A 57,671-nucleotide genomic window follows, 5' to 3' on the forward strand; every position below is an offset into this window, starting at 1 on the left:
CTCCTGCCCACGTTCTTTGAAATTTACGATCCATCGGCAAATGTCCTTCTTCCGGGAAGGGGAGTTGCGGACGGGTTGTAAATCCATCAGCGGGAGTAGCTCATTTGGTAGAGCGATAGCCTTCCAAGCTATAGGTGGCGAGTTCGAGCCTCGTCTCCCGCTCTGAAAAGTCTTATGAGTCGAAATGGACTAATAAAGTGGTGCACGCTTTTATAGTATATACGCTGACTTCAATGACTCCGTACAAGCCGTTGTAGCTCAGTGGTAGAGCACTTCCTTGGTAAGGAAGAGGTCGTGAGTTCAATTCTCATCAACGGCTCAAAATTTCCGTGGCTTCCACAGTGAGGCCGGTGAAGTGTCCCGATGAACGGGAAAGCCGTGAATCGTTCTTTCTTCAGCGGCTTTTTTTGTGCGTTGTAAAGAATGGCAAAGATGGCTCTTCATTGCGGCGGGCCCCAGGGCCAGGTGGATTGGGGAGCGGATACCATAGGAAAATATCCTTCGATAACATGAAAATGGTAAGAGGGTTTTTTGATTTTGAAATAAAATTTGTAACTCCACAACTAAAAACCGATAACGATGTCTAAAGAGACCTTTAAGAGGGAGAAACCTCACGTTAACGTTGGAACCATTGGTCACGTAGACCACGGTAAAACCACCCTGACCGCCGCTATCACCGACATCCTTTCCAAAAAGGGTTTAGCTACGGCCAAAAAATATGATGAAATCGATGGTGCTCCCGAAGAAAAAGAACGCGGTATCACCATTAACACTGCCCACGTTGAATACCAAACCGCTAACCGTCACTACGCTCACGTTGACTGTCCTGGTCACGCTGACTACGTGAAGAACATGATTACCGGTGCGGCTCAGATGGACGGCGCTATCTTAGTTGTGGCTGCTACAGATGGTCCCATGCCCCAGACAAAAGAGCACATCCTGCTGGCTCGTCAGGTAGGCGTTCCCCGGATCGTTGTTTTCATGAACAAAGTTGACCTGGTGGATGATCCGGAACTGCTGGAACTGGTAGAGATGGAAATCCGCGAGCTGCTGAGCTCTTACGGTTTCGACGGCGACAACACCCCCATCATCAAAGGCTCCGCCACCGGCGCTCTGGCTGGCGAAGACAAGTGGGTGAAAGCTGTGGAAGACCTGATGGATGCCGTAGATACCTACATTCCCCTGCCTCCCCGTCCCGTTGACCAGGCCTTCCTGATGTCGGTGGAAGACGTATTCTCGATCACTGGCCGTGGTACCGTTGCTACCGGTCGTATCGAAAGAGGTCGTATCAAAGTGGGTGAGCCCGTTGAGATCGTAGGTCTGCAAGAGACTCCCCTGACTTCTACTTGTACCGGTGTGGAAATGTTCCGCAAACTGCTGGACGAAGGTGAAGCTGGTGACAACGCCGGTCTGCTCCTCCGCGGTATCGACAAAAACCAGATCCGTCGCGGTATGGTTATCTGCAAACCCGGTTCGATCACTCCCCACACCGAATTCAAAGGCGAAGTTTACGTACTGAGCAAAGAAGAAGGTGGCCGTCACACGCCGTTCTTCCAGAAATACCGTCCTCAGTTCTACTTCCGTACAACGGACGTAACCGGTGAGGTGGAACTGCCTGCTGGCACCGAGATGATCATGCCTGGCGATAACACTTCCCTGACCGTTCGTCTGATCCAGCCGATCGCCATGGAAAAAGGTCTGAAATTCGCGATCCGCGAAGGTGGCCGTACCGTTGGTGCCGGTCAGGTGACTGAAATCCTGAAATAAGACTTCCTTAGCAATAAGGCATCTTTATACATAAAAAGTGCCGGTGCAACACCCGGCACTTTTTATCCACTCTCTTAAAATCTTGTACAGCGCCAATTGCATAGTTAGTTATCTTTGTGTTTTGTACCTGATACACGGGCATAGTTCAATGGCAGAATAGCGGTCTCCAAAACCGTTGATGGGAGTTCGAATCTCTCTGCCCGTGCTAATTAATCGAAAGTTTGAAGTTTTATAATCACCGGTTATGAACTTCAAACTTTATCATTTCATAACGTAGAACCAAATGAATAAAGTTTCCAACTACTTCCGCGACTCCATGAAGGAGTTGACCGAGAAAGTAACCTGGCCCAACTGGGACCAACTGCAGCAGTCCACCATGATCGTTCTGGGCGCTACACTCGTGATTACCGCAATGGTTGGGTTGATGGACTTTGTAGCTGGCGCTTTGCGATACGTTTACCAACTTTTTTAAAATGGAAGCAACAACCCAAAATACCCCGGAACAACAACAGCAGGATACCAAATGGTACGTGCTGCGGGTAGTAAGCGGCAAGGAACGGAAAGTAAAGGAAGTGCTCGATAAGGAAATCTCCCGCGGTGGGTGGGGTAACGTCGTAAAACAGGTTTTCTTACCCGTAGAAAAAGTATACAAGGTTCAGAACGGTAAAAAGGTCATGCGGGAGCGCAACTACTATCCCGGTTATGTCATGATCGAAGTAGCCGACGGCAAATTAAGCGACGACCTGCGCGATACCATCAAGGGTGTTACCAGCGTCATCCATTTTCTGGGAAAAGACAACCCGATCGCCCTCCGCAAGGCCGAAGTGAACAAGATGCTGGGCAAGATGGACGAAATGGCCGAAGCCGGCGGTGTCAGCATGAGCGAACCCTTTATCGTAGGGGAGACCATCAAGATCATCGAAGGCCCGTTCAACGACTTCAACGGTGTGATCGAAGAAGTGAACGACGAGAAGAAAAAACTGAAAGTGACCGTAAAGATCTTCGGACGTTCCACCCCGGTAGAACTGAACTACATGCAGGTAGAAAAGATCAGCTAAGCACTACAAGATATTTTTGGAAACAGGCTCCCCTCCGGAGCCTGTTTTTTTGTTGTTACAGAAAGATTAAAAGGTGGGAAAAAATCCTACTGCACCTGGAATTTGGAAGTTAATTTCACTACCTTTGCGCTCCCAAAATGAAGTTCTTTAGTTTTCTAGAAAAGGAATATTGAGGAATTTGGGAGTCTCGCCGCCGGCGGGACGCTTGAACCAATAAATCAGAAGAAAAATGGCAAAAGAAATCACTGGCTATGTAAAGCTTCAGTGCAAGGGTGGCCAGGCCAACCCCGCACCTCCGATTGGTCCTGCGCTGGGTTCCAAAGGTGTGAACATCATGGAATTCTGCAAGCAGTTCAACGCACGCACCCAGGACAAGATGGGCAAGGTGCTTCCCGTGCTGCTGACCGTTTACTCCGACAAGTCTTTCGACTTTATCATCAAAACGCCCCCTGCAGCCGTACAGCTGAAGGATGCCGCTAAAATTCAAAGTGGTTCAAAAGAGCCGAACCGTAACAAGGTTGGTAAAGTAACCTGGAACCAGGTGGAAGAGATCGCCAAGGACAAAATGGCTGATCTGAACTGCTTTACCCTGGAAAGCGCCATGAGAATGGTTGCCGGTACCGCTCGCTCCATGGGTCTGACCGTAGAAGGTGCTGCTCCCTGGCAATCTTAATTTTGAACTTCCTTAAAAAGAATTAAACAATGGCTTTCATTCCCAAGAAAAGAAAAGCGGCAAACGCGAAAGTTGATGCCAATAAAGTATATTCCTTGAAAGAGGCTACTGCCCTGGTAAAGGAAATTACTACCTGCAAATTCGATGCCTCCGTTGATATACATGTCCGTTTAGGCGTTGATCCTAAAAAAGCCGATCAGGCAATCCGTGGTACCGTTAGCCTGCCTCATGGTACTGGTAAAACCAAGCGTGTACTGGTGCTGGCCGGCCCCGAACAGGAAGCTGCCGCCAAAGGCGCCGGTGCCGACTACTTCGGTTTAGAAGAATTCGTGCAAAAGATCGAAGGCGGCTGGACCGACGTGGACGTGATCATCGCCACTCCGGCCGTAATGCCCAAGATCGGCCGCCTGGGTAAGATCCTGGGTCCCCGCAACCTGATGCCCAACCCCAAGACCGGTACCGTTACCAACGACGTAGCGTCTGCCGTGAAGGAAGTTAAAGGTGGTAAAATCGCCTACAAGGTAGATAAAGCCGGTATCATCCACGCTTCTATCGGCCGCGTAAGCTTCAGCCCTGAGAAACTGGTAGAGAACAGCACCGAGCTGATCAACGCCCTGATCAAGGCCAAGCCTGCTACCGCCAAAGGCACCTACCTGAAAGGTCTGTCCGTGGCCAGCTCTATGAGCCCCGGCATTACCGTAGACACTAAAGGTTTTATTCACTAATCAGGTGATTTTTTCCGGATCATCTAAAACGAATTGAGACATGAACAAAGATCAAAAAAATGAAGTGATAGAAGCGTTGAAGGAGAAATTCTCCCAGTACAACAACTTCTATGTTACCAATACAGAATCGCTGAGCGTTGACCAGGTAGGTAAACTGCGTCGCATTTGCTTCAACAAGCAAGTGGAGATGAAAGTGGCCAAGAACACCCTGATCAAGAAAGCCCTGGAATCTCTGGACAGCGAGCGTTATGCCGATGTTTACGAGTCCCTGAACGGTGTAACCGCCCTGCTGTTCTCCGAGAACGCCAAAGAACCCGCGCTGATCATCTCCGACTTCCGCAAGGAAAGCAAAGGTGAACTGCCTACGCTGAAAGCCGCCTTCATCGACGGCGACGTATTCAGCGGCGACGACCAACTGGAAGCCCTGACCACGCTGAAGAGCAAGAACGATCTTATCGGCGAAGTTATCGGCCTGCTGCAATCGCCTGCCAAGCGTGTTATCTCTGCTCTTAACGCAGGTAACAAACTGGCTGCCCTGGTTAAAGCCCTGGAAGAAAGAGAAGCCCAATAAGCGCTCGGTTCCTGATTATTTCGAATCCTACGTCTTCGGGTATAAGTGAAGACACAACATAAAACCCTCCGCCGGAGCGGATAGCTGTGAAGGCGGTTTAAAAAGTAAAAAAATGGCAGACTTAAAAGCATTTGCTGAACAACTGGTAAACCTTACCGTTAAAGAAGTTAACGAATTAGCTCAGATCCTGAAAGACGAATACGGCATTGAGCCCGCAGCTGCTGCTGTAGCTGTTGCTGGTCCCGCTGCTGCTGCTGCTCCTGCTGCAGAAGAGAAGACCTCTTTCAACGTAGTTCTGAAAGCTGCTGGTCCTAACAAACTGAACGTTGTTAAGGTTGTTAAAGACCTGACTGGCCTGGGCCTGAAAGAAGCAAAAGACCTGGTTGACGGCGCTCCCAAGCCCGTTAAAGAAGGCGTAGACAAAGCTACTGCCGAAGGTCTGGTAGCCAAGCTGAAAGAAGCTGGTGCTGAAGTTGAAATTGCTTAATCAATCAACTCCTTCGAATAAAAAAGCCTTCCCGTTTGGGAAGGCTTTTTTATTGGGCGTAGACCTCACCCGGTTTCGCCTACGGCGAAACCGGGTGAAGTTCCACCGTTACATAGGGCCGGATCTTTTCCATGGTGGTTGCATCCAGCAAGTGGATTTTTTTCAGCTCCTCCACCGACTGATAAGGGCCATGCTGCAGCTGGTACTCCACAATAGCGTTGGCCAGGTGCCATTGAATATAGGGATGGGCTTTTAATTCGTCCTTGCCGGCAGTATTGATGTTGATCTTCCGGACGTCATGGGCCGAAACGGTAAAGTAAGGCTGGAGCTGCTGAAAGGTGGAATCCGGCAGGCCGTAGGTTTCGCCCAGTTGCCGGACGGAATGAAAACCGCCCAGCTTTTCGCGGAAGTTCACAATCCGGGCCGCCAGCCTGCTGCCGATGCCGGGCAGGGCAATAAAGGCAGTGGTGTCGGCGGTATTGATGTTCAGCACGGCAAGGGTTCGTTTGGGTCGTTCCTCCCGGGAGTAGGAGGGCGCGGAGGAAGGGGAGGGGGCTGCGGCAATGTTCATATACTCCTTCACGTATTCATAAAACCCTTCGGGCAGGCTGTAGATCTTTTTCAAATCTTCGGGCCGGCGGAAGCGGCCGCCCTTCTGGCGGTAGCGAACAATGGTCCGGCTGGTGCGGGCATTCAGGCCAAGCTTCATCCAGCCTTCTTCCGGCAGCGTGTTGGGATCAAAAACGAAGCGCTCGCCTTTGACGAAACCGGTCCGGGCTGCAGGGGCTGATTTCCGACTAAAATCACCCGGTGTACCGTTTCGTTTATAAAAAGGATTCTCCTTATCTTCCGCTTCCCGGCGCTCCAGGGTGTCGAAGGCGCTCAAAAGGGCAGTGTCGGTAGCCAGGCGGACGGCTTCGGGCGGGGAGGAAAAGAGAACAGGCAGCAAATAGATGGTCAGCAGGAGCAGGAAAAAGCAGAGCAGGCCGATTCGGTCCTTCCGGGAAAAGCGGAGATAATCATCTTTGACGTTTTGCCAGCCCATAAACGGCGTTCTTCCTAAAATAATCTAAAAATTCGTATTGGCGTAATCTTTGATGCCAGAATTTCTTGGATTTGCAGGGGAAATGTTTATTTTTGCAACCCTTTAGTTTTGGCCAAAAACATTTTGACGTTATCAAATATATCTAAGTAGTTAAGTTTCAAGGATTTTGCCCGTAGAACGGCAGAAACCTGAAACTGATTTGTGCGTCAATAAACTCTAAAACCGGTTTTTATACATATGCCTTCATCAACAATGGATCTAAGGGTCAATTTCGGCAAAATTGGAAAAATTGCTGAAACTCCTGACCTTCTTGCAGTTCAGATTCAGTCGTTTAAAGAGTTTTTCCAGTTAGAGACTACTCCGGACAAAAGAAACAACGAAGGTCTGTTCCGTGTGTTTAAGGAGAACTTCCCCATTACCGACACCCGTAACATATTCGTGCTTGAGTTCCTGGATTACTTCATCGATCCGCCCCGCTACTCGATTGAGGAGTGTATGGAGCGTGGCTTAACCTACGCCGTGCCTCTGAAGGCAAAGCTCCGCTTAAGCTGTAACGATGAAGAGCACATCGACTTCCAGACGATTGTTCAGGACGTGTTTTTGGGCAACATCCCCTACATGACCCCCCGCGGCACCTTTGTGATCAACGGCGCCGAGCGTGTCGTGGTTTCCCAGCTGCACCGCTCCCCCGGCGTATTCTTCGGTCAGTCGATCCACCCCAACGGTACCAAGATCTACTCCGCCCGCGTGATCCCCTTCAAGGGCGCCTGGATGGAATTCGCTACCGACATCAACAACGTGATGTATGCTTACATCGACCGTAAGAAAAAATTCCCGGTAACGACCCTGCTGCGTTCCATCGGCTACGAAACCGATAAGGACATCCTCGAACTGTTTGGTATGGCCGACGAGGTGAAAGCCGAACGTAAGGCCCTCGACAGCTACATCGGCCGCCGCCTGGCTGCCCGCGTGCTGCGGAGCTGGGTGGAAGACTTCGTCGACGAAGATACCGGCGAGGTAGTGTCCATCGAGCGGAACGAAGTGGTGCTGGAACGCGACTCCATCCTCGACGAAGAAGCGATCGACATGATCGTGGACATGGACGTGAAGAGCGTGTTCATCCAAAAAGAAGACGTTGGCGGCGACTATGCCATCATCTACAATACCCTCAATAAAGATACCTCCAACTCCGAGCTGGAAGCCGTGCAGGTGATTTACCGCCAGCTCCGCGGCGCCGACGCCCCGGATAACGAAACCGCTCGTGGGATCATCGATAAACTGTTCTTCTCCGATAAGCGTTACGACCTCGGCGAAGTGGGTCGCTACAAGATCAACCGCAAGCTGAACCTGAACGCCTCCCTGGAGCAGAAAACCCTCACCCGCGAGGACATCATCGAGATCATCAAATACCTCGTACGCCTGACCAACGGTAAGGCCGAGATCGATGACATCGATCACCTGAGCAACCGCCGCGTACGTACCGTAGGCGAGCAGCTGTATGCCCAGTTCGGCGTGGGCCTGGCCCGTATGGCCCGCACCATCCGCGAACGCATGAACGTACGCGACAACGAGGTGTTTACCCCCGTGGACCTGATCAACGCCCGGACCCTGTCCTCCGTGATCAACTCCTTCTTCGGTACCTCCCAGCTGTCGCAATTCCTCGACCAGACCAACCCGCTTTCGGAAATCACCCACAAGCGCCGTATCTCCGCCCTCGGACCTGGTGGTCTGAGCCGTGAGCGCGCCGGCTTCGAGGTGCGTGACGTACACTACAGCCACTACGGCCGCCTGTGTACCATCGAAACCCCCGAAGGTCCGAACATCGGTCTGATCTCTACGCTCTGCGTACACGCCAAGATCAACGAAATGGGCTTTATCGAAACGCCTTACCGCAAGGTGAGCGACGGTAAAGTCGATATGAAGCAGTTAACCTTCCTGAGCGCGGAAGAAGAAGATATCGCCAAGATCGCCCAGGCCAACGTGGCCCTGGACGAAACCGGCCACTTCGTGGAAGAGCGCATCGTTTCGCGCCAGACCGGCGACTTCCCGATCCTGGAAAAAGGCGAAGTGGAATACATGGACGTGGCCCCCAACCAGATCGTGGGTCTGAGCGCCTCGCTGATCCCGTTCCTGGAGCACGATGACGCCAACCGCGCCCTGATGGGATCGAACATGCAACGCCAGGCGGTTCCCCTGCTGCGTCCCGACGTGCCTGTTGTAGGTACCGGCCTGGAGGGCAAAGCGGCCCGTGATGCCCGGATCCAGATCCATTCCGAAGGCGACGGCGTGGTAGAGTTCGTGGATGCCAACGAGATCCATGTGCGCTACAACCGCAACGACGACCAGCGCCTGGTTTCCTTCGAAGAGGACCTCAAGGTGTACCGCTTAACCAAGTTCATCAAAACCAACCAGGAAACCTCCATCAACCTGAAGCCCGCCGTGAAGAAAGGCCAGGTAGTGAAGGAAGGCGACTTCCTGACCGAAGGCTACGCTACCAAGAACGGTGAGCTGGCCCTGGGTAAGAACCTCAAGGTGGTATTCATGCCCTGGAAAGGTTACAACTTCGAGGATGCCATCGTGATCAGCGAACGCGTGGTGAAAGAAGACCTCTTCACCTCCGTGCATATTTCCGAATACGAGCTGGAAGTACGCGATACCAAGCTGGGTGAAGAAGAGCTGACCCCGGATATCCCGAACGTATCGGAAGAAGCCACCAAGGACCTGGACGAGAACGGTATCATCCGTATCGGCGCCCAGATCAAGGAAGGCGACATCCTCATCGGTAAGATCACGCCCAAAGGCGAGTCCGATCCTACCCCGGAAGAAAAGCTGCTCCGCGCCATCTTCGGCGACAAAGCCGGTGATGCCAAAGACGCTTCGCTGAAAGCCCCCAACGGTGTGGAAGGCGTGGTGATCAACAAAAAGCTGTTCCAGCGCGCGAAAAAAGATAAAAATGCCAAGGTGCGCGAAAAGGCCGCCCTGGAAAAACTGGAAAAGATCCACGAGAAGAACGAGTCCGACCTGAAAGAGGTGCTGCTGGAAAAACTGCAGACCCTGCTGAAGGACAAGCCTTCTCAAGGGGTTTCCAACAACTTCGGTGAAGTGCTGATCGGCAAAGGCGCCAAGTTCACTCCGAAGAACCTGGCCCAACTGGACTACCAGAACGTAAACCCCCTGGGCTGGACCTCCGACGCCAAGGTAGACGACCAGATCAACATCCTGTTGCACAACTACAACATCAAGTACAACGAGGAGCTGGGCCGCTACAAGCGCGAGAAGTTCAACATCTCCATCGGTGACGAGCTGCCCGCCGGCGTACTGAAGCTGGCCAAGGTATACATCGCCGTGAAGCGGAAGCTGAAGGTGGGTGATAAGATGGCCGGTCGCCACGGTAACAAGGGTATTGTGGCCAAGATCGTACGGGCAGAGGACATGCCGTTCCTGGCCGACGGTTCGCCGGTAGATATCGTGTTGAACCCGCTGGGTGTACCGAGCCGTATGAACCTCGGACAGATTTACGAAACCGTACTGGGCTGGGCCGGCGTCGAGCTGAAGACCAAGTTCGAAACCCCCATCTTCGACGGTGCCAGCACCGAAGACATCGCTCACTACTGTGCCCAGGCCGGTATCCCGATGTTCGGTCACACCTACCTGTACGATGGTGAAACCGGGGAGCGCTTCCACCAGAAAGCTACCGTGGGGATCATCTATGTCATCAAGCTGCACCACATGGTGGACGACAAGATGCACGCCCGTTCCATCGGACCCTACTCGCTCATCACGCAACAGCCCCTGGGTGGTAAAGCCCAGTTCGGTGGTCAGCGTTTCGGTGAGATGGAGGTGTGGGCCCTGGAAGCATACGGTGCCTCCAACATCCTGCAGGAACTGCTCACCATCAAGTCGGACGATATCATCGGCCGTGCGAAGACCTACGAGGCGATCGTGAAGGGCGAGAACGTTCCGCGGGCCGGCATCCCCGAATCTTTCAACGTGTTGGTACACGAACTGAGAGGTCTGGGCCTGGACCTGAAATTCGAATAAGAAACTGTTTTATACAGCCCCATAAAAAAAGCCGCTCAAATGAGCGGCTTTTTTTATGGGGCTGTAGATGTCGGATGTCGGATTTCGTCTCGCCTCAGGCGAGAGGAACCCTTGACCGCAGTTGGGTTCTTTTCTCCAAAGAAATCATCTAAAAGTGAAACAAAAATGCCCCCGGGTTTCGGGGGCTTTCTATTATGTAGTACTATATCTGCAATCAAGGGTTCCTCTCGCCTGAGGCGAGACGAAATCCGAAATCTACAGGGTTTCCTTGCTGCCGAGAAGGCCGTCGTTTTCCTGCCATACCAGGCGGTAACGGGTGGTATCCCCGGTGCCCAGGGGCAGTTTGATCCGGTACTCCATGGGCGTTTCGCTGTTGGCGGCAAAGGCGATGCCCACGGTGGCAAAAGTACCCTCCTGGTCATTGAAGCGCTGTACCTCGTAGCGGTTGACATTCATTTCGTTTTCGGCCTTCCAGTTAATATAAACGGCTTGGTCGCGGGTTTCGGCCGTCAGGGCAACCACCCGGGCCCGCACGGGGGCATCCGCTGTGGTGGTGTCTTCAGGGGAGGCAGGGGCAGCCATCAGAACTTGGGAGGCTTGCAGCAATAAGGCAGTCAGTAAAGTGATGAAAAATTTATTCATGAATAGTTTATTGTGTTTACCGGTTCAATAAAGAGCTGCAGGGTGGGGCACAACGCTGTTTTGCGCCGGCCAGGACACTACAGGCCTGGGAAGGATGATGGATGGAGGTTATTCAAAGGGTAAACAGAAATCAACTGCCGGAACCATGCGATTAAGCTCAACAGAATGCAAAAATACTGGCTATTATGAATATAAAAAAAGAAGTAATTATATTTATTTGAACATTAGCAACCCCCTTCCGAGATAAGACCGGCGAATAAAGGGAATGGGGATAAACGGAAGAGTAAACGGCTATGGGCGCCAAAAAAAGATTTACGGCTAATTTTTTACCGGAAGAAGTGAAATTTTTCCCCTTAAAAACCACTTAAAATTAAGGGCCGTGATGGTGCAGGATACTTTTTTTCTCTAATATTTTAGAAAAGATGAATTTATATTCGTAAATTTGTCACGAAAAAAAGAGATATAATTTTTTTGAATTTATAATAGCTTGTCGTATCTTTAAGCTCATCCATTATCTTTTTGTTTCGTTGAATAACTGCTGAATCCTTATTAAACACAATAAAACCAGAAACATGCTAAACATGACCAACCAAAACAAACAGGGAAACATCCCGGCTGTAAGCAATTTTTTACCGAGCGAATATTCTGCTGTGGCAGAACGTAAAAGTCAACGGTTGGAAAATGCGGTGCCTGCCGAAGCCCTTGCGATCGTATCGCCTGCTCCGGCTCTGGTAAAGAGAAAAGAAGTGAAAAGAAAATACGTAGGATACCAGGGTTTGTAATTCCTGTATTGCTAGGCTTGTTCCAGAAAAATTTAACCCCGGCTGTTGCCGGGGTTTTTTTATGTCTGTACCCTTCGTGGGCAGCCAGGCTTAGGCTACCTGGTGTGCCCACTGTTCAAGTTCTTCGGTGCAAAACTCCCGGACGATTTCCGTCAGGTCGGTTTGGCCCAATACTTTCCGGTACTTGTTCTTGATCATCAGCAATTCATCGGTGATCAGGTTCCAGGCTTCGAGGTGAAAGTTTTTCAGCTCTTCGTCCTTTTCCCTGTACGCATCTATTTGGTTGAATTCCGGTGACTGCTCCCGCACCATTTCCACCAGGGCCGTCCGGGCGCCGGACAGGGAATAATGGGCACTTTCGCGTTCTTTTTTGAGGCTGCTGTACAATTGGCTCAGCGCTTCTTCCCTAAGGTCATTCACGATCAGTTTGCGGTAATGGGCCAGGATATCGGCTTCGGTGGCCTGCTCGTTCTCTGCCAGCACATTCAGGGCGGTAGCCAGGAGCCGGGGCGGTATATCTATAGCCTTGGATTTTTCCAGGATCAACTGTTCTAATGAAGGATTGATGCTGTTCATACGTGGTTCAATTTGAGGATAAGGTACAAACAGGTCATAATTTTGAGGCTATATCCCGTGTTACCTTATTGTTATGTGATTGTTACCTGCGGCCTGGGTTGTGGCCGGCGCTTTGCAGGAACAGCAAAAAGTCAATCCGGATACGGTTATGTTGTACGAGCAATTTATACAGAAGGAGCTGAAGGAATGGCAGCGGAAGATGCAGGCGCCGCCCTCTACCCTGGACCGCTGGTCGAAAAGAATGCAGGATAAAATGAACAGCTTCCTGCCCGAAAAGGTACATAAGGCCCTTACCACGACCATCAAGCAGATGGTCCGGGGCGTGCTTTTCGGCGCTACCCATACCTCGGGCAGGCAGTCTACCTTTGGCTCCTTTATCGACTGTGAAATGGCGGTGCAGAGGCGGATCGATTTTTACAAAAAGGCGGCGGCCACCGAAGGCGGCCTGACCGGGGCGGGGGGATTCCTCCTGGGCCTGGTGGATTTCCCCGTGCTGTTGAGCATGAAACTGAAGCTGCTGTTCGACATTGCCGGCCTGTATGGCTATGACGTAACCGATTACCGGGAGCGCCTGTACCTGCTCTATATTTTCCAGTTGGCCTTCAGCAGCCAGGATCACCGCCGGCAGGTGTACGAGCAGATCATAGACTGGGACGCCAAAAAGGAAGCCCTGCCGGCCGACATCCACCAGTTCGACTGGCGGCACTTCCAGCAGGAGTACCGCGATTATATCGACCTGGCCAAGATGGCCCAGCTGGTGCCCGGCATCGGCGCCGTGGTAGGCGTCGTCGTCAATTACCGCCTCGTCGGCAAATTGGGCGAAACGGCGATGAACGCCTTCCGTATGCGCAAAGTTTAGTTTACGGGTTTACAAGTTCACGAGTTGTTTGCCGGCTTAAAGCATACGTTATCCGAAACGTTTTTTGAAGTGTTGAGGGGTGGTTCCCATTTCCTGAAATGTTGTCCGTCGCCGCCGCCGTCAGGCCCTGATACCCCAATGAACCAATGAACGAATTCCTTTTACCGCAGGTAATACATTCCATTTTTACTGCTGACCAGGGCGATCTCGCTCTTTATGGAATGGGCTTTTTTCAGCTTGGGCGCCCATTTGCTGGCGGAGCTTTCGGGCTGCAGGTTATTAAAATACACGGTTTTCTTTTGCAACAGGCTATTGTCTTTACCATAATAAAAGATATCCACCGCTACCATTTCCACCGGCAGCTTGCTGCCGTTCTGAACGGTCAGTTGCAATTTTCCTTCAATGCCGTTGTTGTTGTCCCAGACATATTGTTCGTTCAGGCGAACCTGCTGGGGCCGGAAGTCCTTCTCTTTATCGGCGGCGGATGTTTTTTCCGGGCTCGCGGCTTCTGTGGCGGGGTGGCTAGCCGGCGGAGGGGTGGACGTGATCTCGGGGATGGCGGAAGTGCTGCTTTCCGCGCCGGTTACGGTGATGGGCGCCAGCTTTGCGGGCTTTTGACGGGAGGCTTTTGCCGGGGCGGTCGGCGGAGGCGCAGGGGTAGCTGACGGGCTTTGCTTTCTGTCCGCTCTTATCTCGGGTTCGGAATAAAGGGGAGGCGACAGGTTGGAGGAGGTGGTCAGAACGGCGGCCTCCGGTTCTTTTTTATGGTCTTCCAGGGGCGGCCGGTTTTCGACAGGCAGGCTGCTCAGGTTGACGTCCGGCAGGCTGACGGTCTGGCTTTCCTGTTGCCCGGAAGGAAGGAGCCGTTTGCCGTAAAAGTAGCTGCCAATGCCGATCAGAACGGCCACCAGCAGCACCAGGGCAGCTTTGCGGAGCAGCACCCATCTTTTCTCCCGGTTCTTTTGCCGGAATACCCAGGAGGCATATTCCTCCTTCATGTCGTCCAGCGAGCGGGTATAATTGGTCCGGAGGTCTTCTTCTTCCTGGCCGGCCGTTTCCGGCTTGCCGGCGGTAAAGGCCTGTACCCTTGCCCGGATGGCTTCCGCTTTCCGTTCCAGTATATCTTCCGGCGAAGGCTCCGGAACCTTGAAGGACGGGTCGGGTTGCAGGGCCGTTGCACGGGCAGGCAGGCTGACATAAATGTGCCGGGCGGAATCCGGGGGCGTAGCGGGGAGGGGCGGGGCCTTTTTGGTAGCGGAAGTGGCTGCTGTAAGCGGCGGGGTTTGTTCGGGACTGCGGGGTGCGGGGCTTGTTGCCGGGGGCGCGGGCGTCGCCGCTGCCGGGGCGGGGGCTACAAAAGCCCGGAGGGATTCGATTTCTCCTGGATATTGCCAGCCGGCGCTCCGGCCATCCACCCATATAAGATCAAAAGGCTTGAGGGACAATTGCTGCAATTCTTCCAGGCTGTATGGCCCGGATTCCTTGTTATCCCGAAGCAGTAAGTAGATCTTGTGCATATATAAGGTGTTTAATGAGAAACACGGTGCAAAAGCTAAACCACAGCCATAAGAGTACGGGAACAAAAGAAGTAAAGAGCCTGAACCGGAAAAGAGCCCGGATTTCCTGGAAATTCTTCCCTAAAGTTAATCAACTAAAGAACGTGGCGGAACAAAAAGAAGGCGGTTCATACGTCCCGGAAGGGCTTTTACCGATGAAAAATCCCCGTTGGTCTTACAACTTGCCCGGCCGGGATAAAAGATAGGGAAGGCTCCCTTTTTTTTGGGAACTTCAGAATAGCTGTTAACTAAAACCATTGTTTTATGAAAGTAAAGGCTGCTATTTTTTATAAAGGGTTTATCGCTTATTATAGCATCTACCTGATCGAGAGGGGCTTTTTCAAGGCAAAGCTGGATAGCTACCGGGGCGAGCTGACGCCGCCCTTGCTCGTAGAGCTGAACGGGAGCGCCGGAGCCTGGAACTCGGATTGCCGGGAAGAAGAGGTGGTGAAGGAATTGGGAGCGGCCATCAGCCAGAACGAAGACTTCTTTTACCGCATAGCCAGTTAAGCTGCCAATAGCCAATAAGCAATAAGCAATAGGGAACCGTAATTGCTCATTGCTCATTGCTCATTGCCTATTGCCCATTCCTAAGCTGGCACAACAGTTATATGGATTCCTGCGCCCCCCATCTACGGTACAGGATATTGAAAATTTTCCCCAGTTTATTTTGGGGCCAGGGTGGCCTATAAATAAAAAACCCTGACGGCAGGGGCCGTCAGGTCGCAAATGTCCGTCCGAGGCCGGCACGGTCTATTTCCGGGACAGCAGGAACGCTTTCAGCCTGTTGTAGTCCGCTTCTATCTTAATGCTTTGTTTTTCCTTCCCTGCCAGGTCGCGAACCTCTTCGGGGAAGGCGATCTTTTCGCCGGTGATCGCTTCCACCGCATCGGGGAACTTGACGGGGTGCGCCGTTTCCAGGAAAAAGCCTTTCTGGCCGGCTTGGCCGTCCAGGTAGCGCTCCAGCGCCAGGTAGCCTACCGCACCGTGGGGGTCGAGCAGGTAGCCCTGTTCGGTATACACCCGGCGGATGGTTTCCTTTGTTTCCTCGTCGGTAATGCTGTAGCTCGCCAGCTTGTCCTTTACCGTTTCAAATTGTTGCCGGAAGATCTCCAGGATGCGTACGAAGTTGCTGGGGTTGCCCACGTCCATGGCATTGGACAGGGTGGCCACGGCCTGTTTGGGCTGGTAGCTGCCGCTTTGCAGGTAGCTGGGCACGATGTCGTTGGCATTGCAGGCGGCAATGAATTTCGTCACCGGCAGCCCGGTTTCGTGGGCCAACAGGCCGGCGCAGATGTTACCAAAGTTGCCGCTCGGCACGCAGATCACGGGCGGGTTGTTTTTATCTTTCCACTGCTGGTACGCGAAGAAATAATAGAATTGCTGCGGCAGCCAGCGGGCCACGTTGATGGAGTTGGCCGAGGTCAGGAACAGCTGGCTGGTCAGGCTTTCATCGCCAAAGGCCTGTTTTACCATTTGCTGGCAGTCGTCGAAGCGGCCGTCCACTTCCAGGGCCGTCACGTTCTTGCCCAGGGTGGTCAGCTGCAGCTCCTGGATGGTGCTCACCTTGCCCGAAGGGTAGAGGATGACCACATCCACCCCGTCTACCCCATAAAAACCGTTGGCAACGGCCCCGCCGGTATCGCCCGAAGTGGCCACCAGCACGGTTACTTTCTGGTTGCCGCCCTGAACGAAATAACCCAGGCAGCGGCTCATGAAGCGGGCGCCCACGTCCTTGAACGCCAGGGTCGGCCCATGAAACAGCTCCAGCGAGGAGATGTTGCCGGTCACCGGCACCAGGGGAAAGTCAAAGTCGACGGTTTCTTCCACGATCCGGCGCAGTTCTTTCTGCGGGATGGTGTCGCCCACGAAGGGCTGGATCACCTGCAGGGCGATCTCGGCTTTGGAGTAATTGCCGATCTCCTCGATAAAGCCTTTCGGCAGCACCGGTATCTCGGCCGGGAAGTACAACCCCTTGTCGGGTGCCTGCCCGTTGATGGTAGCCTCTTTGAACCCCACCACCGGCGACTTTTTATTCAGACTATAATAGAGCATGAAACTGTTTGATTTTGTTGATTTACTGATGTTGAATGGTCAAGGGGCTCATCCCAATACCCCAATTAACCAATTAACAAATGATCCAATTCCTTATTCCTCCACCACGGTTACACCCTTCTGGTTGATGCGGGTAACATAGGTGTGGTGGGGCAGGCCGATGCCGTTGTAAATGCTTTGCATGATGCCTTCCACTTTCTGGGCAGTGGCTTCGTCCTTGCTCAGCATGAAGATGGAGGGGCCCGAGCCGGAAATGCCGCCACCCAGGGCGCCGGCTTCCTTGCACTGCTTCTTCACGTCGTTGAAGCCCGGGATCAGGATGCTCCGCACCGGCTCAATGATCACGTCTTCGAGCGAACGGCCGATCAGGTCCAGGTCGTTCTTCATGAAGCCGGCTACCAGGCCGGCGATGTTGCCCCATTGCTTGATGGCATCTTTCAGCAGCACTTCCTTGCGCAGGATCTGCCGCGCATCGGCGGTCTTCACTTCAATCTGCGGGTGCACCACCGTCACGAACAGGTCGGGCGCCGGGATGGAAACGATGTCCAGCGGGAAGATGGAGCGGATAAGGGTGATGCCGCCGTAGATGCAGGGCGCCACGTTGTCGGCATGCTTAACGCCCGAGGCCACCTTTTCGCCGAACATGGCAAAGCGTACCAGGTCTTCGTTGGAAAACCGGTTGCCGAGCAGGTGGTTGGCCGCCACCACGGCGCCGGCGGCGGAGGCGGCACTGGAGCCGACGCCGCTGCCCGGCTTGATGTGCTTATGGATGGTGACGTCGAAGCCGATGCCGTCGGGCAGCTCGTGGAGCATTTCCACCAGCGGCGCTCCTGCCGTATTTTGCGCCGGGTCGGACGGCAGGTTGTAGCCGTCGGCACTGTGAATGACGACTTTTCGTTCCTCCAGCAGGCGCACTTCCATAACGTCGTAAGGAGCATGCAGGCATAAACCCAAAACATCAAAACCGCAAACCAGGTTGGCAACCGTGCCGGGCGCCTTAACTTTTATGTATTTCACCACAGATGATAGGATAAAAATGAAAAATGAACTTCAAACTAACGTTACAACCTAACGAACTCGTGAACTTGTGAACTCGTAAACTAATTATACGCGCGCAGCGCGGATAATATCCGCGAACACCCCGGACGCAGTCACTTCAGCGCCGGCGCCGGCTCCTTTCACCACCATCGGCTGTTCGGTGTAGCGGGTGGTGTAGAACAGCACGATATTGTCTTTGCCGTACAGGTGGTAGAAGTCGTGCTGCGGGTCGATATGCTGCAGGCCTACCGAGGCTTTGCCGTTTTCGTACTGGGCCACGAACTTCAGTTTCTTTCCTTCTTTGGCAGCGGCTTCGAACAGGGCCTTGAAGTGCGCTTCCTGCCGCTCCATTTCTTTATAAAAATCCTCAACGCTGCCCTGCATGCACGATTCGGGCATGAAGGTGGTGTTGGTGATGTCTTCCATTTCCAGCTTTTCGCCGGCTTCGCGGGCCAGGATCATGATCTTGCGCATCACGTCCTTTCCGCTCAGGTCGAGGCGGGGATCCGGCTCGGTATAGCCTTCGTCCTGGGCCTGGCGCACCACTTCGGCAAAGGAGCGGCTGCCGTCGTAGTTATTGAACACGAAGTTCAGGGTGCCGCTCAATACGGCCTGGATCTTCGTTACCTCGTCGCCGCTGCGCAGCAGGTCGTTCAGCGTGCCGATAATGGGCAGGCTGGCGCCCACGTTGGTCTCGAAGTGGAACGAGGTGTTGTGCTCGCGGGAAAGGTCCTTTAATTTTTTGTAGTAGCTGTAGGGCGAGGAGCAGGCAATTTTGTTGCAGGCTACCACGGCAATGCTTTTTTCAAAGAGGCGGTCGTACACGTGGGCTACAGTGGCGTTGGCGGTCACGTCTACAAAAACGGAATTGCGCAGGTTCTTGGTAACGGCGATGCGCACGAACTCGTCTATGCTCATGGAAGAGCCGCCTTCCAGCACTTCCTGCCAGGAGGCCATGTCGATGCCTTCATCGTCGAACGCCATCTTGCGGCTGTTGGCGATGCCGGCCACCCGCACCTGCAGGCGCAGGTGTTCCTGCAGGTAAGGCTGCTGGCGGTTCAGCTGGGCCAGCAGCTTGCTACCCACGTTGCCGGTGCCCACGATAAAGAGGTTGACCTGTTTGTAGGTGGTTTCGAAAAATTCTTCGTGCAGCACGTTGATGGCTTTCTTCACATCCTCGCTGGCGATGACGGCCGAAATGTTGCGCTCCGAAGAACCCTGGGCAATGGCCCGCACGTTGACGCCGTTGCGGCCGATGGCGCCGAACATCTTGCCGCTGGTGCCGGCATGGCTCTTCATGTTGTCGCCCACCAGGGCTACAATGGCCAGTCCTTTTTCCACGATCAGCGGGTTCACGCGGCCGGTTTCAATTTCGTAGCTGAAGGCATTATCGACTACCTGCTTGGCCTTTTCGGCAAAGCTTTCGTCCACGCCCACGCAGATGGAGTGTTCCGAGGAGGCCTGGGTAATGAGGATGACGTTGATGGTATGGGCGGCCAGGGCCTCGAACAGGCGCCGGGAAAAGCCGGGGATGCCGACCATGCTGCTGCCTTCGAGCATCAGCAGGGCAATGCGGTTGATGCTGGAGATGCCGCGGATGATGTTGCCGTTGGCGCCGCTTTCCGACTGGATGACGGTGCCGGCGTCTTCGGGGGCGAAGGTGTTCTTCACCCAAACCGGGATGCCTTTATTCAGCAGGGGCTGGATGGTGGGAGGGTACACCACCTTGGCGCCGAAGTGCGACAGTTCCATGGCTTCCTGGTAGGAGATGGAGGCGATGGGTTTGGCGTTGGGCACCAGGCGGGGGTCGGCGGTCATCATGCCCGACACGTCGGTCCAGATCTCCACCGCCGAAGCGTTGAGGGCGGCGCCGATGATGGCGGCGGTAAAGTCCGAGCCGCCGCGGCCCAGGGTAGTGGTGTTGCCGGTGGCGTCGGCGGAAACGAAGCCCGGAACGATGAACAGGCTCTCGGGATGCGAAAGGAAAAAGTCTTTGAGGCGGGCGTTGGTGGCGCTGTAGTCCACGCCGGCATTACAGTAGTTGGAGTCGGTGACGATCACCTTGCGGGCATCCACCCAGGCGTTCTTCACGCCGGTGGCGTTCATGAAGGCGGAAATGATCTGCGAGGAAAGGAGCTCGCCATAGCTTACCATGCGGTCTTTGGTGCGGGGAGAAAGTTCGCCGAGCAGGAATACGCCGTTGCAGATGTCTTCGATCTCGTTGCACTGCTGCACCACCATGCTCAGTACGCTGCTTTGGTGGGTGAGGGGCAACAGGGATTTCACGGTTTCGAGGTGCCGCTGGGTAACCTGCTGCAGCAGTTGTTTGTAGTCGGGGTTGCCGGCAGCAGCCAGGGCGCCGCTTTTCAGCAGCATGTCGGTCACGCCGCCCAGGGCCGATACCACCACCACGGTGGGTTCCTTTTCAACAGCGGATCGTACAATGTTGGTTACTTTGTTTATGTTTTCTGCATTGGCTACAGAAGTGCCGCCAAACTTTAGAACTTGCATAGTAATTATTTATGGAATTTGTCGCGCTTCCTTTTTTTAAAGGAGCAAAGGAAAGGAATTATTTTTCTCTGTGATAGCTTCGGGAGCCCAAAAGGCAATATTATCGTGTGCAACCCTTTCGGGTTGTGGTAGTGGCGGTGGTAATAATGGAGATGCGAACGGCATAAACTGCTGTTGCGGGGAAATTGCCGGTATGGTGCAGAAGAGAAAACACGATGAATTCGGGTGCCCAAGATAGTCGTTCCCCGCTTAAAAGCCAAGGGAAAAGAAAAACATTTTTAAATAATAGCCGATTGCACTAATTTTCAGCGCAAATTTACGCGCTGCTTGTCTTAATTTTTTATTGAATACTAAACACTCTATCTTTTAATGGATCACCAGTCATCGCGCGGGTTGCAGCAATTCAAGGAACACGTGGGACTTAAATTCCAGTTGTACAACAGCTTATTTACTTCCTTACCTTTTCACCGCATCGAAAAAACCGGCATCTTACTTTCCCTTCTGCTGAATAATTGCGAGGAAGGCTACAAGAAAAAGAGGAGCCCTTCGCAGATCATCGACGATTTTTTCCAACGCTACACCGCCGCCGGCGATGAGCGCGAGAAGATCGACATGCTGTTCCGCTTCGTGCAGTACGTGGAGCGGCAGGTGGTGCTGTTCGACGCCCTGGAAGACGCTGCCTACCGCGAAGTGCACGACATCAACGGCACCGGCACCCTGAAGCACCTCGAAAGTGAAGTGCTGCAGCGCGGCGCCGAAAAGGAGCTGGAAGAAAAGCTCAAAGACTTTTCCATCCGCCTGGTGCTGACCGCCCACCCCACGCAGTTCTACCCGGGTTCCGTGCTGGGCATCATCACCGACCTGGCCCGCGCCGTGATGGAAAACAACTCGCACCAGATCAACTCCTACCTGCAGCAACTGGGGAAAACCCCCTTCTTTAAAAAGCAGAAACCCACCCCCTACGACGAGGCCGTCAGCCTGGTGTGGTACCTGGAAAATATCTTTTACAATGCAGCCGGACGCATCATCTCCTTCCTGAAGGAGCAGTTCCCGCATGTGGTGCAGGACAACAACCCCGTGATCACCATGGGCTTCTGGCCCGGCGGCGACCGCGACGGCAACCCCAATGTGAATGCCGAAACCACCCTGAAGGTGGCCGACCTGCTGCGTACCAGCCTCATTAAGGCCTACTACCTCGATGTGCGCCGCCTCAAGCGCCGCCTCACCTTTAAAGGCATCGACACCTTGCTGGCCGACCTGGAAACAAAGTTGTACAACAACCTGTTCATCCCCGGCCACAAAACCGACGTGACCCGCCAGGAGATCCTCGATACCCTGCTGAAGTGCCGCGAGATCCTCATCTACCAGCACAACAGCCTGTTCCTGCAATTCCTCAACAACCTCATTAACAAGGTGCACGTCTTCGGCCTGCACTTCGCCTCGCTGGACATCCGCCAGGAAAGCACGGTGCACAACCGGGTAATGGAAGCGGTAGCCGAAAAAGAAGGACTGCTGCCGAAGAACTATGCCGGCCTGAGCGCCGAAGAGAAAATGGAAGCCCTGCTGAACGCCTCCGGCAAGACCAACCCCGAGCTGTATGAAGATGCGCTGATCAAGGACGCCCTGATGATCCCCGACGCGGTCCGCAACGTACAGCTGGCCAACGGCGAAATGGGCTGCCACCGCTACATCATCAGCCAGTGCAATTCGGCGCTGAACGTGCTGGAAGTGTACGGCCTGTTCCTGCTGAACGGCTGGAAGAAAGAAGAGCTGAAGGTGGACGTAGTGCCCCTGTTCGAAACCATCGACGACCTGCAGGCCGCCGACTCCATTATGAAAACGCTGTACGAAAACCCCGAATACCGGGCGCACCTGAAACGGAGGAACGACTGCCAGACCATTATGGTGGGCTTCTCCGACGGTACCAAGGACGGCGGCTACCTGATGGCCAACTGGAGCATCTACAAAGCCAAGGAGGAGCTGACCCGCATTTCCCGCGAATACGGCATCGACGTGATCTTCTTCGACGGCCGCGGTGGTCCCCCGGCACGTGGCGGCGGCAAGACGCACAAGTTCTACGCCTCCATGGGCAAGAACATTTCCAACAAGGAAATTCAACTGACCATACAGGGGCAGACCGTGAGCTCCAACTTCGGCACCATCGATTCGGCCCGCTTCAACATCGAGCAGCTGCTCAATGCCGGCATTACCAACGACCTTTTTGCCCCCAAGGAAAAAGGCCTGGATGCCGAAGCCGAAAAGCTGATCACCGAGCTGGCCGAGGAAGGCATGAAGTCATACTTCTCCTTAAAAGAGCATCCGCTGTTCCTGCCATACCTGCAGCACATCAGCCCGCTGAAATTTTACAGCGAGACCAATATCGGCAGCCGTCCCGCCAAACGCGGTTCGTCGGCCCGCCTGCAACTGAAAGACCTGCGGGCGATCCCCTTCGTGGGCGCCTGGAGCCAGCTGAAGCAGAATGTGCCGGGTTATTACGGCGTAGGCACCGCCCTGCAGGCGTTGGACCAGCGCGGCAAGTTCGCCGAGGTGAAAAAGCTGTACCAGTCTTCGACCTTCTTCAAGGCGCTGCTGGACAACTGCGAGATGGCGATGAAGAAAAGCTTCTTCCCGCTGACGGCGCACCTGTCGGACCATCCGAAGTACGGCGAGATCTGGAACATGATTTTTAAGGAGTACGAGCTGACCATCCGCTACATCTTCAAATTATCGGACCGCAACGAGCTGATGGCCGACTACCCGGTGGACCAGATGTCGATCCAGATGCGCGAGCGCATCATCCTGCCGGTGACCACCATCCAGCAATATGCCATGGCCCGCATCCAGGAAATGGAAGAAGGCCGTGTGAAAAGCGACCTCAAAGAGGCGCTCGAAAGGCTGGTGACCCGCTGTTCGTTCGGCATCATCAATGCCGGCCGCAACTCGGCTTAAGCAAACAGCTGTTTCTAAATAATATCAAGGCTGCACGGGATTAAAACCGTTGCAGCCTTTTTTATTGGGGGTGAGGTCCTAAAAAGAAAAAGAGGCTTGACGCCTCTCTTTCTCTCTTTATGGGACAACAAAAACAGGATGCTGCAATACTACAGGGATTCGGCGTGCTGGGTCATGTCCAGGCCGATCTCTTCTTCTTCGGTGGTGACGCGGATCGGGTTGAGCAGGTTCACGATCTTGAAGATGGCGTAGCCCATGACAAAAGAAAAGGCCACCACGATCAGGCAACCCAGCGTTTGCTTCAGGAAAAACGCGCCGCCGCCATAGAGCAGGCCGTCGGTGCCGGCGGGGTTAATGGCCTTGCTGGAAAAGACGCCGGTGAGGATCATGCCCACGATGCCGCCGATGCCGTGGCAGGGAAATACGTCCAGGGTGTCGTCGATGGAAGTTTTCCCCTTCCAGTACACGGCGATGTTGGAGCAGATGGCGGCAAAGAAGCCGATAAAGATGCTTTGCGGCAGTCCCACGAAACCGGCGGCCGGCGTAATGGCCACCAGGCCCACCACGGCGCCGATGCAGAAGCCCAGGGCCGAAGGCTTGCGGCCCCGAAGCATGTCAAAGAAAATCCAGGAGATGCCGGCAGCGGCAGAGGCGGTGTTGGTGTTGGCAAAGGCATCTACGGCCAGGCTGGTGGCACCCACGGCGGAACCGGCATTGAAGCCGAACCAGCCAAACCAAAGCAGGCCGGTACCCAGCAGCACATAGGTGATGCGGGCGGGTTTTACTTCTTCCTTCATCAGGTGCACCTTCCGCCTTTTCAGCACGAGGGCGCCGGCCAGGGCGGCGCAACCCGCGGAAATATGCACCACGGTGCCGCCGGCAAAATCCAGCACTCCCATCTTAAACAGCAGCCCGTCGGGGTGCCAGGTCCAGTGGGCCAGGGGCGCATAGATGATCAGGCTGAACAGCAGCATGAACAGGATGTAGGAGGTAAAGCGGATGCGTTCGGCGGTAGCGCCCACCACCAGGGCCGGGGTGATGATGGCAAACTTCATCTGGAAAAGCGCAAACAGCAGCAGGGGGATGGTGGGCGCCAGGCTCCAGGGCTCGTGCCCGTTGACCCCGTACATCATGAAAAAATCGCCTGGGTTGCCGATCAGGCCGCCGATGGAGGAGCCGAAGGCCAGGCTAAAGCCCACGACGATCCACAAAACACTGATCAGGCCGGTAGCGATAAAGCTTTGCATCATCGTGGAGATGACATTCTTCTTGCTGACCATGCCTCCATAGAAAAAGGAAAGTCCGGGAGTCATCAGCAGCACAAGGGCGGTGGAGATGAGCAACCAGGCGATATCGCCGGAGTTGTACACCTTGGAACCATCGAAGTCGGCCACCAGCGGCACGGTAATGCCGATAACGGCGAAAATTGCCAGTAGGATAAACGGTAGGGGTCTGCTTTTTTCCATAAGTGAAGTGGTTTAGAGTGTGGAAATGGGAAAGCGCGAAGCGGTTACAGGGTACCGGGAAGAAAAAAAGCTTTTATGCGAAAGCGGAGTTTTCACATAAAAGCTTTTACGGACAGGCTCAAAGAGCGTTCTTACAGAGAAGACACCTTAGATCCTTAGAATTTATAGATAGCGGCCAGCAGGCCGGTGGCGGCAGATTTGGTGGCTTCGCCGGCATGCTTTACGAAAATGGCGTCCTTGGCGTTTTCCATCCGCAGTTCCGGAACGAAGGTCAGCGGACCGGCCTTCAGGTTCACCGACAGGGTAGTGGCGAACAGCGAAGTGGCGGGAGCGAAGGGGTTGGCCATTTTGGCGTTGTCGAAATATTCACCTCTCAGGGTCAGGCCGAAAGCAGGAGTAGGATCGGCATTCACGTACAGGGCCGAACCCCACCAGTTTTCGTTATCGCCGGATTTGGCAGTGGCTTTGTCGCGCAGCTTTACGGACTGCAGGGTGCCGTTGTAGCCCAGGCTGAATTTGTCGGAAAGGGTAGCGGTCAGTACCAGGTCGCCCTGCTGCACCTTGCCGTCGAAATTGTCGGTGCCGGCAGAGTAGTAGTCGGCAAAGGTGCCGCCCTGGTAGTTCAGGAACATTTTTACCTTTTCGGTAGACAGGCTGTACTGGCCAATCAGGAATTTACGGGCAAAGTTGGCCGATTTGAAATCGGTGGGGTTCACCACGCCCAGCATCACGGCGCTCTTACCGAAAGAGTAATCGGCTTTCAGGCCGGTATGGGAGAAGGGACCGTAGGAGAACATGTAGCTCATGCTGTAGTTGCGGTTCAGGTAAGGATCCACCAGCTCGTAGCCTACGTGGGTGGCAAAGTTACCGGCCGTCAGTTTGAGGTTGGCGGTAGGGGCATAGGTGATATACGCCTGCTTTACGGCCATCCGGGTTTTGTCGTCGGCATAAGAGAATTCTTCTGCCCTTTTGCCGAAGCCAAGGTCGGCTACGACGCCCACTTTCCCGATGCTGTGCTCCAGTTTTACCGAAGCCATGCCCAGTTCAAAGGAGTTCTGGGAATTGGTAAAGGAGGTGTAGTTGTTGGTGGCGTCAAGTTCTTTTTTAGGGTTATTGAAGTTATAGCGGTAGTAGGCGTCCACGTAGCCGGAAATGGCAAACGCTTTCTTTTCCACCGATTCCACGGCGGCGGAGTCCTGGGCCTTGGCGGCATACAAAGAAGTCAGTGCAATAGCGGAGAAAGTAATTTTTCTAAGCATAATGTGCGTTTTTAGTTAGGAGAACAGGTACAGCCGGGGAGGAGCATCGTGCTTGTAGGGCTGTACCTGTTCGTTTATGGAGCGAAGTGTGCGAAGAGCGAAAGGAAAAGTTAGATTTCCGACAGGGTTTCTTCCTTCATGGTGCCCTTGTCGTTCACCAGCAGGGTGCCTTGCAGGTATTTTTCGTTGTGCTGGGTTTCATCCAGGCCCAGTTCTTCTTCTTCGGAGCTTACGCGGATCGGCTGGATCAGGTTGATCAGTTTGAAGATGCCGTAAGAAACGGTGAAGGAGTAGGTGACAGCGATACCCAGGGCTTTTACCTGTGTCAGGAAGAAGTCGAAATTACCGGCGAGCAGGCCGTCGGCACCGGCGCCATTTACGTTTTTGGTGGCGAACACACCGGTCAGCAGCATACCTACCATACCGCCCAGACCGTGGCAGGGGAATACGTCCAGGGTATCATCCAGGGTAGACTTTTGCTTGTAGTGTACGGCGATGTTGGAGATCATAGCCGATACCACACCGATGGTGATGCTCTGGGGGATGGCTACGAAACCGGCGGCGGGGGTGATGGCTACCAGGCCTACCACAGCACCGATACAGAAACCCAGTACGGAGGGTTTTTTGTTGCGCAGCACGTCGAAGAACATCCAGGACAGACCGGCGGCAGCGGCAGCGGTGTTGGTGGTGCCGAAGGCGGAAACCGACAGGGCGTTGGCACCCAGGGCGGAACCGGCGTTGAAGCCGAACCAGCCAAACCACAGCAGGCCGGTACCGATCAGAACGTAGGGGATATTGGCCGGGGGAACTTCTTTTTGTTCGATATGCACCTGGCGGCGTTTCAGTACCAGGGCACCGGCGAGGGCGGCGCAACCGGCAGAGATGTGTACCACGGTACCACCGGCGAAGTCGAGGGCGCCCATTTTAAACAGGAAGCCGTCGGGGTGCCAGGTCCAGTGGGCCAGGGGGGCGTATACCAGGAACATGAACAGGACGATGAACAGGGCGTAGGAAGTAAAACGGATCCTTTCCGCTACGGCGCCTACCACCAGGCCGGGGGTAATGATGGCGAACATCAGCTGGAAAAGAGCGAACAAGGAAAGGGGAATGGTGGGGGCCAGGCTCCAGGGAGCGCCGGAGGCCACGTCTTTAAAAAACAGGAAGGTGGAGGGATCGCCGATGATGCCGTTGATGGATTTGCCGAAGCAAAGGCTGAAACCCACCACTACCCAAAGCACACCTACGATACCGGCTGCCACGATGCTTTTGATCATGGTGGAGATCACGTTTTTGCGGTGCACCATACCGCCGTAGAACAGCGCCAGGCCGGGGGTCATCAGGAAAACCAGGGCGGTAGCAACGATAATCCAGGCAATATCGGCTGAATTATAGCTTTTGCCACCATCGTCGAACAGAGCAGCGGAGGGAATAAAGGCTGCGATGGCAGCGATGCCCGCGAGGAGGGCGAAGGGAATAAAGCGTTTCAGGGATTTTTGCATAATGCGGCTTTTGTATTAGATTTAATAGTAATTCATTAATCTTTAGCTAAGGTAGAAAAATAATTGTATTAAGCTCTTCTATATGAATACATTTTTATTGTTTTAATTTGAATTTTCTTCTGCAGAAATATATTATTGAAAAATCTAAGGGCGGTAAACTGAGGTATTTTCTGATTTATTTTATGCAGGAATTCTTTTTCAAGCCACAAATCGGAGAAATTTATCGGGAAAATGGATCTTCAAGCTTGCTGAGCAATGAGGAAAGTGGGCGGTGTTTATGTTAGTGAAAATAAGTATTTGAGCGTTAAGGACATAAAATGCTGGTTTTCTTTATTTTGAGGGAACAGAGGCTGGAACGCCTGGCGTAAAACCTCTCCCCCGGTTTCGCCAAGGAGAAACCGGGGGAGAGGTTTTACGCCAGGCCTATCCCTTGGCATACGGGCATAAAAAAAGCCGCCCGGAGGCGGCTTTGAAAATATAGGGAAAGCGTTATTATAAAGCGATCAGGTTGCGGTCTTTCGACTCCAGCGTGGAAACGGTACCGGTCAGGTATTCGTCTACGTTGCGGGCAGCCTCGCGGCCTTCGCTGATGGCCCAAACCACCAGGGATTGTCCGCGGCGCATGTCGCCGGCCACAAACACTTTCGGGATGTTGGTGTGGTAATCCTTCTCGGTAGCTTTTACATTCCCTCTTTCATCCAGTTCGGCGCCCAGTTCGTTGAGCAGCCCCTGGTGCTGGGGATGTACGAAGCCCATAGCCAGCAGGGCCAGCTCGCAGGGAAGCTCGCGCTCGCTGCCGGCCACTTCCACGAATTGAGCAGGGCGGCCGTCATCGGCAATTTTCCATTCCAGGTCCACTACCTTCAGGGCACGCAGGTTGCCGTTATCGTCGCCCAGGAATTCCTTGGTGGCGATGGCAAAGTGGCGCTCCACGCCTTCTTCGTGCGAAGAAGAGGTTTTCAGGATCATCGGGTAGGTGGGCCAGGGCATGAACGGAGTGCGGGAAGCTGGCGGCTTCGGCATCAGCTCGAATTGCAGTACGGACTTCGCCCCGTGACGGTTGGAGGTACCTACGCAGTCGCTGCCGGTATCACCGCCGCCGATCACGATCACGTTCTTATCGGTAGCAAAGAGGTTTTCGTGGTGGATGTTGCTTTCGATCTCGGGGTTGGCCAGGGGATCGAGGTTGGCAACGCGCTTGTTCTGCTGCTTCAGGAACTCCATGGCATAGTACACGCCTTTGAGGTCGCGGCCCGGAACATTCAGGTTGCGGGGAACGGTAGAACCGCCGGCCAGCACGATCGCGTTGAATTCGCGCAGCAGGTCGTTGATGCTCACGTTCACGCCTACGTTGGCATTGCACTTGAATACCACGCCTTCCTGCTCCATGATGTCGATACGACGGTCGATCACCCATTTTTCCAGCTTGAAGTCGGGGATACCGTAGCGCAGCAGGCCACCGGGCTTGTCGTCGCGTTCGAAAACGGTAACGGTATGACCGGCATAGTTCAGTTGGGCGGCGGCAGCCAGGCCCGCAGGACCCGAACCGATCACGGCTACTTTCTTGCCGGTACGCAGGTTGGGCGCCTTGGGCTTCACCAGGCCTTTATCAAAAGCGATCTCGATAATGTGTTTTTCGATCTCCTCGATGGTGATCGCCGGCTGGTTGATACCCAGTACGCAGGCGCTCTCGCAGGGTGCGGGGCAAATGCGGCCGGTGAACTCGGGGAAATTGTTGGTGGACATCAGGATATCGTAAGCTTCTGCCCAGCTTTTGCGATAGACTGCGTCATTGAATTCAGGGATAATGTTACCCAGAGGGCAACCGCTGTGACAAAACGGTACACCGCAGTCCATACAGCGTGCGGCCTGCTGGTTCAGCTTCTGCTCCGGAAAACGCTCTACAAACTCGTTGTAGTCCTTGATTCTTTCTTCCGGTGCACGTTTTGCAGGCAACTCCCTGGTAAACTCTAAAAAACCCGTAGGCTTACCCATGATTGATTTTCGTTTATGTGTGTTGGTTATGGTCCGGCCGCTCCGCCCCCTTGTTCGGGGGACAGAGTCGCCAGACTATTGAATTTAATTTACTGATTGTTTGTGCGTGGTTCGCTGGATTAGCTTTGAACCTGGGCCTTCTGGGCTTTTTCTTTCAGAACTTTCTTGTAGTCTTTCGGGAATACTTTGATGAAGTTCTTCAGCTGGTTTTCGAAATCATCCAGGATGAAGCGGGCTACCGAGCTGCCGGTATAAGCGAAGTGGTTTTCGATCATATCCTTCAGTTCAGCACTATCGCCGTTTTCCACGGGATCCAGGTCCACCATTTCCTTGTTGCACAGGTTGGAGAACTGGCCTTTCACGTCGTACACGTAGGCGATGCCACCGCTCATACCTGCGGCGAAGTTTCTGCCGGTATCGCCCAGGATCACTACGCGGCCGCCGGTCATGTATTCGCAACCGTGGTCACCCACACCTTCCACTACGGCGGTTACACCGGAGTTGCGGACCGCAAAGCGCTCGCCTGCTTTACCGCGGATGTAGGAGGTACCGGCGGTAGCGCCATAGAAGGCTACGTTGCCGATGATGATGTTCTCTTCGGGTACGAACGATGCCTGCTGCGGGGGATAAACCACCAGGCGGGCGCCGGACAGGCCTTTACCGAAGTAGTCGTTGGCATCACCTTCCAGCTCCAGGGTCACACCGTTGGTGTTGAAGGCGCCAAAGCTTTGACCAGCGGTACCAAAGAACTTGAAGTGGATGGTATCTTCCGGTAAACCTTCGGATTTGTATTTTTTCGAAATCTCGTTCGACAGGATGGTGCCGATGGTGCGGTCGGTGTTGATACAGTTGAATTCACCGTATACTTTCTGACCGCTTTCCAGGGCGGGCTGCGCTTTTTCCAGCAGTTTCCAGTCCAGCACGTTGCTGATGCCGTGGTCCTGCTCTTCCTGCTTGTACAGGCCGGTGTACAGCGAGTTGGGCTCTTTGTACAGGATGGGCGACAGGTCCAGCTTGCTGTATTTCCAATGCTTGATGTCGGGGCGCTGAACCAGGCAGTCTACCTGGCCCACCATTTCATCCACGGTGCGGAAGCCCAGTTCGGCCATGATCTCGCGGAATTCCTGGGTAATGAACTTGAAGAAGTTCACCACGTGGTCGGGGTTGCCGGTAAAGCGCTTGCGCAGTTCCGGGTCCTGGGTGGCCACACCCACGGGGCAGGTGTTCAGGTGACACTTGCGCATCATGATACAGCCTTCCACCACCAGGGCGGCGGTAGCCACACCCCATTCTTCGGCACCCAGCAGGGTAGCCACGGCGATGTCGCGACCGGTTTTCAGCTGGCCGTCGGTTTGTACCACCACGCGGCTGCGGAGTTTATTTTTCACCAGGGTCTGGTGGGTTTCGGCCAGGCCTAATTCCCACGGCAAACCGGCATGCTTGATCGAAGAGATCGGGGACGCACCGGTACCACCGTCGTGACCGGCGATCAGCACTACGTCGGCTTTCGCCTTGGTAACACCGGCAGCGATCGTACCGACACCAGCCTTGGATACCAGCTTCACGTTGATGCGGGCAGCACGGTTGGCGTTTTTCAGGTCATAGATCAGCTGCGCCAGGTCCTCGATCGAATAAATATCGTGGTGCGGCGGCGGAGAGATCAGGCCTACACCCGGGGTGGAGTGACGTACTTTGCCGATCCAGTCGTCCACTTTGTGGCCGGGCAGCTGACCGCCCTCGCCGGGCTTGGCGCCCTGGGCCATCTTGATCTGCAGTTCATCGGCCATGGTCAGGTAGTAGGAGGTCACACCGAAGCGGCCGGAAGCGACCTGCTTGATGGCGGAACGCATGGAATCGCCGTTCTCCATCGGTTCGTAGCGCATTTCGTCCTCACCGCCCTCACCGGTATTGCTCTTACCGCCCAAGCGGTTCATGGCAATGGCCAGGGTGGAGTGGGCTTCGTGCGAAATAGAGCCAAAGCTCATGGCACCGGTAGCGAAGCGCTTGTAGATGTTCTCGGCCGGTTCCACTTCATTGATGTTAATGGAGGGGCGGTTACGTTTGAACTCGAACAGGCTGCGCAGGGTGGCGGCTTTCTCGCTCTGGTCGTTCACCAGCTTGGAGTATTTCTTGAACGTGTTGAAATCGTTCGACTTTGTTGCATGCTGCAGCAGGTGAATGGTCTGGGGATTGAACAGGTGGAACTCACCTTTCCGCTTCCACTGGTACACACCGCCTACAGGCAGGCGCTCTACCGGCACGTCCTTCTTGCTGAAGGCCAGGTAGTGCTTCGCCAGGATTTCCTTGGCAATTTCATCCAGGCCCATACCCTCGATGCGGGAAGTGGCGCCGGTGAAGTATTTGTCCACTACGGATTTGTTCAGACCGATGATCTCGAAGATCTGCGCGCCCTGGTAGGACTGCAGGGTAGAAATCCCCATCTTGGAGAACACTTTCAGCAGGCCTTCGTTGACGGCCTTCACGTAGTTCTTTTTCAAATAATCCACTTCGATCTCGGTCTGCATCTGGCCGGACAGTTTCATGTCGCGGATCGAAGACAGGGCCAGGTAGGGGTTGATGGCGGTAGCACCAAACCCGATCAGGCAGGCGAAGTGGTGTACTTCCCAAACGTCGCCGGCTTCGATCACCAAGCCGACCATACCGCGTTTTCCTTTGCGGATCAGGTGGTGGTGTACGGCGGCGCAGGCCAGCAGGGAAGGAATGGGAGCGTGGTCGGAATCGATGGCGCGGTCGCTGAGGATCAGCACCTCGAAGCCGTCGTCGGCCGCATCCACGGCGTAGCGGCACAGGCGGTCCAGGCCTTTCTGCAGCGAGCCGGGTTTGCCGTCGGCGCGGAAGTAGCACTGGAGGGTTTTAGCCTGGAACACACCGGTATCGATGGAGCGGATCTTTTCCAGCTCGTGGTTGTTCAGGATCGGTTGCTTCAGGGCCACGGTATGGCAGTCCAGCGGGTCTTCGACCAGCAGGTTGCCGTTGTTGCCCACGAAGGTGGCCAGCGACATCACCAGGCGCTCACGAATGGGGTCGATGGGCGGGTTGGTTACCTGGGCAAACAGCTGCTTGAAGTAGCTGGCCAGGTGCTGGGGCTGGTCGCTCAGGACGGCCAGGGGCACGTCGGTACCCATGGAGCCGATGGGCTCTTTGCCGTCGATGGCCATGGGGGCGATGATGTTCTCCAGGTCCTCGGTGGAGTAACCGAAGGCTTTCTGGTATTTGAATACCTGTTCGTGCTCGAGGTGCGTGAACAGCACGCGGGGCTCGGGCAGCTCTTCCAGGCGGATCTTGTATTTATTCAGCCATTCGCCATATGCTTTTTGCGAGCAGATGGTTTGTTTCAGCTCTTCGTCGGAGATGATGCGGCCCTGTTCCATGTCCACTACGAACATTTTGCCGGGCTGCAGGCGGCCTTTTTCCTTGATGATGGCGGGGTCGATGTTGGGCAGGGCGCCGGTTTCGGAAGCCATGATCACGCGGTCGTCGGTGGTGACGCAGTAGCGCGAGGGGCGCAGACCGTTACGGTCCAGCGTCGCACCGATCATACGGCCGTCGGTAAAGGAAATGGAGGCGGGGCCGTCCCAGGGTTCCATGAAGGAGGCGTGGAATTCGTAGAACGCTTTTTTCACGGGATCCATCAGGTCGTTACCGTCCCAGGCTTCGGGGATGAGCATCATCATCACGTGGGGCAGCGAACGGCCGCAGAGGGTCAGCAGCTCGATCATGTTGTCCAGGCAGGCCGAGTCGGACTGGCCTTCGCCGATGATGGGGAGCAGCATTTCGATCTCTTCCTTGGAGAAATAAGGCGTAGCAAAGCCTTTCTCGTTGGTTTTCAGCCAGTTCACGTTCCCCTGCACGGTGTTGATCTCACCGTTGTGGGCGATGAAGCGGAAGGGCTGGGCCAGTTTCCAGGAAGGGAAGGTGTTGGTGGCGAAACGGGAGTGCACCAGGCCGAAGGCCGACACCACGCGTTTGTTGTTCAGGTCGGGGAAATAGTTCCGGACCTGGGTGGAGGTAAGCTGGCCTTTGTATACTACTGTTTTATAGGACAGAGAAGCCACATAAAAACCAATAGCATCCCTGCGTACTGTACTGTTTACGGTATGGGTGGCATAGTTGCGCAGCAGGAACAGCTTGCGCTCGAAGTCGTCCGGATTGTTGATATGGTCCGGGCAGGCGATGAAGACGTGCTCCATTTCGGGTTCCACCGAAAGGGCGGTGGGGCCGATGCCTTCGGGGTTCACGGGAACCTTGCGGTAGGCAAGAATTTCCAGCCCCAGTTTTTCGGCGGCCCTGTTGAAAATATCGCGGCATTCTTCCTTCAGGCGGTTTTCCTTGGGGAAGAAGATCACGCCGACGCCATATTTACCAAAGGGGGGTAGATGCACGCCCAGCTTCACGCACTCGTCGAAAAAGAATTCATGCGGAGTCTGGATCATGATACCCGCGCCATCCCCTGTGTTATTTTCACAGCCACAGGCACCCCTGTGTTCCATGTTTTCCAGGATTGTCAGGGCATCCGAGATGATCTGGTGGGACTTGTTGCTCTTTATATTAGCAACGAATCCAATACCACAGGCGTCATGCTCAAATGCCGGAGAATACAAACCGTTGTTGCTTGCCATAATAGATTTTAACAGTATAGTTTAATAACAATAGATAAGTGCAATAACCGGGTACGGAAAGCCGTTTGCACAAATGAGCGCTAAAGATACTTAAAACACAGCAGGAGACCACGCATTGGCAGGGTTACTCGCCTGAATTTTAAGCATTTATTGCTTTTTTGTGACGTTTTTCCCGTCAAAATCAACTTCTTAACAATATGTTAAAAAGCCTTATACCAGGTAACCGAACAGGTTATCGTCCTTATTCAGTTCGGTATAATTGATATTGAAATCGTTTAGGTTCCGTATCAGCCGTTCGTAATCTTCCCTTGCTTTCAGCTCAATTCCCACCAGTGCGGGTCCGGTTTCCTTGTTGTGTTTCTGCATGTATTCGAAGCGGGTAATGTCGTCCGTGGGTCCGAGTACATGGTTCACAAACTCTTTCAGGGCGCCGGGGCGCTGGGCAAAGCGTACCAGGAAATAATGTTTCAGTCCTTCGTATTGCAGGGAGCGTTCTTTGATCTCCTGCATCCGGTCGATGTCATTGTTGCCACCGCTGACGATGCAAACAATGTTCTTTCCTTTTATTTCGCTGGCAAAGTCGTCCAGGGCGGCAATCGCTAGAGCTCCGGCGGGTTCCACTACAATGGCCTCTTCGTTGTACAGCTTGAGGATGGTAGAGCAAACTTTTCCTTCCGGGATCAGGTGTAGGGTGTGCAGGACGTCCCTGCAAAGTGCAAAGGTAAGGTCGCCGACCCGTTTTACCGCCGCCCCGTCGACGAAGCGTTCGATATTGTCGAGGGTTACGGGGTGTCCGGCCGCCAGGGCGGCTTGCATGGAGGGGGCGCCTTCGGGTTCCAGGCCGATGATTTTGGTTTGGGGGGAGATGGTTTTGACGTACGAGCCGACGCCGGCACAGAGGCCGCCGCCGCCCACCGGCAGGAAAATATAGTCGACGTCGGGAAGGTCTTCCAGGATCTCCACGCCTACGGTGGCCTGGCCTTCTATAATGCGGTAGTCGTCGAAGGGGGGGATAAAAGTCATGTGGTGCTCGCGGGTGTATTCGCGGGCGGCAAGGGCGCAATCGTCAAAGGTATCGCCGATCAGTTTGATGTCGATGAAGTGGCCACCGAACATGCGGGTCTGCTGCACTTTCTGGCCGGGGGTGATGATGGGCATGAACACTACGCCGCGGATGCCCAGCTTTTTGCACGACCAGGCGAATCCCTGGGCATGGTTGCCGGCACTGGCGCAGACCACGCCGGCTTTCAGCTGCACGGGCGGCAGGCTGCTGATCATGTTGTAGGCGCCGCGCAGCTTGTAGGAGCGCACGACCTGCAGGTCCTCGCGCTTCAGGTACACGTGGGCGCCGTATTTCAGCGACAGGTTATGACTGTAAGCCAGTGGGGTTTTCACCACCACCGGCTTCAGTCGTTCAACAGCTTTCTGATAATCCAGCGGATGGCTGATATGTTGGGCTGTATCCATTAATAGGTATCAAAAGGAATTAGTGATTCACCACTTCTTCTTTGGAAGGCTGGTTTTCGGGGCGCAGACTTCTTACGGTCTTGCCGGCCTGCCACATTTCGCTTTCGCGCAGTTCTTTCAGCTCTTCTTCCAGTTTGGGACGGTAGTCCGGCTGGCTGTTGAGGTCGATGGAACGCTGGGCTTCCTGGCCGGTAGCTACGCTCTCATACAGTTCCTGGAATACGGGCAGGGTAGCGTCGCGGAACTTCTTCCACCAGTCCAGGGCACCGCGCTGGGCGGTAGTGGAGCAGTTGGCGTACATCCAGTCCATACCGTTTTCGGCTACCAGCGGCATCAGCGACTGGGTCAGCTCTTCTACCGTTTCGTTGAAGGCTTCGGAAGGCGTGTGGCCTTTGTCGCGCAGCACCTGGTACTGGGCGGCGAAGATGCCCTGGATGGCGCCCATCAGGGTACCACGCTCACCGGTGAGGTCAGAGTATACTTCTTTGCGGAAATCAGTTTCGAACAGGTAACCGGAACCTACGGCAATGCCCAGGGCGATTACTCTTTCTTTAGCCTTGCCGGTAGCGTCCTGGAAGATGGCGTAGCTGGAGTTCAGACCACGGCCTTCGAGGAACATGCGGCGCAGGGAAGTACCGGAGCCTTTGGGGGCAACCAGGAATACGTCGACATCTTTCGGCGGAACAATGCCGGTGCGCTCGTTGAAGGTGATACCGAAGCCATGCGAGAAGTACAGGGCTTTGCCGGGAGTCAGGTGTTTTTGAACGGTCGGCCACAGTTCGATCTGGGCGGCGTCGCTCAGCAGGTAGCAGATGATGGTACCGCGCTGCAGGGCCTCTTCGATCTCGAACAGGGTTTCGCCGGGTACGAAGCCGTCAGCAATGGCTTTATCCCAGGTTTTCGAATTTTTACGCTGACCAACAATTACGTTGATGCCGTTGTCTTTCTGGTTCAGTGCCTGGCCGGGACCTTGTACACCGTAACCGATAACAGCAACAACTTCGTTCTTTAAAACTTCCTGTGCTTTAGACAACGGGAACTCTTCGCGAGTCACTACATTCTCTTCCACACCACCGAAATTTAATTTTGCCATTTTTAACGTGTGATTTGATGATTAAAAAAGTTTATTTCTAATTGAAATGAATTTAATGGGACGTCAATCGTGAAAGGCATTGGGCAATGAGCAACTGGCAACTACCTAATTCCCAATTAACCAATTAACCAATTAACCAATTCCTAATACCCCGTATCCGGGAAAATTTCCTCCTGAAGATTCAGGTATTCGTTTTCCACCACTTCCTCGCCGGGCTCCTGCTCCTCGAACTCTTTGAGCTTGGAGTGGAAGCCGCTGCTTTCCTTGATGATGGCGATGCGGGCGCTGCGCACGAACTCGATCAGGCCATAAGGCGCCAGCACCTCTACCAGCTTGTCGGTCTCCTCACGGTGACCCGTAGCTTCGAACACGGTGTAGTCCTTGCGGATAGCCACCACGCGGGCGCCGAACTGGCGCAGCAGGCGTTCCACCTTTACCTTCTCGGCGATCTGGTCGGTGGACACTTTGTACATGGCCATCTCCTGCCAAACGATCTCCTCGTTGGTGTTGTAATACGCCTTCAGCACTTCCACCTGCTTTTCGATCTGGCGTACCAGCTTGTGCACCACTTCTTCCGACTCGTGGATGACGATGGTAAAGCGGTGAATGCCGTCGACCTCGGAAGGAGAGGTGTTCAGGCTCTCGATATTGATCTTTCTGCGCGAAAAGATAATGGCGATGCGGTTCAGCAGGCCAATATGATTTTCGGTATATACCGTTATTGTGAATTCTTGCTTCATAAAACCTTTCCGCCGCAGGCGGAGCGTTTTAAGGGTTTAAAATTAAGTGCATCACAGCTATCCGGTAAAGAAATCCTTTCCCGGACAGCTGTTTTCTCCACCTCCGGGCCTTTACGACAGGCGGATCTCCGATACGCTGCAGCCTTGCGGCACCATCGGGAACACGTTGTTTTCCTTGCCCACCATCACTTCCAGCAGGTACGGACCGTCGTGCTCCAGCATGGTTTTCACCGCGGCTTTCATTTCCGCCCGCTGCGACACTTTCGCGCCTTCGATGCTGTAGCCCTTGGCCACGGTGATGTAATCCGGCGAAGCGATGTCCACGAACGAATAGCGTTTGTCGTGGAACAGCTGCTGCCACTGCCGCACCATGCCCAGGAACTGGTTGTTCAGGATCATGATCTTCACGTTCAGGTTGGTCTGCATGATGGTCCCCAGTTCCTGGATGGTCATCTGCACGCCGCCGTCGCCGATAATGGCCACCACCGTACGCTCCGGGGCGCCGAACTTGGCGCCGATGGCCGCGGGCAGGGCAAAGCCCATAGTGCCCAGGCCGCCGGAAGTAACGTTGCTCTTCGACTGGTTGAACTTGGCGTAGCGGCAGGTCACCATCTGGTGCTGGCCTACGTCGGTGACCACGATGGCATCACCGCCGGTCAGCTCGTTCAGCGCGTCGATCACCTCGGCCATGGTCATCTGCTCGGTGTCGGGGTGCATTTCCGGGCGGATGCAAATTTCCTCTTCTTTTTGTTGAAATTCCCGGAATTTCTGCAACCATTCTTTATGTTCTTTTTTCTGCACCAGTTCGGTCAGCAGCGGCAGGGTTTCTTTGCAGTCGCCCCAGACCGGAACGGTGGCCTTTACGTTCTTGTCGATCTCGGCCGGGTCAATATCCAGGTGGATCACCTTCGCCTGCTTCGCATACTTGTCGAGGCGGCCGGTCACCCGGTCGTCGAAGCGCATGCCGATGGCAATGAGCACATCGCATTCGTTGGTGAGCACGTTGGGGCCGTAGTTGCCGTGCATGCCCAGCATGCCCACGTTCAGCGGGTGGTCGGTAGGCAGGGCGCTGAGGCCCATGATGGTCCAGGCCGAGGGAATGCCCGTCTTTTCAATGAACGTGCGGAACTCTTTTTCGGCCTTGCCCAGGATCACACCCTGGCCAAAGAGCACGAAGGGCTTTTTGGCTTCGTTGATCAGTTGGGCGGCTTCCTCGACATATTCTTTCCGCACGATGGGCTTGGGCCGGTACGAGCGGATGTGGTTGCATTTTTTATAGCCGTAGTAGTCGAACTTCTGCAGCTGGGCGTTCTTAGTGATGTCGATCAGCACCGGGCCGGGCCGTCCGCTCTTGGCGATGTAGAAGGCCTTTGCCAGCACATCGGGGATCTCGGTGGCGTCGGTCACCTGGTAGTTCCACTTGGTGACCGGGGTGGTGATGTTGATCACGTCGGTTTCCTGGAAGGCATCGGTGCCCAGCAGGTGGGCGAACACCTGGCCGGTCACGCACACCAGCGGCGTGCTGTCGATCATGGCGTCGGCCAGGCCGGTCACCAGGTTGGTGGCGCCGGGACCGCTGGTTGCGAAGACGACGCCCACGCGACCGGATGCCCGGGCAAAGCCCTGGCCGGCATGAATGCCTCCCTGCTCGTGGCGAACAAGGATGTGCTTTAACTTTTCCTGGTAGTCATACAATGCGTCGTAGATGGGCATAATGGCACCACCGGGATAACCAAAAATGGTTTCCACGCCTTCAGCAATCAGGGCTTTCAGAACTGCTTCCGAACCGCTGATGTTCTCAGGCTTCGTCTGTAACGCATCCGTTTGCGGCGTTTTTAACGTGTCTTGCATATTTGTAAAGGATTCCTTTGTTAACTTTTAATTCGGGTTGTTTCCATTCCGCCTTGCGACGGGCAATTTCCTCTTCGCTTACCTGGAGGGTGATGGTGTTGTTGACGGCGTCCAGTTCAATGGTATCGTCATCTTTCACTACAGCAATCAGGCCACCTTCAAAGGCTTCGGGCGTGATGTGTCCCACCACGAAACCGTGGGTGCCGCCGCTGAAACGGCCGTCGGTGATGAGGGCTACCGATTTGCCGAGGCCGGCGCCGATGATGGCGGAGGTGGGCTTCAGCATTTCGGGCATGCCCGGACCGCCCTTGGGGCCTACGTAGCGGATCACCACCACGTCGCCTGGTTTTACGCGGCCGCTGGAGATGCCGGCGATCAGTTCCTGCTCGCCATCGAATACGCGGGCGGGGCCTACGAAGCGCTCGCCTTCCTTACCGCTGATCTTGGCTACCGAGCCGCCTTCGGCCAGGTTGCCGTAGAGCACCTGCAGGTGGCCGGTGGCCTTCAAGGGGCTTTCCAGCGGGTAGATGATCTTCTGGGTTTCGAAGTCGATCTCCTTGATGTCGGCCAGGTTTTCCGCCAGGGTCTTGCCGGTAACGGTCATACAGTCGCCGTGCAGCAGGCCTTTGTTCAGCAGGTACTTCATCACGGCAGGAGTGCCGCCGTGCAGGTGCAGGTCCTGCATCAGGTATTTACCCGAAGGTTTGAAGTCGGCCAGCACGGGGGTGCGGTCGCTCACGGCCTGGAAGTCGTCCTGGGTGAGGTTGATGTCCAGGGAGCGGGCCATGGCAATAAGGTGCAGCACGGCGTTGGTGGAGCCGCCCAGGACCATGATCACCACCATGGCGTTTTCAAACGCCTTGCGGGTCATGATGTCGGAGGGCTTTATGTCTTTTTCGAGCAGCACGCGGATGGCTTTGCCGGCCTCGAGGCACTCTTTCTTTTTCTCTTCGCTGATGGCGGGGTTGGTGGCCGAGTAGGGGAGGCTCATGCCGAGGGCTTCGATGGCGGCCGCCATGGTGTTGGCGGTATACATGCCGCCGCAGGCGCCGGCGCCGGGGCAGGAAGCTTTCACGATGCAGCGGAAGTCTTCTTCGCTGAGTTTACCGGCGATCTTCTGGCCGAGGGCTTCGAAGGCCGAAACGATGTTGAGGTCCTGGCCCTGGTAGTGGCCCGGGGCGATGGTGCCGCCGTAGACCATGATGGAGGGACGGTTGAGCCGGCCCATGGCGATGATGGAGCCCGGCATGTTTTTATCGCAGCCCGGCAGGGCGATCACGGCGTCGTAGTACTGGGCGCCGCAGATGGTCTCGATGGAGTCGGCGATCACATCGCGGCTCACGAGCGAATAACGCATCCCGTCGGTGCCGTTGCTCATGCCGTCGCTGACGCCGATGGTGTTGAAGGTAAGGCCCACGAGCTCGTTGTCCCATACGCCCTGCTTCACGATCTTGGCCAGGTCGTTGAGGTGCATGTTACAGGTGTTGCCGTCGTAGCCCATGCTCGCAATACCTACCTGTGCTTTTTGCAGATCTTCATCGGTCAGGCCAATGCCGTACAACATCGCCTGTGCTGCCGGTTGTGTCACATCCTGTGTGAGCACCTTGCTGAATTTGTTAATCTCGTTCATGCTGCGATACTTCTGTTTTGAATATAATAGGGTAATAAAAAAACCCGCCTTTTTGAAGGCGGGTCGTTATTTACGTTGAATTGCGTACGTTATTGAACTCCACCTTCGAGTGCAGGAATAATGACTACGACCACCACCACGACGAGGAGGTTGAGGAGTGTAGCAACATTATTTCTGTTTTGAATCATGGAGGTATATTGTTGCGCAAATATAACCCGCCGGACGTATAGTAAAGAACTTTTTTTGGAGAATTTGGAATTAGTTGATTTGTTAATTGGTAATTAGGGAGAGGGCACCTCCTAATATCCCAATTAACCAATTAACCAATTCCTTCTCTCAAATGATGGTCGATTTTCTCAGTTGGACATTCGTCTGGTTCACATCCGTATCCGTGGGGATGCGGTTGCTGACGTAGTCGCTGATCAACTCGCCGATGGTGGACGTAAAGTACGAGTTGATCGGGTCGATATCCTTGGTGACAAAGCCGTTGCCCAGGGTCCAGGAAACCGCTTCGCGGATCTTTTGCGCTTCCTCGTGCAGCCCGAAATGATCGAGCATCAGGGCCGAGGAAAGGATGGAGCCGATGGGGTTGGCGATGTCCTTGCCGGCCGCCTGCGGGTAGGAGCCGTGGATGGGCTCGAACAGCGAGGTGGCATTGCCCACCGAAGCGGAGGGCAGCATGCCCAGCGAGCCGATGATGGCGCTGGCTTCGGCGGAAAAGATATCACCCAGCATGTTCTCGGCCAGGATGACGTCGAACTGGGCCGGGGCCGTAATGATCTGCATCACCGCGTTGTCCACGAACATATAGTCCACCGCTACATCGGGGTATTGGGCCGCCATTTCCTGGATCACCTTGCGCCACAGGCGCGAGGATTCGAGGATGTTGGCCTTGTCCAGCAGCGTCAGCTTCTGCCTTCTTTTCTGGGCGGCGGCAAACGCCAGGTGGGCGATGCGCTCGATCTCGCTGCGGTCGTAATGGCAGACGTCCGAAGCCTCGGTGAAGTCGGCATTCATCTTCTTTTCGCCGAAGTAAATGCCGCCGGTCAGCTCGCGGTAGATGACGAAGTCCACGTTCTCGAGGCGCTTTTCCTTGAGCGGCGACAGGTGGGCGGCCGCCGGGTAGGCGCTCACGGGACGGATGTTGGCAAAAAGCTGCAACGCCTGCCGCAGTTGCATCAGCCCCTGTTCGGGACGCACCTTGGCGGTAGGGTCGTTGTCGTATTTGGGGTGGCCGATGGCGCCGAACAGCACCGCGTCGCTCTTGCGGCAGGTGTCGATGGTTTCCGGCGGCAAGGGGTTGCCGGTCTTGTCAATGGCCTCGGCGCCCATCAGGCAGTAGCGGTAATGAAACTGGTGGTTGTATTGTTCGGCGATCGCGTTCAGCACGCGAATGGACTGGTAGGTGACTTCCGGTCCGATTCCATCTCCCAAAATGACGGCAATATTCTTCTTCATGATTCTATCTTTTAGGCAGCTTCCTCCTGCTGGCTGCGGCTGCTGATAACGGCGTTGCCGTTGTTCAATTCCAGTTTTTTGTCGATGCACGAAGGTATTTCGTGCTCGTAATGGCTTACATAGATCAGGGTCTTGTTCAGTCCCCGGCAAAGCGCGTCCACCAGGGCGGTGAAGCGGCCGGTCTGTCCTTCGTCGAGGCCCTGGCAGGGCTCGTCCAGGATCAGCAGGGGCGGGTTCTTCACCAGGGCGCGGGCCAGCAACACCAGGCGCTGCTGCCCGGAGGAAAGCAGGCGAAGCGGCTTCTGCGCCACGCCGGTCAGCCCGAAATACGCCATCCAGGCGGTCACCTCGCGGTGCTGGCTGTCGGACAGGGGGCGGAACAGGCCCATGGTATCGAAAAAGCCGGAGCCTACGGCCTTGTAGCTGCTGATGCCTTTGTCGAAGTACCAGTGCAGCTCGGGCGAGATATAGCCGATGCGGCGCTTGATGTCCCAAATGCTTTCGCCGCTGCCGCGCCGGCGGTCAAAAAGGTAAATTTCGTTGGCGTAGGCCTGCGGGTTGTCGCCGGTAAGCAGGCTCAGGAGGGTGGACTTGCCGGCCCCGTTAGGGCCTTTGACCAGCCAGCGGTCGCCGCGGTCCACCTGCCAGTTAATGTTATGTAAAATCGTTTTTTCGCCGTAGCGCACCGACACGTTTACGAGCTGGACGGCGGTATCAAAAGGGGCGGTTTCGCCGGCCTGCGGCAGGGGGGCGCCGGTGGCAAAAGGAGGGGGGGCGGCTGCGGGGTGGTACTGCTCCATAAGGCAAAAGCGGTCCAGCCGGCCTTTGCTCAAATGCGCGACGTGGGTGATGCAATCGGGAAAATCGGTGCCGCCGGTGACCAGGATGATGGTGGCATGGGCGGAAAGATCATTGATAATGGCCTGCAGTTCGGGCCGGGTGGCGGCGTCGAGGCCGGTAAAGGGATTGTCCAGCAGGAGGATGTCGGGCTGGTGCAGGAGGGCTTTGACCAGTTGCAGGCGCTTATGCTCGCCGTTGGACAGCTGGATCAGCGGCGTTTGCCTCCGGTGCTGCAGGCCCAGGCGGGTGATCCAGGCTTCAGCCTGGCGGCCGCCTTCGGCTTCGTCGGCACACAGGGCCGCTACGGCCAGGGCCACTTCCTGTTCCACGGTGGCCGCGTCCTCGGACTCGGTGCTGTTGAAGCGCTGCTGGTAATAAAAGGAGGAAAGGTTCGAGCGGTTCCTGAACTGGGCCCGCTGCGCTACCAATAGCGTTTTGGGCGCTTGACCGTCCGCGGTCCGCAGCTCCACGCTGCCGTGGACGAACAGGTCGCCGGCCAGGGCTTTTGCCAGGGTGCTCTTGCCGCTGCCTGCTTCGCCGGTGATGGCCAGGTGCTGGCCGGGGGCCAGCGCAAACGAAAGGTCTTCAAGCACAGTACTTCCCTGCAATTTTACGGTCAGGTTCCTTACTATGATTGAAGATCTGTTCATATGAGCGAAAAATTAAAATTGGGAACAGGCAGGCCGGTGGCAACAGTAGGCCTCTTGCCGGCTCCCGGAGGGGGAGGGGCAGGCTGCTGTCCGTTGCGCCCGATGTCCTGTCTGTTTCATATTACCTGTTTGATTTTGACCTTATGGATTATGACCGCTTAGGCCTGTGCTACGGCAGCGGCCGAAGTTTGGTATTCCTTCACCAGGGCTACCAGGTCTTCTTCCACTACTTCCTTTTTGGAATCGGCTACGATCAGGAAGTTGGGGTACAGCACGTCGATGTCGTTGCGGTTGAGCTGGAAGCCCAGCTTCTGCAGGCGGTAGGCCAGGGCGCTGCGGCCGCTGCGGGCGGTCAGCACGATCTTGCTTTCCTCGGCGCCTACGTCCACGGGGTTGATGATCTCGTAGGTGGTGGTGTCCTTCAGGAAGCCGTCCTGGTGGATACCGGAGGAGTGCGAGAAGGCATTGGCACCGACAATGGCTTTGTTGGGTTGCACCGGCATGCGCATGGTTTCGGAAACCAGGCGGCTCAGCGGGTTCAGCATTTTGCTCTGGATGCCGGTATAAAAGCCCAGGGTCTTGTGCTGCTGCAGGATCATCACCACCTCTTCCAGGGCGGTGTTGCCGGCGCGTTCGCCCAGGCCGTTGATGGTGCACTCGATCTGGCGGGCGCCGTTAATGACGCCGGCGATGGAGTTGGCGGTGGCCAGGCCGAGGTCGTTGTGGCAGTGGCAGGAGATCACGGCCTTGTCGATGTTGGAAACGTTGTTCACCAGGAAGGCGATCTTTTCGCCGTACTGGTGCGGCAGGCAGTAACCGGTGGTGTCGGGGATGTTGACGGTGGTGGCACCGGCGGCAATCACAGCTTCCACCACCTTGGCCAGGAACTCGTTGTCGGTACGGCCGGCGTCCTCGGCGTAGAATTCCACGTCGTCGGTGAAGTTGCGGGCCCATTTTACGGCCTGTACGGCACGGGCGAGGATTTCTTCCCGGGTAGAGTTAAACTTGCTCTTAATGTGGAAGTCGGAGGTGCCGATACCGGTGTGGATGCGGCGGCGCTGGGCGGGCTTCAGGGCCTCGGCGGCTACCTCGATGTCCTTTTGGACGGCACGGCTCAGGCCGCAGACCGTGGCGTTCTTAATGATTTTGGCGATCTGGTTGACGGATTCAAAGTCGCCAGGACTGGAAACCGGGAAACCTGCCTCCAGGATGTCCACACCCAGGCTTTCCAGTTGTAACGCCAGGTCCAGCTTTTCTTTAGTGTTCAGCTTACAACCGGGAACTTGCTCACCGTCGCGAAGAGTGGTATCAAAAATGAATACTTTGTTATCTGCCATAAATACAGGTCGTTTTTAAATTAAGGGCTGTAGGTTAACTGTTTGCTTTTAAATTTGGGACACAGCCTGCAATCTCGAAAGTAGGTGCGAAAAATCGTACTCAGCAAACAAAATCTCGATAGTTTTACAGTTCTGAATTATGCTAAAATCCGCCGGACCCCTTGCCTGTAAAGGGTTTCTGGCAAAATGATTTACGATGCCCAACCGTTCAACAGACGCGCTTTTCCAATTGATCCATTCGCTCCAGAAGTCCGAAAAACGGAACTTCAAGCTCTACGTGAAGCGCAATTCGGCCAACGACGAGCTGAAGATCATCCAGTTGTTCGACGCCCTGGACAAGATGACGGAATACGATGAAAGCCTGCTCCTCCGCAAAAATCCTGCCCTGAAAAAGCAGCAGCTCTCCAATATCAAGGCCCACCTGTACAAGCAGCTGCTCACCAGCCTGCGCCTGCTGGAGAACGAAAAAGATATTGATATCCAGCTCCATGAGCAGCTGGACTATGCCCGCATCCTCTATAATAAAGGCCTGTACCACCAGAGCCTGAAGCTGCTGGAAAAGATCAAGGAGACCGCCCGGTCGCACAACCAGGTGAGCATGCTGGTGCAGGTGATTTTCCTGGAAAAAAAGATCGAGGGCCTGCACATCACCCGCAGCATGCAGGACCGGGCCGACCGCCTGACCGCCGAGGCCGACGCCGTCAACGAGCGGCTGGTCTGCATCACCCGCCTGTCCAACCTCTCCCTGCAGCTGTACAGCTGGTACATCCGCAACGGCCATGCCCGCAACGAAAAGGACGCTACCGCCCTGACGGAGTATTTCAACGCCCACCTGCCCGCCCAGGCCTCCCGGCTGACCGGCTTTTACGAGCGGCTGTATTTCTACCAGAGCTATAGCTGGTACGCCTTTATCCGCCAGGACTTTTTGCTCTACTACCGCTACACCCAGAAATGGGTGGACCTGTTTACCGCCGAGCCCTTCATGGTCGACCTGGAAACCGCTCATTATATTAAAGGCATGCACAACCTGATGAGCGCCCACTTCGACACCCAGAACTACGAAAAATTCGACGAGACCCTGCGGCAGTTCGAGCAGTTCGCCGAGTCGGACACGGTGGTACAGAATGAAAACAACCGCATCCAGGTCTTTGTTTACCTGAACATTGCCCGCCTGAACCAGCATTTCATGAACGGCACGTTCCGCGAGGGCCTGGCCCTGGTGCCCTACCTGGAGGAAAAACTGAAGGAGTACTCTATTTACATGGACCGGCACCGTATATTGGTTTTTTATTATAAGATTGCCTCCCTCTATTTCGGTGCTGGCGATTATGAAAAAAGCATCGACTACCTCAACAGCATCATCAACTGGAAGACTGACCTGCGCAACGACCTGCAGGCGTATTCGCGGCTGCTGCACCTGATCGCCCATTTCGAGCTGGGCAACTTCGACATCCTGGAGCACCTGATCAAGTCGGTTTACCGCTTCCTGGCCAAGATGGAGAACCTGAGCCTGGTGGAGGAGGAGATCCTCAAGTTCCTGCGCCAGTCGTTCCACCTGACCAAGAACCGGGTGCGGGAGGAGTTTGAAAAGCTGCTGCAGAAGCTCAAGAGCCTGGAGCGCAACCGCTTTGAAACGAGGGCCTTCATGTACCTGGACATCATTTCCTGGCTGGAAAGCAAGCTCCGCAGCGTGCCGGTAGGCGAGATTATCCGGGAGAAGTATTTGGAGAAGGTAGGGTAAGGAGAGAATGTAAAACCGCAAAATGTAAAATATAAAATGTAAAATGTAAAATATGGAGGAATACAGGTAGGCTGTAGCAGGTTCATCCACATGTATTTATCATGTATTCCTCCTTATTTTACATTTTATATTTTACATTTTGCGGTTTTACATTTAATTAGAGCTTTCCTCCTTCCAAAAATCGCCCCTTTTCCCTTACCTTTGCCGTCTTAATTTAGGGATATTGGCCTTTTTTGCAGCGTGCGAATCATTTCATTTATTGCACCCCCACAAATTTTCCACCTCAGCCGGTGGATTTTGTCGTGTAGATAGGTGACCGTAAGGGCAGCCGTAAAAAAACAGCTATTCTCCCCGGAGAGAGGAATCATTAAATAGTAAACACAAATACAAATGGCTCTAAAAAAAGACAATCGTCCGAAAGCTACGTTTTCGAAGATAACGATCGGACTGGCTTCGCCGGACAGTATTCTGGAAAAGAGTTTTGGCGAAGTATTAAAGCCTGAGACCATTAACTACCGCACCTACAAGCCGGAGCGTGACGGCTTGTTCTGCGAACGGATTTTTGGCCCTGTAAAAGACTACGAGTGCGCCTGTGGCAAGTACAAGCGTATCCGCTATAAGGGCATTGTTTGCGACCGCTGTGGCGTAGAAGTAACCGAGAAAAAGGTGCGGCGCGAACGGATGGGCCACATCAAACTGGTGGTGCCCGTAGTGCATATCTGGTACTTTAAAAGCCTTCCCAACAAAATCGGCTACCTGTTGGGCGTAAGCTCCAAAAAACTGGAAAGCATCATTTATTACGAACGCTTCGTGGTGATCCAGCCCGGTATGCGGGCCGACAAGGGCCAGAACTTCGGCGACCTGCTGACCGAAGAAGAATACCTGGACATCCTCGACGCCCTGCCGAAGGACAACCAATACCTGCCCGACGATGATCCCAACAAGTTCATCGCCAAAATGGGCGCCGAAGCCGTACACGACATGCTGGGCCGCATCGACCTGGACCAGCTGTCCTACGACCTGCGCAACGCCGCCGCTACCGAAACCTCGCAACAGCGTAAGGCCGACGCCCTGAAGCGCCTGAGCGTGGTGGAAGCCTTCCGCGATGCCAACTCCCGCATTACCAACCGCCCCGAGTGGATGGTGATGCAATACATTCCCGTGATCCCGCCGGAACTGCGCCCGCTGGTTCCCCTGGACGGCGGCCGTTTCGCGTCTTCCGACCTGAACGACCTGTACCGTCGCGTGATTATCCGCAACAACCGTCTGAAGCGCCTCTTGGAAATTAAAGCCCCCGAGGTGATCCTGCGCAACGAAAAACGGATGCTCCAGGAAGCCGTGGACTCCCTGTTCGACAACAGCCGGAAGTCCAACGCGGTGAAAGCCGAAGGCGGACGGGCCCTGAAATCCCTGTCCGACGTACTGAAGGGCAAGCAAGGCCGTTTCCGGCAGAACCTGCTGGGTAAACGTGTGGACTACTCCGGCCGTTCGGTGATCGTGGTAGGTCCCGAGCTGAAACTGCACGAGTGCGGCCTGCCCAAAGACATGGCTGCCGAGCTGTTCAAGCCCTTTATCATCCGCAAACTGATCGAACGCGGGATTGTGAAAACCGTGAAATCTGCCCGCAAGCTGGTGGATAAGAAGGAAGCCGTGGTTTGGGATATCCTCGAAAATATCCTGAAAGGCCACCCGGTCATGCTGAACCGGGCCCCGACGCTACACCGCCTGTCCATCCAGGCTTTCCAGCCCAAGCTGGTAGAAGGTAAGGCCATCCAGCTGCACCCGCTGGTCACCACCGCCTTCAACGCCGACTTTGACGGTGACCAGATGGCGGTACACGTGCCCCTGAGCAACGCCGCCGTACTGGAAGCCCAACTGCTGATGCTGGCGTCGCACAACATCCTGAACCCCCAGAACGGTACACCCATCACCCTGCCCTCGCAGGACATGGTACTCGGTCTGTATTATATCTCCAAAGGCAAGAAATCCACCGAAACCGAAAAGGTACGCGGCGAAGGCAAAGCCTTCTACAGCGAGGAAGAGGTGATCATTGCCTACAACGAAGGCCGCATTGACCTGCACGCCCATATCCGGGTGAAAGGCAATGTACGCGACAGTGAAGGTCAGCTGGTCAATAAGCTGATCGAAACTACCGTGGGCCGCGTCCTGTTCAACCAGCACGTTCCCCGTGAAGTGGGTTATATCAACGCCCTCCTTACCAAGAAGAACCTGCGGGAGATCATCGGCGACATCATCCGTATTACCAACATTCCCAAAACCGCCAAGTTCCTCGACGACATCAAGCAGCTTGGTTTCCGCATGGCCTACTCCGGTGGCCTGTCCTTCTCCATCAACGACCTGATCATCCCCGATATCAAGAACGAACTGCTGGAGAATGCCAAAGCCGAAGTGGAAGAGGTTTGGGAGAACTATAACATGGGTCTGATCACCAACAACGAACGCTACAACCAGATCGTAGACATCTGGTCGCGCGTCGATACCCGCATTACCGAAACGCTGATCCGCGAGCTGGCCACCGACAAGCAGGGCTTCAACTCGGTGTACATGATGCTGGATTCCGGCGCCCGTGGTTCCAAGCAGCAGATCAAGCAGCTGGCCGGTATGAGGGGCCTGATGGCGAAACCCCGGAAATCGGGCTCTACCGGTTCCGAGATCATCGAAAACCCCATCCTTTCCAACTTTAAGGGCGGTCTGAACGTATTGGACTACTTCATCTCCACCCACGGTGCCCGTAAAGGTCTGGCGGATACGGCCCTGAAAACGGCCGATGCCGGTTACCTGACCCGCCGTCTGGTAGACGTATCCCAGGACGTGGTGATCGGTGAAGAGGATTGCGGCACCCTGCGCGGTATCGCTACCTCGGCCCTGAAAGACAACGAAGACATCATCGAACCGCTGTCCGACCGGATCGAAGGCCGGATGTCGGTACACGACGTATACCACCCGATCACGGAAAAGCTGATCATCGCTGCCGGTGAAGAAATCACCACCGAGATCGCCCGGGAAATCGAGGAAGTGGGCATCGACACCGTGGAGATCCGCTCGGTGCTGGCCTGCGAAGCCAAGCGCGGCGTGTGCGTGAAGTGCTACGGTAAGAACCTGGCAACGGGCTACACGGCCCAGCGCGGTGACGCCGTCGGTATCATCGCCGCCCAGTCCATTGGTGAACCCGGTACCCAGCTGACCCTGCGTACCTTCCACGTGGGTGGTGTGGCCGGTTCCGCTTCGGTAGAATCGACCTTGCTGGCCAAGTTCGACGGTACCATCCAGTTCGACGGTGTGCGTTCCGTAACCACGACCAATAACGAAGGCGACCCCGTCCAGGTGGTGATCGGCCGTACCGGCGAGGTGCGGATCATGGACACCAAGAACGACCGCCTGCTCATTACCAATAACGTTCCCTACGGTGCCACCCTGCAGGTGAAAGACGGCCAGCAGATCAAGAAAGGCGACATCATCTGTACCTGGGACCCCTTCAACAACGTTATCGTTGCCGAAATCGACGGTACGCTGAAGTTCGAGAACGTAATCGACGGTATCACCTACCGCGAAGAAGCCGACGAACAAACCGGCCACCGCGAGAAAGTGGTCATTGAAACCCGCGATAAAACAAAGATTCCTTCGATCATCGTTACCGGCAAGGAAAACAAATCCTACAACCTGCCGACCGGAAGCCATATCGTGGTGGACGAAGGCGAGGGCGTAAAAGCCGGCCAGGTGATCGTGAAGATCCCTCGCGTGCTGGGCAAGCTGCGCGATATCACCGGTGGTCTGCCGCGTGTAACCGAGCTGTTCGAAGCCCGGAACCCGAGCAACCCCGCCATCGTATCCGAGATCGACGGGGTGGTGACCATGGGTGCCGTAAAACGCGGTAACCGTGAGATCATCATCGAAGCCAAGGACGGTGTGACCAAGAAATACCTGGTGCCGCTGACCCGCCAGATCCTGGCGCAGGACGGCGACTTCGTGAAAGCCGGTTCGCCGCTTTCCGACGGCCAGGTGTCTCCCCAGGATATCCTGTCCATCCAGGGTCCCTTCGCCGTACAGCAGTACGTGGTGAACGAGATCCAGGAAGTATACCGCTTACAGGGCGTGAAGATCAACGACAAGCACATTGAAGTGATCGTGCGCCAGATGATGCGGAAGGTATCGATCGTAGATCCGGGCGATACCAAGTTCCTGGAAGAAGACCTGGTCGACAAGTTTGAATTCGTGGAAGAAAACGACTTCATCTTCGACAAGAAGGTGGTGACCGAGCCGGGTGAGTCCACCCGCCTGCGTGCCGGCCAGATCGTGAGCCTGCGCGAAGTGCGCGAGGAGAACTCGATCCTGCGTCGTGCCGACAAGAAGCTGGTGGAATTCCGCAACGCCAACCCCGCCACCTCGGCCCCGACCCTGCTCGGGATCACCAAGGCTTCGCTGGGTGTGACCTCGTGGATCTCCGCGGCCTCGTTCCAGGAAACCACCAAGGTGTTGAGTTCTGCCGCCATCCAGGGCAAGACCGACGACATGCTGGGCCTGAAGGAGAACGTGATCACGGGTCACCCGATCCCTGCCGGTTCCGGTCTGCGCGAATTCGACAACTTCGTAGTGGGCAGCAAAGAAGAATACGAGCTGCTGCAAACCGCCCGCGAAGCCATGAGTTTCGACGACGAAGCATAAGTACCGGAATACATTCCGAAAGAATAACGAACCCCGCCCCTCCGGCGGGGTTCATTTTTTTATTTTCACCGGATCCGTTAAAGTTTTGCTGCGCAAAAAAATACGCATTACGCTTGTTTGTCAAATGGTTCAATGTGCTGTAAAATGTTTCATAAAAGGTTATATGTTAAACTGATAAAACCCTTTTTGCCCTTTACTTTGCACAAAAACTACGAATGACACGCAGCTCGATTATAATAAATGCAGTTCTCTTTGTTTTGATTGGGATCCTCTTTTACCTGCATTTCTCTTCTCCTTCCTCTGCCGCCGCTCCCAAGAGCCCGGTGCGCGTGTCTGCTGCCAGCCCTGCGGAAGTTCCCGCCGCCCAGGATTTCCGGATCGCCTATTTTGAAATGGACTCCATTGAAGATTCGTTCGGCCTGGTGAAGGACGTGAAAAGAGAATTGAACCGCAAGGACGAGCAGATCAACAACGAAAAGGTGCGCCTGCGCAAAATGTACCAGGAAAAAGTAAACTCCTACCAGCAGTCGGCCGCCACCATGAACCAGGTGCAGTCCGAAGCCGCCACCCGCGACATCATGCAGATGGAAGAGAACATCAAGACCAAGATGCAGACCCTCGACCAGGAATTCCAGGACCTCTCCATGCGCAAGACCCGCGAAGTGAAGAACAAGATCGAGGAATACCTCAAGGAATACAACAAGGACAAAGGCTTTTCCTATATCCTCGTCAACGAGCCCGGCCTGATCTTCTACAAAGACTCCGCCTACAACATCACCGCCGACGTGATCAAAGGCCTGAACGAATCGTACGGAAAGAAAAAGTAACCTCACCCCCGGCCCCTCTCCATCTGGAGAGGGGTGCCCCCTACAGTCTTTTCCTGCAGGTTGGAAGCAATAAAATTTCTTATACTCAAAAGCCTTTTCTTTTACAGGAAAGGCTTTTTTGTTCCCTGCCAGTAAAAATTGTTTCTGATTTGGGCACCCCTCTCCAGATGGAGAGGGGCCGGGGGTGAGGTACGCCGGGGGTGAGGTGTCCGTACTTTCACTTATTGGCCGATCTTCCTTATCTTGACGGCAAAATGACTGCTCATGTCTGAAAATGTTATGACGACCCTGCCGAGGGAGGAAGTACGGGAAGAAAAGGGCTTCAAACGGTCGCTGGGCCTGCTGGACGCCACCATGATCGTTGCCGGCTCGATGATCGGCTCCGGCATCTTTATCGTCAGCGCCGATATGACGCGCAACCTCGGAAGCGCCGGCTGGCTGATTGCCGTGTGGCTGCTTACCGGGTTCATGACATTGACGGCAGCCCTGAGCTACGGTGAGCTGAGTGCCATGTTTCCCCGCGCCGGCGGCCAGTACGTTTATTTAAAGGAAGCCTACAACCCCCTCATCGGCTTTTTGTACGGCTGGAGCTTCTTCACCGTCATCCAGACCGGCACCATCGCTGCCGTAGGCGTGGCCTTTTCCAAGTTCGCCGGCTACTTCATCCCGGCCCTGGAAATGAAGGACGAAAACATTTTACTCAATTTGGGCTGGATGAAGGTGTACCCCGCCCAGCTGGTGTCCATCGCCCTCATCACGTTCCTCACCTGGATCAATACCAAGGGGGTGCAGGGCGGCAAGCTCATACAAACCACTTTTACCGTTACCAAGCTGCTGTCGCTGTTCGGGCTCATCGCCTTCGGCCTGTTTATGGCCAAGGGCGACCTCTGGAGCGCTAACTGGACCGATGCCTGGAGCATGAAAAAGATCAATCCCTCCGGCGACACCGAGTCCCTGCTCGGCCTGGCCGCCTTCGGCGCCATCGCCGCCGCCATGGTGGGCTCCATCTTCAGCAGCGACGCCTGGAACAACGTGACCTTCATTGCCGGGGAGATCAAGAACCCCAAGCGCAACATCGGCCTGAGCCTGTTTTTCGGCACCCTTATCGTGACCATCATCTACGTGGCCGCCAACCTCATGTACCTCAGCGTGCTGTCGCTGAACGACGTGGCCTTTGCCAAGTCGGACCGCGTAGCCGTGGCCGCCGCCAACGCCGTCTTCGGCAATATCGGCACCTACGTCATCGCCATCATGATCATGATCTCCACCTTCGGCTGCAACAACGGCCTCATCCTGGCCGGTGCCCGGGTGTACTACTCCATGGCCAACGACGGCCTGTTCTTCAAGAAAGCCGGCAAGCTCAACCAGCATTCCGTGCCCGAATGGGCCCTGTGGGCGCAATGCGTGATCGCCGCCGTCCTCTGCCTGAGCGGCCGCTACGGCGACCTGCTGGACATGGTATCGTTCGTGGTGGTGATCTTTTACATGCTCACCATCCTGGGCGTATTCATCCTGCGGAAAAAGCGTCCCGACCTCGAACGTCCCTACAAGGCGGTAGGCTATCCCGTGCTGCCCCTGCTCTATATCGTCATGGGGCTGGCCTTCTGTATTTTGCTGATGGTGTACAAGCCCGCCTTTACCTGGCCGGGCCTGATCATCGTTTTGCTGGGAATTCCTATTTATTTCGTTGCTTTGGCGTCCAAAAAAAAGGCGTACTAGCAGATGGATTTTTCCCAACTCTTTCAAAAGATATCGGGCCTGAAGGTGGGCGTGATCGGTGATGTAATGCTCGACACCTATATGTGGGGCCAGGTGGACCGCATTTCCCCCGAAGCCCCCGTGCCCATCGTGTCGCTCCAGAAAAAGGAGCAGCGCATCGGCGGCGCCGGCAACGTGGCCCTGAACGTGCAGTCGTTGCAGGCCAAGGCTTTCGTGCTGACCGTCACCGGCAAGGACGAGGATGCCGTGCAGCTCAACCGGCTGTTCGCCGAAAACCATATCAACACGGCTTATTCCTTTGCCTCCCCGGGCCGCATCACCACCAATAAAACCCGCATCATCAGCCGCAATCAGCACATGATGCGCCTGGATGCCGAGATCACCACCGACCTGGACCGGATGGAGGAGGAGCGGATCCTGGAACTGTTCGAGCAGTTCGTGGCCCGGGAGCGCCCCGATATCGTGATCCTGGAAGATTACAACAAGGGCGTGCTCACCGAGGGCGTCATCCGCTCGGTCATTTCCATCTGCCGCAAGGAAGGCATCCTGACGGCTGTGGACCCGAAGCGCAAAAACTTTTTCGAGTTCCGCCACGTGGACGTGTTCAAACCCAACCTCAAGGAAGCCAAGGAAGCCCTCAACATCATTTCGGGCGATGTGAGCAAGGCCCTGCTCGAAAACATCCACCTAGAGCTGCACCATATCCTGCAGCACCAGATCTCCTTTATCACCCTTTCGGAAAAGGGCGTTTTTTACCAGAACGACCACGAAGCTGCGGTCATTCCTTCCCACCTCCGCAACATTGCCGACGTGTCGGGTGCCGGCGACACGGTGATTGCCGTGGCCTCCCTGGTATATGCCGCCACCCGCGACGTACGCCTGATGGCCGAGATCTCCAACATCGCCGGCGGCCTGGTGTGCGAAGAAGTGGGTACGGTGGCTATTGACGGCAGTAAGCTGTTGCGGGAATGTGCACTTCTGTTGAAGAAGGAATTGGTTAATTAGTTCATTGGTTAATTGGGCCTTGAAAGTTTAAGGGTTTTCCAAATTCCTAATATCCAAATTAACCAATGAGCCAATGAACCAATTCCTCATCCCCTCAAAGGGACTGAAAATTGTATAGGTATTCCCTAAATCAGAACTCCTATGCAACGGTACACTATCGCTATTCACGGGGGAGCAGGCACCATCAGTAAAGAAGATATGACGCCCGAGCAGGAGCGGGATTACCTGAAAGGGCTGGAGGAGGCTCTGCGGGGCGGCTATGCCGTCCTGGAGGGCGGCGGCACGGCCCTGGCGGCCGTGAAAGCGGCTGTCATGCTCCTGGAAGACAATCCCCTGTTCAATGCCGGCCGCGGATCGGTCTTTACCCACGAAGGCCTGCACGAAATGGACGCCTCCATCATGGACGGCAGTACGCTGAAGGCGGGCGCCGTTGCCTGCGTACGCAATGTGCGGAACCCCATCGAACTGGCCGCCGAGGTCATGGAACACAGCAGCCACGTTTTTTTGGCCGGGTCCGGTGCCCAGGAGTTTGCCCGTTTCCGGGGCCTCCGCCTGGAGCCCGACGACTACTTTTTCACTTCTTTCCGTTTCAGCCAGTTGGAAGAAATCCGCCATACCGATACGTTTTCACTGGATCATAAAGGCAAAAAGATCGGGACCGTGGGCGCGGTGGCCTGCGACGGGCAGGGCCATGTGGCCGCCGCTACCAGTACCGGGGGCATGACCAACAAAAAGTTCGGCCGTGTGGGCGACAGCCCGGTGATCGGGGGCGGCACCTATGCCAACGATACTACCTGCGCCATCAGCTGCACCGGCGAGGGCGAGGTCTTTATCAAAGCCGTAGCGGCTTACGACGTCAGCTGCCTGATGGAATACCGCGGCCTGAACCTCCAGCAGGCCATGGAGCTGGTGGTGAACGAAAAGCTGGTGCGGATGAAGGGCGAAGGCGGCATTATCGGTGTAGATCCCAGGGGCGAGGCCGTCCTGCTGATGAACAGTCCCGGCATGTACCGCGGCGTGCAAAGCAGCGATGGGAGATTTGAAGTAGCGATTTACAGGTAAGAGGGATATTGGTTCATTGGTTCATTGGCTCATTGGGAATTTGGGCCGGAGGCCTCGCTTTGCCCCTGGGTTTCAGACTTTTTTCCAGAAAATCCGGTAAATCCGCCCAAATCCGGTTTCTGATTTTTAATTTTCCACCCCGATTTTATTTCAGGAAACATTATGCACAAGTACGCCATTATCGTAGCGGGAGGATCTGGTTCGCGGATGGGCAGCGCTACGCCCAAGCAGTTTTTATTTTTGAACGGCAAGCCCGTTTTGTATTATACCATAAGAACCTTCCTGGAGGCCTATGACGACCTGGACATCATCCTGGTGCTGCCGGATATTTATACCGACATGGGCCGCGAGATCATCGACGCTTATTTCGATTACCGCCGCATACAGATCACCAGCGGGGGCGAAACCCGTTTTCATTCGGTGAAGAAGGGCTTGCAGCTGGTTCGGCAGGACGCCATCGTGTTTGTTCACGACGCCGTTCGCTGCCTGGTCGGTACCGACCTGATCCACCGTTGTTACGAAAATGCCCTGGAAACCGGCAGTGCCGTTCCGGCCGTCCGTTCCAAGGACAGCATCCGCCTGCTGAACCAGGAGGAGAACGACAACGAGGTGCTGGACCGCTCCAAGGTGGTGCTTATTCAAACCCCGCAGACCTTCCACAGCCGCATCCTGCTGCCCGCCTTTGAAATCGACTACAAGGAACGCTTTACCGACGAAGCCACCGTAGTGGAGGCCTTTGGCCTTAAGATATCGCTGGTGGAAGGGGAAGAGGACAACATCAAGATCACCCGCCCGGTAGATCTGTTGATTGCCGAAAAGATCATCGAGTTCGCTGAGAAGAAGGTGGATCAGGAAGAGGCTCAGGGCTGATTTTTATTATGTAAAAGCTATCGCCGAAGAAATCTAGCGCAACAACTATAAAGCTGGTGACCACCAGTAAGACTGTCATGCCGAACGCAGTGAGGCATCCCGTCGAGGCCTGAAAGGTCTGTTTCTGGAAAAGGAAATCCCTCCTTCGAACCGAAACAGCTTTCCGTTCCCGACGGGATGCCTCACTGCGTTCGGCATGACAGCCTGAAAGAAGCACTTTTCCCTCCTTGCCAACGGCAATGCAGTTCCTGATGTAAGGTTGCCACCTACAGCCATAATACTAAAAAACATTACTAACATCCCTCTCCTAAACCCAAATCCTGCAACGTTCCACCGAACTCGTGAACTGGTGAACTATTTCTTGAGCCATTTCAAATAAAACGGAAGCCGGTTCAACTCGATAGCGGCATAGGGTTCGTTGACGGCACCGAAGGAGCTGTAGAAGAAAGCCAGGTTGCGGAGGTCGCTGCCCTCGAAATCGAGCAGCAGGTCGTGGCCCGCATG

40 protein-coding genes and 3 tRNA genes (1 of these 43 only partly in view) are annotated in these 57,671 nt (G+C 55.0%); 22 read left to right on the plus strand and 21 right to left on the minus strand.

Annotated elements, in window-relative coordinates:
- Nucleotides 1–89: 89 nt before the first annotated feature.
- The 10 genes from V9K67_RS07615 to rplL all read left to right on the plus strand — a co-directional run bounded on the left by V9K67_RS07615 (nt 90) and on the right by rplL (nt 5,281).
- Nucleotides 90–162: transfer RNA gene (locus V9K67_RS07615), tRNA-Gly, on the plus strand.
- An 85-nt stretch (nt 163–247) separates the two neighbouring features.
- Nucleotides 248–319 (plus strand) — tRNA-Thr (locus V9K67_RS07620).
- 260 nt (nt 320–579) lie between these two features.
- Nucleotides 580–1,767 (plus strand): elongation factor Tu, encoded by a 1,188-nt coding sequence (gene tuf / locus V9K67_RS07625; RefSeq protein ID WP_336721213.1) that lies wholly within the window; start codon nt 580–582, stop codon nt 1,765–1,767.
- A 134-nt stretch (nt 1,768–1,901) separates the two neighbouring features.
- A tRNA-Trp gene (locus V9K67_RS07630) sits at nt 1,902–1,972 on the plus strand.
- 78 nt (nt 1,973–2,050) lie between these two features.
- The gene (gene secE, locus V9K67_RS07635) at nt 2,051–2,239 is read left to right on the plus strand and encodes a preprotein translocase subunit SecE (RefSeq protein WP_336721215.1); all 189 of its coding nucleotides are present in this window, start codon (nt 2,051–2,053) and stop codon (nt 2,237–2,239) included.
- Between the two features lies 1 nt (nt 2,240).
- The gene (gene nusG / locus V9K67_RS07640; protein ID WP_336721216.1) at nt 2,241–2,825 is read left to right on the plus strand and encodes a transcription termination/antitermination protein NusG; all 585 of its coding nucleotides are present in this window, start codon (nt 2,241–2,243) and stop codon (nt 2,823–2,825) included.
- 229 nt (nt 2,826–3,054) lie between these two features.
- Nucleotides 3,055–3,498, plus strand: coding sequence for a 50S ribosomal protein L11 (rplK, locus tag V9K67_RS07645; RefSeq protein WP_336721217.1), 444 nt, complete (start codon nt 3,055–3,057; stop codon nt 3,496–3,498).
- A gap of 29 nt (nt 3,499–3,527) precedes the next feature.
- The gene (rplA, locus tag V9K67_RS07650; protein ID WP_336721218.1) at nt 3,528–4,223 is read left to right on the plus strand and encodes a 50S ribosomal protein L1; all 696 of its coding nucleotides are present in this window, start codon (nt 3,528–3,530) and stop codon (nt 4,221–4,223) included.
- Nucleotides 4,224–4,263: 40 nt separating this feature from the next.
- Complete coding sequence (gene rplJ, locus V9K67_RS07655) at nt 4,264–4,794, plus strand: 50S ribosomal protein L10 (protein ID WP_336721220.1); 531 nt, start codon at nt 4,264–4,266, stop codon at nt 4,792–4,794.
- Between the two features lie 112 nt (nt 4,795–4,906).
- On the plus strand, nt 4,907–5,281 hold the full coding sequence (gene rplL, locus V9K67_RS07660; RefSeq protein WP_336721222.1) for a 50S ribosomal protein L7/L12: 375 nt from the start codon (nt 4,907–4,909) through the stop codon (nt 5,279–5,281).
- 79 nt (nt 5,282–5,360) lie between these two features.
- On the opposite strand, the gene V9K67_RS07665 is transcribed toward rplL, so the two are convergent.
- Nucleotides 5,361–6,326 (minus strand): ComEA family DNA-binding protein, encoded by a 966-nt coding sequence (locus V9K67_RS07665; RefSeq protein ID WP_336721224.1) that lies wholly within the window; start codon nt 6,324–6,326, stop codon nt 5,361–5,363.
- 252 nt (nt 6,327–6,578) lie between these two features.
- Here V9K67_RS07665 and rpoB point away from each other — a divergent pair, with 252 nt between their 5' ends.
- Entirely contained in the window at nt 6,579–10,367 is a 3,789-nt protein-coding gene (gene rpoB / locus V9K67_RS07670) for a DNA-directed RNA polymerase subunit beta (RefSeq protein WP_432205900.1), read from the plus strand.
- Between the two features lie 255 nt (nt 10,368–10,622).
- Here rpoB and V9K67_RS07675 read toward each other — a convergent pair whose 3' ends face one another.
- Complete coding sequence (locus tag V9K67_RS07675; protein ID WP_336721226.1) at nt 10,623–11,009, minus strand: hypothetical protein; 387 nt, start codon at nt 11,007–11,009, stop codon at nt 10,623–10,625.
- 581 nt (nt 11,010–11,590) lie between these two features.
- Here V9K67_RS07675 and V9K67_RS07680 point away from each other — a divergent pair.
- Nucleotides 11,591–11,791 (plus strand): hypothetical protein, encoded by a 201-nt coding sequence (locus tag V9K67_RS07680; RefSeq protein WP_336721227.1) that lies wholly within the window; start codon nt 11,591–11,593, stop codon nt 11,789–11,791.
- Between the two features lie 90 nt (nt 11,792–11,881).
- On the opposite strand, the gene V9K67_RS07685 is transcribed toward V9K67_RS07680, so the two are convergent.
- Nucleotides 11,882–12,367: a hypothetical protein gene (locus tag V9K67_RS07685; protein ID WP_336721229.1), complete on the minus strand. Its 486-nt coding sequence runs from the start codon at nt 12,365–12,367 to the stop codon at nt 11,882–11,884.
- Nucleotides 12,368–12,515: 148 nt separating this feature from the next.
- Between V9K67_RS07685 and V9K67_RS07690 the strand changes: the two genes are divergently transcribed.
- The gene (locus V9K67_RS07690) at nt 12,516–13,226 is read left to right on the plus strand and encodes an EcsC family protein (protein ID WP_336721230.1); all 711 of its coding nucleotides are present in this window, start codon (nt 12,516–12,518) and stop codon (nt 13,224–13,226) included.
- A gap of 161 nt (nt 13,227–13,387) precedes the next feature.
- Here the strand turns inward: V9K67_RS07690 and V9K67_RS07695 are convergent, their stop codons facing one another.
- On the minus strand, nt 13,388–14,743 hold the full coding sequence (locus V9K67_RS07695; protein WP_336721232.1) for a hypothetical protein: 1,356 nt from the start codon (nt 14,741–14,743) through the stop codon (nt 13,388–13,390).
- 303 nt (nt 14,744–15,046) lie between these two features.
- On the opposite strand from V9K67_RS07695, the gene V9K67_RS07700 reads away from it, so the two are divergent.
- Complete coding sequence (locus tag V9K67_RS07700; protein ID WP_336721233.1) at nt 15,047–15,292, plus strand: hypothetical protein; 246 nt, start codon at nt 15,047–15,049, stop codon at nt 15,290–15,292.
- Between the two features lie 243 nt (nt 15,293–15,535).
- On the opposite strand, the gene thrC is transcribed toward V9K67_RS07700, so the two are convergent.
- The 3 genes from thrC to thrA all read right to left on the minus strand — a co-directional run bounded on the left by thrC (nt 15,536) and on the right by thrA (nt 20,386).
- On the minus strand, nt 15,536–16,837 hold the full coding sequence (gene thrC / locus V9K67_RS07705) for a threonine synthase (protein WP_336721234.1): 1,302 nt from the start codon (nt 16,835–16,837) through the stop codon (nt 15,536–15,538).
- Nucleotides 16,838–16,930: 93 nt separating this feature from the next.
- The gene (locus tag V9K67_RS07710) at nt 16,931–17,857 is read right to left on the minus strand and encodes a homoserine kinase (RefSeq protein ID WP_336721235.1); all 927 of its coding nucleotides are present in this window, start codon (nt 17,855–17,857) and stop codon (nt 16,931–16,933) included.
- Nucleotides 17,858–17,941: 84 nt separating this feature from the next.
- The gene (thrA, locus tag V9K67_RS07715) at nt 17,942–20,386 is read right to left on the minus strand and encodes a bifunctional aspartate kinase/homoserine dehydrogenase I (protein ID WP_336721237.1); all 2,445 of its coding nucleotides are present in this window, start codon (nt 20,384–20,386) and stop codon (nt 17,942–17,944) included.
- 369 nt (nt 20,387–20,755) lie between these two features.
- Here thrA and V9K67_RS07720 point away from each other — a divergent pair, with 369 nt between their 5' ends.
- Nucleotides 20,756–23,335 carry a phosphoenolpyruvate carboxylase gene (locus tag V9K67_RS07720; protein WP_336721239.1) on the plus strand — a complete coding sequence of 860 codons (2,580 nt, stop codon included), beginning with the start codon at nt 20,756–20,758 and terminating at the stop codon, nt 23,333–23,335.
- A 149-nt stretch (nt 23,336–23,484) separates the two neighbouring features.
- On the opposite strand, the gene V9K67_RS07725 is transcribed toward V9K67_RS07720, so the two are convergent.
- From V9K67_RS07725 to V9K67_RS07785, 13 genes are all read right to left on the minus strand, one after another.
- The gene (locus tag V9K67_RS07725) at nt 23,485–24,801 is read right to left on the minus strand and encodes an ammonium transporter (protein ID WP_336721241.1); all 1,317 of its coding nucleotides are present in this window, start codon (nt 24,799–24,801) and stop codon (nt 23,485–23,487) included.
- A gap of 155 nt (nt 24,802–24,956) precedes the next feature.
- A complete protein-coding gene (locus V9K67_RS07730; protein WP_336721242.1) occupies nt 24,957–26,060 on the minus strand; it encodes an outer membrane beta-barrel protein in 1,104 nt (367 codons plus the stop codon).
- 110 nt (nt 26,061–26,170) lie between these two features.
- Nucleotides 26,171–27,559, minus strand: coding sequence for an ammonium transporter (locus V9K67_RS07735; protein WP_336721244.1), 1,389 nt, complete (start codon nt 27,557–27,559; stop codon nt 26,171–26,173).
- Nucleotides 27,560–28,051: 492 nt separating this feature from the next.
- The gene (locus V9K67_RS07740) at nt 28,052–29,554 is read right to left on the minus strand and encodes a glutamate synthase subunit beta (RefSeq protein ID WP_336721246.1); all 1,503 of its coding nucleotides are present in this window, start codon (nt 29,552–29,554) and stop codon (nt 28,052–28,054) included.
- Between the two features lie 119 nt (nt 29,555–29,673).
- The gene (gltB, locus tag V9K67_RS07745) at nt 29,674–34,194 is read right to left on the minus strand and encodes a glutamate synthase large subunit (protein WP_336721248.1); all 4,521 of its coding nucleotides are present in this window, start codon (nt 34,192–34,194) and stop codon (nt 29,674–29,676) included.
- Nucleotides 34,195–34,404: 210 nt separating this feature from the next.
- Nucleotides 34,405–35,661 carry a threonine ammonia-lyase gene (gene ilvA, locus V9K67_RS07750; RefSeq protein WP_336721250.1) on the minus strand — a complete coding sequence of 419 codons (1,257 nt, stop codon included), beginning with the start codon at nt 35,659–35,661 and terminating at the stop codon, nt 34,405–34,407.
- Nucleotides 35,662–35,680: 19 nt separating this feature from the next.
- Complete coding sequence (gene ilvC, locus V9K67_RS07755; RefSeq protein ID WP_336721252.1) at nt 35,681–36,754, minus strand: ketol-acid reductoisomerase; 1,074 nt, start codon at nt 36,752–36,754, stop codon at nt 35,681–35,683.
- A 143-nt stretch (nt 36,755–36,897) separates the two neighbouring features.
- The gene (gene ilvN, locus V9K67_RS07760) at nt 36,898–37,494 is read right to left on the minus strand and encodes an acetolactate synthase small subunit (RefSeq protein ID WP_336721254.1); all 597 of its coding nucleotides are present in this window, start codon (nt 37,492–37,494) and stop codon (nt 36,898–36,900) included.
- Nucleotides 37,495–37,605: 111 nt separating this feature from the next.
- On the minus strand, nt 37,606–39,345 hold the full coding sequence (ilvB, locus tag V9K67_RS07765; RefSeq protein ID WP_336721256.1) for a biosynthetic-type acetolactate synthase large subunit: 1,740 nt from the start codon (nt 39,343–39,345) through the stop codon (nt 37,606–37,608).
- Entirely contained in the window at nt 39,293–40,975 is a 1,683-nt protein-coding gene (gene ilvD / locus V9K67_RS07770; protein WP_336721258.1) for a dihydroxy-acid dehydratase, read from the minus strand. The genes ilvB and ilvD overlap by 53 nt, the downstream gene beginning before the upstream one ends.
- 336 nt (nt 40,976–41,311) lie before the next feature.
- Nucleotides 41,312–42,433 carry a 3-isopropylmalate dehydrogenase gene (gene leuB / locus V9K67_RS07775; RefSeq protein ID WP_336721260.1) on the minus strand — a complete coding sequence of 374 codons (1,122 nt, stop codon included), beginning with the start codon at nt 42,431–42,433 and terminating at the stop codon, nt 41,312–41,314.
- Between the two features lie 11 nt (nt 42,434–42,444).
- Complete coding sequence (locus V9K67_RS07780) at nt 42,445–43,866, minus strand: ATP-binding cassette domain-containing protein (RefSeq protein WP_336721262.1); 1,422 nt, start codon at nt 43,864–43,866, stop codon at nt 42,445–42,447.
- A gap of 215 nt (nt 43,867–44,081) precedes the next feature.
- Nucleotides 44,082–45,260, minus strand: coding sequence for a 2-isopropylmalate synthase (locus V9K67_RS07785; protein WP_336721263.1), 1,179 nt, complete (start codon nt 45,258–45,260; stop codon nt 44,082–44,084).
- Between the two features lie 196 nt (nt 45,261–45,456).
- On the opposite strand from V9K67_RS07785, the gene V9K67_RS07790 reads away from it, so the two are divergent.
- The 7 genes from V9K67_RS07790 to V9K67_RS07820 all read left to right on the plus strand — a co-directional run bounded on the left by V9K67_RS07790 (nt 45,457) and on the right by V9K67_RS07820 (nt 57,167).
- Complete coding sequence (locus V9K67_RS07790; RefSeq protein ID WP_336721264.1) at nt 45,457–47,001, plus strand: hypothetical protein; 1,545 nt, start codon at nt 45,457–45,459, stop codon at nt 46,999–47,001.
- A gap of 390 nt (nt 47,002–47,391) precedes the next feature.
- Complete coding sequence (gene rpoC, locus V9K67_RS07795) at nt 47,392–51,684, plus strand: DNA-directed RNA polymerase subunit beta' (RefSeq protein WP_336721265.1); 4,293 nt, start codon at nt 47,392–47,394, stop codon at nt 51,682–51,684.
- Nucleotides 51,685–51,941: 257 nt separating this feature from the next.
- Nucleotides 51,942–52,511, plus strand: a complete 570-nt coding sequence (locus tag V9K67_RS07800) for an OmpH/Skp family outer membrane protein (protein WP_336721266.1) — start codon at nt 51,942–51,944, stop codon at nt 52,509–52,511.
- A 264-nt stretch (nt 52,512–52,775) separates the two neighbouring features.
- On the plus strand, nt 52,776–54,230 hold the full coding sequence (locus V9K67_RS07805; protein ID WP_336721268.1) for an APC family permease: 1,455 nt from the start codon (nt 52,776–52,778) through the stop codon (nt 54,228–54,230).
- Nucleotides 54,231–54,233: 3 nt separating this feature from the next.
- Entirely contained in the window at nt 54,234–55,235 is a 1,002-nt protein-coding gene (locus V9K67_RS07810; RefSeq protein WP_336721270.1) for a bifunctional heptose 7-phosphate kinase/heptose 1-phosphate adenyltransferase, read from the plus strand.
- 141 nt (nt 55,236–55,376) lie between these two features.
- Nucleotides 55,377–56,297, plus strand: a complete 921-nt coding sequence (locus V9K67_RS07815; RefSeq protein WP_336721271.1) for an isoaspartyl peptidase/L-asparaginase family protein — start codon at nt 55,377–55,379, stop codon at nt 56,295–56,297.
- A 162-nt stretch (nt 56,298–56,459) separates the two neighbouring features.
- Nucleotides 56,460–57,167, plus strand: coding sequence for a 2-C-methyl-D-erythritol 4-phosphate cytidylyltransferase (locus tag V9K67_RS07820; protein ID WP_336721272.1), 708 nt, complete (start codon nt 56,460–56,462; stop codon nt 57,165–57,167).
- A gap of 354 nt (nt 57,168–57,521) precedes the next feature.
- On the opposite strand, the gene V9K67_RS07825 is transcribed toward V9K67_RS07820, so the two are convergent.
- On the minus strand, nt 57,522–57,671 hold the 3' portion of the coding sequence (locus tag V9K67_RS07825) for a GNAT family N-acetyltransferase (RefSeq protein ID WP_336721274.1). 765 nt of this gene lie beyond the right edge of the window; the window shows 150 of its 915 coding nt (coding positions 766–915); its start codon lies off the right edge, out of view — the gene reads right to left on this strand; it ends in the stop codon at nt 57,522–57,524.

This window comes from Huijunlia imazamoxiresistens (assembly GCF_037132455.1).
Classification (GTDB): Bacteria; Bacteroidota; Bacteroidia; order Chitinophagales; family Chitinophagaceae; genus Flavisolibacter; species Flavisolibacter imazamoxiresistens.

Coding starts and splice junctions, on each gene's coding strand:
- V9K67_RS07740 (WP_336721246.1), bottom strand. CDS start 29,554: ATGGGTAAGCCTACGGGTTTTTTAGAGTTTACCAGGGAGTTGCCTGCA.
- V9K67_RS07815 (WP_336721271.1), top strand. CDS start 55,377: ATGCAACGGTACACTATCGCTATTCACGGGGGAGCAGGCACCATCAGT.
- rplK (WP_336721217.1), top strand. CDS start 3,055: ATGGCAAAAGAAATCACTGGCTATGTAAAGCTTCAGTGCAAGGGTGGC.
- ilvC (WP_336721252.1), bottom strand. CDS start 36,754: ATGGCAAAATTAAATTTCGGTGGTGTGGAAGAGAATGTAGTGACTCGC.
- rplL (WP_336721222.1), top strand. CDS start 4,907: ATGGCAGACTTAAAAGCATTTGCTGAACAACTGGTAAACCTTACCGTT.
- V9K67_RS07685 (WP_336721229.1), bottom strand. CDS start 12,367: ATGAACAGCATCAATCCTTCATTAGAACAGTTGATCCTGGAAAAATCC.
- V9K67_RS07805 (WP_336721268.1), top strand. CDS start 52,776: ATGTCTGAAAATGTTATGACGACCCTGCCGAGGGAGGAAGTACGGGAA.
- gltB (WP_336721248.1), bottom strand. CDS start 34,194: ATGGCAAGCAACAACGGTTTGTATTCTCCGGCATTTGAGCATGACGCC.
- ilvD (WP_336721258.1), bottom strand. CDS start 40,975: ATGAACGAGATTAACAAATTCAGCAAGGTGCTCACACAGGATGTGACA.
- V9K67_RS07785 (WP_336721263.1), bottom strand. CDS start 45,260: ATGGCAGATAACAAAGTATTCATTTTTGATACCACTCTTCGCGACGGT.
- V9K67_RS07675 (WP_336721226.1), bottom strand. CDS start 11,009: ATGAATAAATTTTTCATCACTTTACTGACTGCCTTATTGCTGCAAGCC.
- rplA (WP_336721218.1), top strand. CDS start 3,528: ATGGCTTTCATTCCCAAGAAAAGAAAAGCGGCAAACGCGAAAGTTGAT.
- V9K67_RS07720 (WP_336721239.1), top strand. CDS start 20,756: ATGGATCACCAGTCATCGCGCGGGTTGCAGCAATTCAAGGAACACGTG.
- tuf (WP_336721213.1), top strand. CDS start 580: ATGTCTAAAGAGACCTTTAAGAGGGAGAAACCTCACGTTAACGTTGGA.
- leuB (WP_336721260.1), bottom strand. CDS start 42,433: ATGAAGAAGAATATTGCCGTCATTTTGGGAGATGGAATCGGACCGGAA.
- V9K67_RS07810 (WP_336721270.1), top strand. CDS start 54,234: ATGGATTTTTCCCAACTCTTTCAAAAGATATCGGGCCTGAAGGTGGGC.
- rpoB (WP_432205900.1), top strand. CDS start 6,579: ATGGATCTAAGGGTCAATTTCGGCAAAATTGGAAAAATTGCTGAAACT.
- rpoC (WP_336721265.1), top strand. CDS start 47,392: ATGGCTCTAAAAAAAGACAATCGTCCGAAAGCTACGTTTTCGAAGATA.
- nusG (WP_336721216.1), top strand. CDS start 2,241: ATGGAAGCAACAACCCAAAATACCCCGGAACAACAACAGCAGGATACC.
- ilvN (WP_336721254.1), bottom strand. CDS start 37,494: ATGAAGCAAGAATTCACAATAACGGTATATACCGAAAATCATATTGGC.
- thrC (WP_336721234.1), bottom strand. CDS start 16,837: ATGCTCTATTATAGTCTGAATAAAAAGTCGCCGGTGGTGGGGTTCAAA.
- V9K67_RS07820 (WP_336721272.1), top strand. CDS start 56,460: ATGCACAAGTACGCCATTATCGTAGCGGGAGGATCTGGTTCGCGGATG.
- V9K67_RS07700 (WP_336721233.1), top strand. CDS start 15,047: ATGAAAGTAAAGGCTGCTATTTTTTATAAAGGGTTTATCGCTTATTAT.
- V9K67_RS07695 (WP_336721232.1), bottom strand. CDS start 14,743: ATGCACAAGATCTACTTACTGCTTCGGGATAACAAGGAATCCGGGCCA.
- V9K67_RS07790 (WP_336721264.1), top strand. CDS start 45,457: ATGCCCAACCGTTCAACAGACGCGCTTTTCCAATTGATCCATTCGCTC.
- V9K67_RS07735 (WP_336721244.1), bottom strand. CDS start 27,559: ATGCAAAAATCCCTGAAACGCTTTATTCCCTTCGCCCTCCTCGCGGGC.
- V9K67_RS07665 (WP_336721224.1), bottom strand. CDS start 6,326: ATGGGCTGGCAAAACGTCAAAGATGATTATCTCCGCTTTTCCCGGAAG.
- V9K67_RS07730 (WP_336721242.1), bottom strand. CDS start 26,060: ATGCTTAGAAAAATTACTTTCTCCGCTATTGCACTGACTTCTTTGTAT.
- V9K67_RS07725 (WP_336721241.1), bottom strand. CDS start 24,801: ATGGAAAAAAGCAGACCCCTACCGTTTATCCTACTGGCAATTTTCGCC.
- ilvA (WP_336721250.1), bottom strand. CDS start 35,661: ATGGATACAGCCCAACATATCAGCCATCCGCTGGATTATCAGAAAGCT.
- secE (WP_336721215.1), top strand. CDS start 2,051: ATGAATAAAGTTTCCAACTACTTCCGCGACTCCATGAAGGAGTTGACC.
- V9K67_RS07690 (WP_336721230.1), top strand. CDS start 12,516: ATGTTGTACGAGCAATTTATACAGAAGGAGCTGAAGGAATGGCAGCGG.
- V9K67_RS07680 (WP_336721227.1), top strand. CDS start 11,591: ATGACCAACCAAAACAAACAGGGAAACATCCCGGCTGTAAGCAATTTT.
- rplJ (WP_336721220.1), top strand. CDS start 4,264: ATGAACAAAGATCAAAAAAATGAAGTGATAGAAGCGTTGAAGGAGAAA.
- ilvB (WP_336721256.1), bottom strand. CDS start 39,345: ATGCAAGACACGTTAAAAACGCCGCAAACGGATGCGTTACAGACGAAG.
- thrA (WP_336721237.1), bottom strand. CDS start 20,386: ATGCAAGTTCTAAAGTTTGGCGGCACTTCTGTAGCCAATGCAGAAAAC.